Source organism: Mesorhizobium sp. M0139 (assembly GCF_040322455.1).
In the GTDB taxonomy this organism is placed as follows: Bacteria; Pseudomonadota; Alphaproteobacteria; order Rhizobiales; family Rhizobiaceae; genus Mesorhizobium.
Genome location: NZ_JAMYTN010000023.1, coordinates 1 through 54,630 on the forward strand (window position 1 = coordinate 1; position 54,630 = coordinate 54,630).

The window sequence follows — 54,630 nt, forward strand, 5'->3', positions numbered from 1 at the left end:
CAACCAATCCGCTTGGCGCTGCGGCGGACGCATAGGGGGAGAGAAGTGTCACCTATGTATCCGGTTCAAAGTGTTACCCATCTATCGGCTGGACACGCCAAGGTCTCGAACGCTTTGGAGAACGTTCACTCAGCGACCGCATCATGCTAACCACCCTCCATGGCGCAGAAAAAAGGATACGAGGTCGATTCGTGGCTGGCGAAGCCTGACGCGCGCATATCGATCGTCCTGCTTTACGGACCCGACCGCGGCTTGGTCGCCGAGCGGGCCAAAACCTTTGCCGCGAAAACCGGCCTGCCGCTCGACGATCCGTTTTCCGTCGTACGGCTCGACGGCGCGGAGGTCGATCGCGACCAGGGCCGGTTGCTGGACGAAGCCCGCACCGTGCCGATGTTCTCCGACCGGCGGCTTCTGTGGGTGCGCAACGCCAGCGGCCAGAAGCCGCTGGCTGAGGACGTCAAGGCGCTGACCGCGGAGCCCGCGCGCGACGCCATCATTCTCATCGAGGCCGGCGACCTGAAAAAGGGCGTCGGACTGCGCGCGATCGTCGAGGCCGCCGACACCGCCATGGCGCTGCCTTGCTACGCCGATGAAGCCCGCGACATCGACAGCGTCATCGACGACGAGTTGCGCAAGGCCGGCATGTCGATGGCGCTCGACGCACGCCAGGCGCTGCGCCGCAATCTCGGCGGCGACCGGTTGGCCTCACGCGGCGAGATCGAAAAACTGGTGCTTTATGCCCACGGCCAGAAGGACATCAGCCTCGACGACGTAAGGGCGATGTCCGGCGACGTCTCCGGCGCCTCCTTCGACGACGCGGTCGATGCTGTGCTGGAGGGCAGGATCGGTGACTTCGACACCGCCTTCACCCGCCACTGCCTGTCCGGCGGCCATCCTTTCCTGGTACTGTCCTCGGCGATGCGGCAGCTGCAGCAGCTTCAGGTCATGCGCGGCCAGATGGACACCGCCGGCCGCAACGCCGCCTCGGCAGTGGCCGGCGCCCGTCCGCCGGTGTTTTTCTCGCGGCGCAAGCTGGTGGAGAAGGCGCTGGAGCGCTGGAACGTCGAGGCGCTCAGCCGCGCGCTGAACCGGCTGCAATCTGCCGTGCTGCAGACCAGGCGCAGGCCGGATTTGTCGGAAGCGCTGGCGCGGCAGGCGCTGCTCGCCATTGCGGTGGAGAGCGGGAGGCTGGCGCAGCGGTGATCTCCTCCCTTGAGGGGGAGATGTCGCCAAAGGCGACAGAGGGGGTCGCGGCGCGTGGAGCGCTGGCGCCTTTCGCAACGACAAACGAGGTCGGCGCTTGATGGGAGACGACCCTTCTGGCCTGCCGGCCATCTCCCCCTCAAGGGGGGAGATCAGCAGTTCGATCCCTTCGGCAATCGCCAATAAAAAGAAGGGCCGGCAACCGCCAAGCCCTTTCTTCATCCTAAGCCAGAACTTCATTCGCCGGCTAAATATGGCGCAGCCCCAACCCTCTACCGCTCATCCTTCAACCGCCGGCATAGCTCGTCGAGCTGCTCCAGACTGCGGTAGTCCACGCGGATCGCGCCGCCTTTGCCCTTGTGCTCGATGGTCACGATCATGCCGATCGTGTTGGTCATCAGCCTTTCCAGCGCCAGCGTGTCGGCATCCTTGCCCGATGCGCCGTGTGCTGGTTTTGCCTTGGGCGGCGTGCCGCCCGCCGGCATCTGCGCCAGCGCCTCGGCCTGGCGCACCGAAAGCCCTTCTTCGACGATCTGCTTGGCTAGCCCGGCGGGATCCTGCGCCGTCACCAGCGTCCGGGCATGGCCGGCCGACAGCACGCCGTCGACCAGCATGTCGCGGATTACGTCGGGCAGCTTCAACAGCCTGAGCGTGTTGGCGACGTGGCTGCGGCTCTTGCCGATGACATTGCCGAGGTCGGCCTGTGTGTAGCCGTGGTCGTCGATCAACTGCTGGTAGCCGAGCGCCTCCTCGACCGGGTTGAGATCGGTGCGCTGGACGTTTTCTATGATCGCCAGTTCCAGCGCTGTGCGGTCGTTGACGTCGCGCACGATGATCGGGATCTCGGTCAGCCCGGCGCGCTGCGCCGCCCGCCAGCGGCGCTCGCCGGCGATGATCTCGTAGCGCCCGGCCTGCGTCGGCGAAGGCCGCGCCACTACCGGCTGCACGACGCCATGTTCGCGGATCGATTGCGCGAGATCCGTCAGATCGGCGTCGCCGAAATGCCGGCGCGGGTTTTTCGGGTTCGGGCTCAGGAACTCTATCGGCACCTTGCCGTCGGCATTCAAGCCCGGCTTTTCGGTCGCTGCCGGGCGATCGATCTCGCCGATCAGCGCTGCCAGTCCGCGCCCCAGTCTCTTTCTCGAAAGGTCGTCGCTCATCTCAATTCCAGATTCTTGATCGTTTCGGTGCCGGATCGCTTTGTTTATCGAGCCTGCCTAATCATGCAGCGCGCAATTTTCGCTCGCGGCGGATCACTTCGGATGCCAATTGCAGATAGGCTTGGCTGCCGGAGCATTTCAGGTCATAGAGGATCGCCGGCTTGCCATAGGAGGGCGCCTCGGACACTCGCACATTCCTAGGAATGATGGTCTCGTAGACCTTGTCGCCCATATGTGCCCGCACGTCCTGAACCACCTGGTTGGCGAGGTTGTTGCGGCCGTCATACATGGTCAGCACGATGCCCTGGATGATCAGGTCCGGATTGATCGAACGGCGCACCTGCTCCACCGTTTCCAGGAGTTGGCTTAGCCCTTCCAGCGCGAAGAACTCGCACTGCAGCGGCACAAGAACAGAATCGGCTGCCGCCATTGAATTCAAAGTCAAAAGGTTGAGCGAGGGCGGGCAGTCGATCAGCACATAGCCGAACGGCGCACCGCGCTCGGTGGCGGCGCGCAGCGCGTTGCGCAGCTTGAGCACGCGATCCGGCGCCGAGGCGATTTCCATCTCGATGCCGAGCAGATCGAGCGTCGACGGCACGATCGACAGGCCGGGCACCGCCGTTGGAATGGCCGCCTCTTCCAGGCCCAGTTCGCCGGTCAGCACATCGTAGGAGGAGACGGTGCGGTCCTTGCGGTCGATACCGAGACCCGTCGAGGCATTGCCTTGCGGATCGAGATCGACGATCAGCACCTTTTCGCCGATGGCGGCCAGCGCCGTGGCCAGATTGATGGCGGTCGTGGTCTTGCCGACGCCGCCCTTCTGGTTGGCGACGGTGATGGTGCGAGGTCCGGTTTTCATGGGTCTGTGCCAGGTATTCATGTGGGCCAGGTATTCATTGCGTCGCCAAGGTTGCGAAGGAGAGCTTACGCCGTCCGCAGATCGGTCACTTCGAGGATGACGCCATGGGCGTCGGTCATGCTCGGATGTTCTACCAGATCGAAAGCCCAGCGGTGAGTGCTTTCTTCCACCTCGGAGCGGTAATCCCGGCCTTTGTGGAACAGCGCCCGCGATCCCTTGGTCAGCCACGGCGCCGACAGATCGAGCAGCGCCGGCAGCGCGGCCAGCGCCCGCGCCGTGATGATTTCCGGTTCGGAAACAAGCGCATAGCTGTCGTCAATGCGCCGGGCGACGACCCGTGCCGGCAAACCGAACTGGCCAATGACCGCCTGTAAAAACGATGCTTTCTTGCGGTTGCTCTCGACCAGATCGATCGACGCGCCATCGCGTTCGACCAGCAGGAAGGCCATTACCAGGCCCGGAAAACCGCCGCCCGAACCGAGATCGGCCCAGCGTTTGGCCTGCGGTGCGATTCGCGCCAGCTGCGCGCTATCCAGAATATGGCGGCCCCAGACATCGTCCAGCGTCGACGGCGCGGCCAGATTGATGCTGCGGTTCCATTTCAGGAACAACTGTTCGAACGTCACCAACCGATCGAATGTTTCACGTGAAACCGGTCCCGCGGCCTCTTGCAGGCTCGCCCATGAGGCAGCGCTCACGCAACGGCCCTTTGGGCGGCCGATTCGGCGTTGCGGACGTGCGCGACGATGATGGCCAGCGCCGCCGGCGTCATGCCTTCCATACGCTGCGCGTCAGCGATCGACCGGGGCTGACGCGTTAGCATCTTCTGCTTCAGCTCATTGGACAGGCCAGGAACATCGGCGAAATCCACTGACGCCGGGATCAACCGGCTTTCCTCGTGGCGGATCTGTGCGACATCTGCCTGCTGGCGATCAAGGTAAACCGAATATTTCGCTTCCGTTTCGAGCCGCTCGGCGGTTTTGGGGTCGATTGCGCCAAAAGCCGGCGCAACACGGGCCAGCCAGGCGATATCGACGCCGGGATGAGCGAGCAATTCGTAGGCGGAGCGGCGCACGCCGTCCCTGTTGATCTCCAGCCCATGCCGCGCTGCTTCGTTGGGCGTCATCGTCGTCGCAACTGCGAGTTCTCGCGCCCTATCAAGATCCTGTGTGACTTGATTGAACCGCTGCGTCCGCTCCGGCGACACGATACCAAGCCGTTTTGCCAGAGGCGTAAGCCTTTCATCGGCATTGTCGGCGCGCAGCGATAGGCGAAACTCCGCCCGCGAAGTGAACATGCGGTAGGGCTCGGCAATGCCGCGGCTGGTGAGGTCGTCGACCATCACTCCGATGTAGGCTTCGGTGCGGCTGAGCACGATTTGGTCGTCGGCCGCCGCCTTGCGCGCGGCGTTGAGCCCGGCGAGCAGGCCCTGCGCTCCGGCTTCTTCATAACCGGTGGTGCCGTTGATCTGACCGGCGAGGAAAAGCCCCGCAATACGTTTGGTCTCAAGCGTCGGCTCCAACTCGCGCGGATCGACATGGTCGTATTCGATGGCGTAGCCGGGCTGCAGCATGGTCGCCCGCTCTAGCCCGGGTATAGTTTTGAGTATGTCGAGTTGCACATCCTCGGGCAGGGAGGTCGAAATGCCATTGGGGTAGACCGTGTCGTCGTCCAGCCCTTCCGGCTCGAGGAATATCTGATGACCTTCTCGATCGCCGAACTTGACGATCTTGTCTTCGATCGACGGGCAATAGCGTGGTCCGACCCCCTCTATCGAGCCGGAATACATGGCGGAGCGGCCAAGATTGGCGCGGATCAGCTCGTGCGTCGCCGGTGTCGTACGCGTGATGCCGCAATGGATTTGCGGATTCTTGATTGTGTCGGTGAGCAGCGAGAACGGCACTGGATGTTCGTCGGCCGCCTGGCTTTCCAGCGACGCCCAGTCGATGGTGCGGCCATCGAGCCGCGGCGGCGTGCCGGTCTTCAGCCGTCCAAGCGCGAAACCGGCGCGGCTCATCGTCGCCGACAGGCCAAGGCTCGCTTGCTCGTTCATCCGCCCGGCGACAATCTTCCTGTCGCCAATGTGGATGAGGCCGCGAAGAAAAGTGCCGGTGGTCAGGACGACTGCACCGCACGCCAACCGGCGCCCGTCGGCCAGGAGCACAGCGGCGATCCGTCCTTCTTCGATCTCGAAATCCAAGACTTCGCCTTCGACGACGTCGAGACCGTTCTGTTGCCGAATCGCTTCCTGCATGGCCAGCCGATACAGCTTGCGGTCGGCCTGCGTGCGCGGCCCGCGCACGGCAGGGCCTTTGCGGCGATTGAGCAGGCGGAATTGGATGCCGGCAGCATCGGCGATGCGGCCCATCAGCCCGTCCATGGCGTCGATCTCACGCACCAGATGGCCCTTCCCGAGGCCGCCGATCGCCGGATTGCAGGACATGACACCGATCGTGTCGAAGCGCAGCGTGACCAGCGCGGTCCTGGCGCCGGCGCGCGCGGCAGCGCTCGCAGCCTCGCACCCGGCATGGCCACCGCCCGCCACAACCACATCATAGTGATCGATCATTGTCCCTTCCAGATTCAGAGATTTCCCGACACATGTCCCCACGAGAGGACGCTGTCAAGGATTGCAGGTTGATTCGTTCGCGTGGAACGGAGTGCAGAAAGCCGCAGAGGCGTTTCACGTGAGTCATGGAAGCAGCGAAGCCTCGGTTGGCGCTGCCCCCTTATCTACCTGCCGGCATCTTCTCCCCATGAACGGGGACAATGAGGGGCGGTGCAGGCTTTCGGCCACTTGCCCTTTTGCCAAACGTCTCGTTTCACGTGAAACGCGCTTGGGGGCCCCCAATGTTTCACGTGAGTCACTCACACCGCGCGCCCCCCCCTGTTCCACGTGAGTCACTTTCCAATGCAAAACTGCGAAAAGATTACGTCCAGCAGGTCCTCGACATCCACTGCGCCGACAATCCGGCCAAGCCGGTCGGCGGCAAGGCGCAGTTCTTCCGCCCGCAGCTCCTGGCCGCGCTCTTGCCCGGACAAAGCCGAGATCAGAAAGCGCCTGGTCTCATTGAGCAGCTCCACATGCCGCAACCGAGACGGTAGGATGTCACCGGCATCGCCGATAGCAGCCGCGGCGCGCCTGCCGATCTCGGCCAGGAGTTCAGCCAACCCAGTGCCGTCCACCGTCGAGATCAACGCATCATAGGCCTCCAATCGCGGCGAACCTTTCAAGAGATCGACCTTGGTGCCGATTCTCAAAACCGGGGCGTCGACAGGCATGTTGCCGATCGCAGTCGGGTCCGCCAGATCTTCCAGCAACAGCACCAGTTCAGCCATATCGGCCTTTGCCCGCGCTTTTTCGATGCCAATCGCTTCGATCTTGCCGGGCGCCTCGCGCAGGCCCGCGGTGTCGGTTACCCTGACCCGCACTCCGTGGACATCCAGCACCACTTCGAGCAAGTCCCGCGTCGTGCCGGGCTCGTCGGTAACAATCGCCGCCTCACGCCTGGCCAGCGCGTTGAACAGGCTGGATTTGCCGGCGTTCGGTGCACCGAGGATGACAACCTCAAACCCGTCACGGATGATCTCGGCGGCATGGAAGCCATCGACATGCCGGCCGATCTCCCCCACCATTGCGCGCACATCGGACCAAACCGTGTCCGAAACGGAACCGGGCACGTCGTCTTCGTCGGCGAAGTCGATTTCCGCCTCGATCATGGCCCGTGCATGGATCAGGCGATGGCGCCAGCCAAGATAGAGTTCGCTTTGCACTCCTTCGGCATTCTGCACGGCAAAGCGCCGCTGCGCTTCGGTTTCGGCGTTGACCAGATCGGCCAACGCCTCCGTCTCGACCAGATCCAGCTTGCCGTTGAGAAGAGCCCGGCGCGTAAATTCCCCAGGCTCCGCATGACGCAGGCCGTCAAAGCCGGCGACGATCTCCAGCATCTTGCCGGCGACGGCGCGGCCGCCATGGACGTGGAACTCGGCGACATCCTCGCCGGTAAAACTGTTCGGCCCGGGAAAAAACAGCACCAGGCCGTTGTCGACAAGCGACCCGTCCACCGTTCGGAGCTTGCGCAGGGTCGCAACCCGGTCCTTGACTCTGCCACCGGCCACCGTTTCGACAACGAATCGAGTCCTCGGTCCGGAAATGCGGATGACAGCGATGCCGGCGGGGAGGCGCCCGCTGGAAAGCGCAACGATCGAATCGCCCGAAATCATTTGCCCGTTCTCACCGGTCGCCTAGCTGTCAACAATCCCACAGTATCGCGGCCGTCATGAACCGGCAGTTCGTCAATATCAAGGTCGATCGCGAGGAGCGGCCGGATTGCCAAATCTGTATGGCCGCCTTGTCATCCATGGGCGATCAGGCGGGTGGCCGCTGACCATGGTCCTGATCCTGACGCCAAGCAGTTCTGGGCGGGCCAGCAAGCCCTACGCAGGCCGGCATCGTCAACGCCTGTGCCTGGTCCGGAACCGTGAAGCTGGAACCCGCCGCTTCTAGGCCTCGTTCCGGTTGCGAATCGGAAATCCCGACCCACGTCACGGCCGATCGTCTCCGCGATCGGAACGCATGCGAATCGACCGAACATTGGCCAGTGGCATCCGGCCGCCGACCGGCAGACCGGAGCTATGCACCGGCTATCCTGCCGGTGGCGCCGGATCCGTAGGAACCGAGCCGCTGTTGCGACGCCGGTAGCTCAACCCGTGTTTCCGTCCAAGGCCGAAGGAAGCGGCGTCACATCAATGGATGGCGGCCGCGGCCCGAACAGCAAATCCTTGGCCGCGACCACCGCTCCGACCGTGATCAGGATGCAAGCAACAGCCACCGACCAGTGAAACACACCAAAGCCTGCCAGCAGAAGCACGATGACCGAGAAGAGGGGCGCCGCGTAGGAGAGGGCGCCAAGGATCATGATGTCGCCGTGCTTGCAGCCATAGTCCCAGGCGTAAAAGCCGGCGCCTAGCGGTATTACGCCCAAGATGACGATGGCGCTCCACTGCGTCGCCGTCTGTGGCCAGACGGTGGTCTCAAGCGTCAGGTGCAGCAGCAAGGCGACCGCAGCCGTGATGAAGCAGTAACCGGCGACGACATCGGTCGGCACCTTGCCGAAGCGGCGCGACAAAACCGAATAGCCGGCCCAGATGAAAGCGCAGAACAGCGCGACGACATGCCCCTTCATCACACCATTGGCCAGTCCGATCGTGCCGCCCTTGGTGATCACCACAATGGCGCCGGCAAGGCCGAGCATGACGCCGGCAATGTGATGGGCCCTCAGCTTTTCTCCAGGCAGGAAGGCGGCAAAGACGACGATCAGCAACGGCCAGAGATAGGCGATCAGGCTGACCTCGACCGGCGGCGCCGACTGGATGGCGAAGAAATAGGCGCAGTGGTAGATGCACAGCCCCGCTGTGCCGAGCGCCCAGACCTGCCACGGCTGGCGCAGCGACTTGGTCGCCGCCGGACGGACAAGCCAGCTCGACGCGCCGGCCAACCCGCCAAGCAGAAACGTCATCGCCGCCAGCTGAAAGGGCGGAATCGGTCCAGCCGCAGTCGAAAGCAGCGCCAGGAACGACCATGTCAGAATGGCCGAGAAGCCGATCAGGGTCGGGATTGTTTTCTTCATGCGGCCTCCGATCTTCGAGACGCGATTACTCGCATGACGACAGCGATGGAAATTGCCGCCCAAGGCCACGCCCTGTCGGAAATGCGACCTGTTTGCCCCCGCAATGAAAAACCCCGTCCCAGTTCCCGGAACGGGGCTTCAATGCGAAACGATGGCCGACGAGAAGCTTACGTGTTCATCGAATCGAAGAAATCGGCGTTGGTCTTGGTCTGCTTCAGCTTGTCGATCAGGAACTCGATCGCATCCGTGGTTCCCATCGGCGCCAGGATGCGGCGCAGGACGAAGATCTTCTGCAGATCCTGCTTGGAGACCAGCAGGTCCTCCTTGCGGGTGCCGGACTTCAAAATGTCCATGGCCGGGTAGATGCGCTTGTCGGCGACCTTGCGGTCAAGCTGGATTTCGCAGTTGCCGGTGCCCTTGAACTCTTCGAAGATGACTTCGTCCATGCGGCTGCCGGTGTCGATCAGCGCGGTGGCGATGATGGTCAGCGAGCCGCCTTCCTCGATGTTGCGGGCCGCGCCGAAGAAGCGCTTTGGCCGCTGCAGCGCGTTGGCGTCGACACCGCCGGTCAGCACCTTGCCGGAGGACGGCACGACGGTGTTGTAGGCACGGCCGAGGCGGGTGATCGAATCGAGCAGAATAACGACGTCGCGGCCATGCTCGACCAGGCGCTTGGCCTTTTCGATGACCATTTCGGCGACCTGGACGTGGCGCACCGCCGGTTCGTCAAAGGTCGAGGACACGACCTCGCCCTTCACCGAACGCTGCATGTCGGTCACTTCTTCTGGCCGTTCGTCGATCAGAAGTACGATCAGATAGCATTCCGGATGATTGGCCGTGATCGAGTGGGCAATATTCTGCATCAGCACCGTTTTGCCGGTACGCGGCTGCGCGTTGATGAGCGCGCGCTGTCCCTTGCCGATCGGCGCCACCAGGTCGATCACGCGCGACGAGATGTCCTTGCCGGTCGGATTGTCGATCTCCATCTTCAGCCGCTTGGTCGGATAGAGCGGCGTCAGATTGTCGAAATGGATCTTGTGACGGATCTTTTCGGGATCGTCGAAATTGATCGTGTTGACCTTGAGAAGGGCGAAATAGCGCTCGCCCTCTTTTGGGCTGCGGATCGGCCCTTCGACGGTATCGCCGGTCTTCAAGGAGAAGCGGCGGATCTGCGAGGGCGAGATGTAGATATCGTCGGGACCTGGCAGATAATTGGCGTTGGCTGAGCGCAGGAAGCCGAAACCGTCCTGCAGCAACTCGACCACACCGTCGCCGATGATCTCGACGTCCTGGGCGGCCAGTTTCTTCAGGATGGCAAACATCAGTTCCTGCTTGCGCATGACGCTGGCGTTTTCCACTTCGAGCGATTCGGCATAGGCAATCAGCTCTGGCGGCTTCTTGTTCTTGAACTCTGCGAGCTTCATTTCTTGCATAGACGGACTCTGAATCTGCTTTGGGGAAAATATATCGGCTGGATGCGATAAATGCCGGGCGCGGCCGAAAGCAATCAAGGGCGGCGCATGACGGGAAGGAAGACCCGTCTTTTATCGTCGGTCGGGGGAAAGAGCAAGCTGCGTTTTGTCGACCGAAATGGGCCTAGAACGGCTTGACGACAACCAGGATGACGATGGCGATCATCAGCAATGTGGGGATCTCGTTGACGATTCGCCAGTGCCGCGCCGTTTTTTCATTGCGGTCCTCGGCGAATTTCCTGACAGCACCGGCCAGATAGCCATGCACGCCCGACAGCAACAGCACCAAGCCCATCTTGGCGTGCAGCCAGCCGCCGTGAAAGCCAAACACTTTCCAGGCAAGCCAAAGCCCGAACACCCAGGTGACGATCATCGCCGGATTGATGATGCCGCGCAGCAGACGCCGCTCCATCACCTTGAAGGTCTCCGATTGGACGGACCCCTTCTCTGCGTCGGCGTGGTAGACCAGCAATCGCGGCAGATAGAGCATGCCGGCCATCCAGGAGATGACGGCCAGGATATGGATTGCCTTCGCCCAGGGATAGAAACCCTCAGGCGCAAAGAAAAACAAAAGTGCGGTGAGAACAACCAGCACTCCGATGCCGATGGTCATGCGCATCATCGCCCCACGAGTGCTGTTGCCGCCCGTATTATCCGATTGAGCCATCAGCGTGTCGCGCTCCGCACCTGCTTCACCATCGCCTCGACATGTGCCACCGGCGTCTCCGGCGTAATGCCATGGCCGAGATTGAAGATCAGCGGTCCATCGCCCAGCGCCTTGAGGATCGCATCGACACCCTCCGACAGGGCTTTGCCGCCAGCCACGAGCCGCAAGGGATCGAGATTGCCCTGGACCGCCCCTGAATGCTGCAGTTCGTTCGCAGCCGCCAGGGGCACGGTCCAGTCGATCCCCAGCCCCGTCACACCGGTCTTCTCACGATAGGTCTCGTAGCGGGCGCCGGCGCCCTTGGGAAAGCCGATGATCGGTACATCGGGATGAACCGCACGAACCTGGCCGACAATCTCCGCCACCGGCTGCACGCAGAACTGCTCGAAAGACGCATCATCAAGCACGCCGGACCAGGAATCGAAAATCTGCACCACGTCGGCACCGGCTTCGATCTGGCGGATCAAATAGGCCGCGGAGTGATCGGCGAGCACTTTCAGGAGATGCTTGAAGGCCGTCGGTTCGCGATAGGCAAACAGCCGCGCCGGCGCTTGGTCGGGTGTGCCGTGGCCAGCGATCATGTAGGTCGCCACCGTCCACGGCGCGCCGCAGAAGCCGATCAGCGTGGTCTCGTCAGGCAATCTTGCCCGCAGCCGGCGAACCGTCTCGTAGACCGGTTCGAGATTCACGTGAAACGTTTCACTGTTGAGAGCCGAAATCTCAGCTGCAGTGATTGGCGTCAGCAGCGGCCCGCGGCCCTCCTCGAAGCGGACATCGCGTCCCAGCGCATGCGGCACGACCAGAATGTCAGAGAACAGGATCGAGGCATCGAAGCCGAAGCGCTCGATCGGCTGCAGCGTCACTTCGACAGCCAGATCAGGATTGTAGCAAAGATCGAGAAAGGACCCGGCGCGCTTTCTGGTCTCGCGGTACTCCGGCAAATAGCGCCCGGCCTGGCGCATCATCCAGAGCGGCGGCGGAAACACTGCCTCGCCTCTCAGCACGTCCAGCACGATGCGGTTCTCGGGCATTGAGCGCTCTCTTCCCTGCCTTCTCTATAACTAAATAGTCTATTTCTAGAATCTTCTGATTCTAAGAGTCTGTTGGTATCGGTGGTTGTCACCTGTCCCGCTTTGCCTTGGAAAAGGCCAGCCAGCATTTTGTCGCGTGTTTCTTCCGCGGGATTGTCAAAGAGTGTGGATGACCAGGATTCCATCACTGGAGTCAATGGTTTCGCGTAGCCGCTGAAAAACCGCCTCTGTGGATGAAGCGCTGGCAAAAACGCCCGTCCCCAGATTTGTCCCCAGCCGCACGGTGAAGCTGACAGCGCATCGAATTGTGGACAACTGGCCTTCTGATACAGTCGCCTCCAGCCGGTCGCCTTTGCGGCCCCGGTTTATCCACACAAGCCCACAGCCTGAGGCGCCCCCTGTGAACAAACCCCAGAGCTTCTTTCACCTGCACCTGATTTCCGACGCCACCGGCGAGACGCTGCTGGCGGCCGGCCGAGCCGCCTCGGCGCAATACAAGGATGCGCGCGCCATCGAGCATATCTATCCGCTCATCCGCACCGAAAAGCAGGTGGCGAAAGTCTTCGAGGACATAGAAGAGGAACCGGGCATCATCCTCTACACCGTCGTCGACCAGAAGCTGGCGCGCGGTATTGACGAGCGCTGCGCCGCCATGGGGCTGCCCTGCGTTTCGGTGCTGGAGCCGGTCCTCACCGTGTTCCAGTCCTATCTCGGCACGCCGGCCGGCCGCCGCGTCGGCGCCCAGCATGTGCTCGATGCCGATTATTTCCACCGTATCGACGCACTCAATTTTACGATGGAGCATGATGACGGGCAGCTGCCGCTCAACATGGACGACGCCGATGTCGTGCTGATCGGCATTTCCAGGACATCGAAGACGCCGACCAGCATCTATCTCGCCAACCGCGGCATCAAGACCGCCAACATCCCGATCGTGCTCGGCGTGCCGGTGCCCGAAAGCCTGGCCGCTGCTACCAAGCCGCTGATCGTCGGGCTGATCGCCACCGCCGAACGCATCTCGCATGTCCGGCAGAACCGCGTGCTCGGCAACAGCAGCACCTACGAAGCGACCGATTATGTCGACCGTGCCTCGATCGCCGAAGAGCTCGCCTATGCCCGCCAGATCTGCACCCGCCACAATTGGCCGATGATAGACGTCAGCCGCCGTTCGATCGAAGAGACCGCGGCAGCCATTGTTGCCCTGCGGGGGAAGAATAGATGATGGGATGGCAACGCGACCTCCTGCCCCAATCAACCACTATCGACCAGGCCCAGAACCCATGACCGAAAAAATCATCCTCGCCTCCGGCAGCCCGTTCCGCAAAGCAATGCTCATCAATGCCGGGCTCGGCATCGAAGCGGTGCCTGCCGATGTCGACGAGCGTGCGCTCGAGGCGCCGTTGCAGGACAGCGGTGTGTCGCCGGAAGATGTCGCCCTGATACTCGCCGAAGCCAAGGCGACCGAGGTCAGCGAACGCAGACCGGGCGCCCTGGTGCTCGGCTGCGACCAGACTTTGTCACTGGGAGATGAAGTGTTCCACAAGCCGGCCGACATGGAAGGCGCCCGCCGCCATCTGCTGGCGCTGTCGGGCAAGACGCATCAGCTGAACAGCGCCGCCGTGCTCTGCCGCAACGGCAAGGTGCTGTGGCGTCACGTCGGCATCGCCAGCCTTACCATGCGCAAGCTCGATCCGGCCTTCGTCGGCCGGCACCTGGCCCGCGTCGGCGCCAAGGCGTTGTCGAGCGTCGGCGCCTACCAGATCGAGGGCGAAGGCATCCAGCTGTTCGAAAAGATCGAAGGCGATTATTTCACCATTGTCGGCCTGCCGCTGTTACCGGTGCTGGCGGAATTGCGTGCGCTCGGAGCCATCGATGGTTGAGAAAAAAGCTTTCGTCACCGGCCATCCGATCGCGCATTCGCGCTCGCCGAAGATCCACGGCTATTGGCTGAACACATACGGCATCGACGGCAGCTATCATGCGATCGATGTCGCGCCGGCCGATTTTCCCGAGTTCCTCTCTTCCCTCCAGGCCAATGGCTATCAGGGCGGCAACGTCACCATTCCACACAAGGAAGTCGCCTTCGCCCGGGTCGAGCGCCGCGACGAGGCGGCGGAGATGATCGGCGCGGTCAACATGCTGTGGCTGGACGACGGCGTGCTGTGGGGCGGCAATTCGGACTGGATCGGCTTTGCCGGCAATCTCGACGAGCATGCCCGGGGCTGGGAGAGAAACGCTCCGGCCGTGGTGCTCGGCGCCGGTGGCGCGTCGCGCGCGGTCATCCACGCGCTTAAATCGCGCGGCATCAAAGATATCCGCATCGTCAACCGCACATTGGCGCGGGCGCAGGAACTCGCCGACCGCTTCGGGGCCGGCGTCTCGGCGCATGGCGCGGTCGGCGACTTGCTTGGCGATGCCGGCTTGCTGATCAACACGACGGCACTTGGCATGCATGGCGATGCGACGCTGGCCGCCGATCCGGCCGGCCTGCCAGCTCACGCCATTGTCGCAGACATCGTCTATGTGCCGCTGGAAACACCGCTGCTTGCCGCTGCCCGCGCGAGAAACTTGAAGACGGTCGACGGGCTCGGCATGCTGTTGCACCAGGCTGTGCCCGGTTTCGAACGCTGGTTCGGCAAGAAGCCGCAGGTCACGCCTGAGTTGCGACAGATGATCGTCGCCGACATCGTCGCCAAATGATGGGTCGCAAATGATGGGCGCAAAATGATGATCGTGCTTGGCCTCACCGGGTCGATCGGCATGGGCAAGTCGACGACGGCGAAAATGTTCGTCGACGCCGGCGTGCCGGTGCATGACTCCGACGAGACCGTGCATCGCCTCTATGCCGGCAAGGCAGCACCTCTCGTCGAGGCGGCCTTTCCCGGCACCGTGATTGCCGGTTCGGTCGACCGCACCGAGTTGGCGCGCCGCGTGCTCGGCAACGCTGCTGCGCTGAAGACATTGGAGGCGATCGTCCATCCGCTGGTGCGGGCCGATGCCGATGCCTTTCTGGCAAGGCACCGCGCCGCCGCCGCGCCGCTCGTCGTGCTCGACATTCCGCTGCTGTTCGAAACCGGCGGCCGCAACCGTGTCGACAAGGTCGTCGTCGTCACCGCGCCGGCCAATATCCAGCGCGCCCGCGTGCTGGCGCGTCCTGATATGAGCGAGGAAAAGCTGGCGGCCATCCTGGCCAAGCAGGTGCCCGATGCCGAAAAACGCCGGCAGGCCGATTTCGTCATCGACACCGGTGAAGGCATGGACGCCGCCCGCAGCGCGGTCGGCGCGATCATTGCCGAGCTCTCAGGGCGCTGAGCTCGCCTGCTAACTCCTGGGGGATAAGTCGCGCCCATAAGGCTCCTGACGGCAGGCTGTCGGCATTGCCCATTGCCATTTTGTTGCGCTCCATGATTCTACTCCTCCAGGAGTGAGTTGATTCTATGCGTGAGATCATTTTCGATACCGAAACCACCGGACTCGACATGCGCGACGACCGCATCATCGAGCTTGGCGGCGTCGAGCTGGTCAACCGCTTCCCGACCGGCCGCACCTTCCACAAATTCATCAATCCGCAGGGGCGCGCCGTCCATGTCGAGGCGCAAGCCGTGCACGGCATCAGCGCCGCCGACCTCGTCGGCAAGCCGACCTTTGCCGAAATCGCCGAGGAATGGCTCGCCTTCACCGACGGCGCCAAGCTCGTCGCCCACAACGCCAATTTCGACATCGGCTTCCTCAACACGGAATTCGGGCGGCTCGGCCAGCCGGCCATAGACACCGGGCGCGTCGTCGACACGCTGGCGCTGGCGCGGCGCAAGCATCCGATGGGCCCCAATTCGCTCGACGCGCTCTGCCGCCGCTACGGCATCGACAACGGCCACCGCACCAAGCACGGCGCGCTGCTCGATTCCGAGCTCCTGGCCGAGGTCTACATCGAACTCATCGGCGGCAAGCAGGCCGCACTTGTCCTCGACGCGGTCGTGGTGCAGCTCAACAGCAATGGCGACGTTGCCGACATCGACATCTCGATCGCCGCCAGGCCAATCGCCCTGCCGCCGCGCCTGACTGAGGGCGAGCGAGCGGCGCATGCGGGGCTGGTGGCGACGCTGGGTGAAAAGGCGCTGTGGCTGAAGGTGGCGGCGGGGTGAACGGATCGCGGAGGTAGCGTTCCGTCACACCCCTCTCTGGCCTGCCGGCCATCTCCCCCTCAAGGGGGGAGATCAGCAGCTTCGCCGCTCCAGCCCATTCCTGCAACGTCTAAAGTTGGCGAAGGTCGCGATGAGGGGGAGATGCCTGGCAAGGCAGAGGGGGTGCTGTCCCGCCAGCATCTCAGTATACAAAAAGCCCGGCACGAAGCCGGGCTTTCAACTCATGCGCGTGACGCTTGCCTTCAGCTCACCTTGACCTTCGATGCCGCCTGGTCCTCTGCCAGCTTCTGCTGGAACATCTGGGCGAAATCGATCGGGTCGAGCATCAGGGGCGGGAAGCCGCCATTGCGGGTGGCTTCGGCGATGATCTGGCGGGCGAACGGGAACAAAAGCCGCGGGCATTCAATGAACAGGATCGGCAGCATGTGCTCCTGCGGGAAGCCGGCGATGGCAAATACGCCGCCATAGACCAGTTCGACATTGAACAGCACTTCCTGGTCGAAGGACGCCTTGGCGTTCAAGGTCAGATTGACGTCGAACTGCTTGTCGGAGAGCGGGTTGGCATTGACATTGACGTTGATCGCGATGCCGGGGGCCTTGTCGCGGCCGCGCAGCGAGTTCGGCGCGCCGGGGCTTTCGAAGGACAGGTCCTTCACATACTGGGCAAGCACGTTGAGCGACGGCTGCGCCGTTTCGCCGTTGCCGTTGGCGGCGCCGACCGGCGCGTCATCTTTGCTGGCCATGAGCCTTGTTCCTTTTGCCTGGACAGCAGCGCTGACCGAATTGAAATCGGGCGTTGGCTAGCATGGTCGGCAAGACAAGACAAGGTTTGCCGCCTTCAGGCCGAAAGGGGTCAATAGTCAGTCGTTGGCAAGGTGACGTTCAGTCGTCCTTCAGGCGGCGCCACGGCGAGTTATGGTCGGGACCGCGCTTGAAATCGTCCTCACGCGAATAGTCGCGGTCGTCGAGGTCGATGACCTTGTCGCGCGACCTGCCGCGAAAACCGCCGGCGGTGAAATCGGTCGCGACGACGATGCGGCCCTTGAGCCTGCGCCAGGCAAGGTCGCGCACCGGCGGCAGGAACAGCAGCAGGCCGATAATATCGGTAATGAAGCCAGGGATGATCAACAGGATCGCGGCGACCACGATCATGGCGCCATGCGCGAACTGGCGGCTGGGGTTGCCGCCGCCGGCCATCTCGGCGCGGACCCGCGCCATGACGCCAAAACCCTGGTGCCGGAGCAGAAGCACGCCGGCAATGCTTGAAGCCAGCACCAGGCCGACCGTAGCCAGCGCCCCGACCTCGCGGCCGACAATGACGAAACCGGCGATTTCCAGCAGCGGCAGCGCAAGCAGGAACAGAGGAAGGAAGGAAATGCGCAAGTCTTGACCGATCGTTTCCATGTTTGCCGGGCGGCGCATAATCGCCGCTGGCACTGAGGCCGTTAGATAGGTATGCCTGCCTTTGATTTGAATGATTGCGCCATGCGTTCTATATGCTTTGCATGTTTAACGCCATGCGACCGCCGCCCGATTGGCTGGCGGTCCCGGCCAGGTCAGGGATTGATTGGCGAAAGTTATGGGATTCTTCGACTTCGGCACCATTTTCTTTCTGATTGCGGCGGTGGTGATCTTTTTCCAGTTGCGCAACGTGCTTGGCCGCCGCACGGGCAGCGAGCGCCCGCCCTTCGATCCGTACACGGCCAGCCGCACCGAGAAGGACGCGACCCAGAAGCCCGAAAATGTGGTTTCGCTGCCACGCAAGCGCATGCCGGGCGAGACGGCTGCCGAGACCTATGCGGCCATCGATGCCTTCGCCAAGCCCGACACCGACCTCAACAAGGGCCTGCGCGCGATCAAGGACAATGATCCCTCCTTCGACCCCAAAGTCTTCGTCGACGGCGCCAAGATGGCTTATGAGATGATCGTCATGGCCTATGCCGATGGCGACCGAAAAACGCTGAAGAACCTGTTGTCGCGCGAGGTTTTTGACGGCTTCGTTGCCGCGATTGGCGACCGCGAGGCGAAAGCCGAAAAGATCCAGTCCTCCTTCATCGGCATCGATAAGGCCGACATCGTCTCGGCCGAGATGAAGGGCGGCGAGGCCCACATCACGCTGCGCATCGTGAGCGAACTGATTTCGGCGACCCGCGACAAGGCGGGTGCCGTCATCGATGGCGATCCCGAGACGGTGGCCGAGGTCAAGGATGTCTGGACCTTCGCCCGCGACACACGCTCGCGCGATCCGAACTGGAAGCTGGTCGCCACCGAGGAAGAAGACTGAGCCTATGCATGTCGCCCGGTGCGGGCAGCTTTTTTGGGATAGCGACATGCAGGCAAACATCGGCAGTGGCGAGGCTGAGGTGTCGCTCTCGCCGCTTTTCGTGGAAAAGTCCTTCGATGATCTTCCCGGTTGGAATTCCGATGACCATCTGCCCGCTTTCGAAGCCTTCCGCCGTTCGGCCTTTCATGTCCTGAACAAGCCCTACCGCACCGGTTCGTTGGGCGTCCGGTTCGACGCGTTTGCCGGCGCTTATGACGAGGCGCGCACCGTTTCGCCGGCGAATCGGTCGGCGGCCAAGGGTTTTTTCGAGCGCCATTTCGCCCCAGTCCAGATTCGATCCGAAAACCCCGGCCTGGTCACCGGCTTCTACGAGCCGGAGGTCGAGGCCTCACCAGTGCGCACGGATGAATTCACGGTGCCGCTACTGGAGCGGCCGGCCGACCTCGTCGACATCGATGACGCCAACCGTCCTCGAGGGATGGACGACTATCTCGCCTTCGCCCGCGATACGCCGCAGGGCCTGGTGGAGTATTTCGACCGCAGTGAGATCGAGAGAGGCGCGCTGGCCGGCCAAGGCCTGGAAATCGCCTGGCTTGCCGACAAGGTCGACGTCTTCTTCATCCATGTGCAAGGTGCGGCCAGGCTGAAGATGACCGACGGCCGGCTTTGCCGCGTCACCTACGCCGCCAAATCCGGCCAACGTTTCAGCGGTCCGGGGAAGATTCTCGCCGAACTCGGCGAAATCCCACTGGAAAAAGTGACGATGCAGTCTATCCGCGCCTGGTTCAGGGCGCATCCGGATCGCGTCGACGAGATCCTCTGGCAGAACCGCTCCTACATCTTCTTTCGCGAAGCCGATGTCGACGATGCCGCACTCGGTCCTATCGCCGCCGCCAAGGTGCCGTTGACGCCGGGCCGTTCGCTCGCGGTCGACCGGCTGCTGCACACATTCGGTACCCCCTTCTACATCGACGCTCCGTCGCTGACCGCCTTCGACGGAAAACCGTTCCGGCGGCTGATGATTGCGCAGGACACCGGCTCGGCCATCACCGGACCGGCGCGGGGCGATCTGTTCGGCGGCTCCGGCGATGCGGCCGGCGAGATCGCCGGCGTCGTTCGCAATGCGGCCGATTTCTATGCCTTGGTTCCACGCGCTCTCGTTTCGGAATCGAATCGATGAGCAAGCGCCCCGATAAACTCAACGAAGACGACCGGGTGCTGTGGAACCTGGTGGCGCGCACCGCCCGACCGCTGAAGGGCCGGACCGCGGTCGAGATTCCCGACATCGTCGTCGACCCTAAGCCGGCACAGACGCCGGTCGCTGTCGGTCCGGTCCTCGCCGCCAAGCCGAAGGCGCAGCATGTATCGCACGCGCTGGACGAGCCGACATTGGACAAGCTGAAGAAGGGCCGGCTGCCGATCGAAGGCCGCGTCGATCTGCATGGCATGACCCAGGACGAGGCCTATTCGCTGCTGTTTTCGTTCCTGCACCGGGCCCATGCCGGCGGCATCCGCTATGTCCTCGTCATTACGGGAAAAGGGTCGTCGTCGGGCGGCGACGGCGTCTTGCGACGCGCCGTGCCTGCCTGGCTGTCGACGCCTGCCTTCCGGCCGCTGGTCTCCAGCCACGATCACGCCGCCCGCAACCACGGCGGTTCGGGCGCGCTCTACGTTCGACTCAGGCGAACCCGCTGATGACGCCCTTCGGCGAAAAACTGCGGGCGCTTCGAGCCGAGCGCGGCTTGCGCCAGAAGGACATGGCGCAGGCGATCGGAGTCAGCGCCGCCTATTTGTCGGCGCTGGAACATGGCCGCCGCGGCGCGCCGACCTGGACGCTGATCCAGAAGATCATCGGTTATTTCAACGTCATCTGGGACGATGCCGAAGAGCTGGCGCGTCTGGCCGAGGCCTCACATCCGCGGGTGAGACTCGATACGTCCGGCCTCAGTCCTGCCGCCACCGAGTTGGCCAATCTCCTGGCCGAAAACATCGAGAAGCTGGACGAAGCCGAGCTTGCCCGCATCACCGCGTCGATCCGGGCCGCACTGGAGCGGCGAGAGTAATCCGGTAAGCGATGCCAAGGCGCAAGGTTTGCTTGCGCTGTTCCTGAAAGCGATGCCCGCCGGCCGATAGCCAGCGGGCATATGTCACGATTACTTCGCGCCGGCCTGGCCGCCACGGCCGCCAGTGCTGTCATGATCGCCGCCGCGGCCACCGCCCAGGCAGTCCGAGTTGAGCTCGCAACAGCGATTGCCCCAGTTGTTGGTCTTGGCGCAACCGGTCTGATCGGCCATGGCGGATCCGGCCAAGGAAGACACCGCAACAACGGCGAGGAAGGCATTACGAAGGAAAGCAGTCATTTGAAGTCTCCATGTTTGGGTGGTTGGGTTCAGGTTACGGCTGTGTGTCGCCGCTGGAGACGGTTTGGTTCACGCAGGTAGCGAAATTATTTGAGGAGGCGTTTCGAGAGATAAGATTTCGAGGGCAGCGCTGCCCTCATCCGCCTGCCGGCACCTTCTCCCCGTGGTGACGGGGGAAGGGAGATAGCCGCTGCGCCGGCACCTATTCCGCAGCGTTGATGAGGGGCGGCGCTGACTCATCCTGAAGATGGCGCGCGGGCCGATATCCCGCTCGTTCGAAAGCGTCGTGTCCTTACTGAACCGCGCCGACCAGTACCTGCTGGCCGCCGCGGATCGAGACCCAGCGGCCGGTGTTGTCGATGGCCTGCCGCTTGAGGAAGCGATAGCCGGTGGCGTCCCAGATCTTCACCTTGTCGGTCAGATTGTCGAGGACGTAGTCGCCCTTGTCGGTGCGCACGGTCAGCACGGCATGGCCTTCGCCGTCCGGCTTGCGCACGACGGTGATCAAGAGATCGGCCAGCGACACGCCAGAGCGCGAGAGCTGGCGGCGCTTTTCCAGCACATAGTCTTCGCAATCGCCGACGCCCTTGTCGGGATAGGCCCAGACCTCGTCCTTGCCATAGATGTCGTAGTCGCTCATCGGCTTGACGGCGGCATTGACCCTTGACGTCACGTTGATCAGCTTGCGCATGAAGGCGTCGGTCATCGCGGCGGGTTTGAGGTTGCTCGGCCGGATCGAGCATTCGCCGGGCTGGGTTTTACAGAAATCATAGTGGCCGATCGGCTGCGAGGTCATGCCGCCCGTCGCCATGGCGCCGCCTGCAAGTGCCGGCACTGCCCAGCACGCAGAGATCGCCAGCCCTGCTGCCGCCCACAAGCGCAGCGTCCGTGCTATCGGTGAGGAAGTCATTGTCCCCGTTCGCCCTTGTTGTCCCCGTTCGCCCTTGTTGTTAACGAAAGGTTAAAGGGGATTTACACTCCGTGTCAATTATCGGGGGAGCCAGATTCTTCGGCATGGTTACCCGCGCCCGCCCAACAGCGTCTATTGTGCAACAGAACGCCTGTGGCACGCAAAATCGCCCCGCTTTTGCGGGCAATGCACGCTGCAGCCGGATCGAGCCTCAGCTTTTGGCGGAGCGGACCAGCCTTGGTTTCACCGCAACCCGGTTCTGGCGGCCGTAGCTGGTGATGAAATCGACGATGCGCGGCACGATTTCCGAGCGGAATCGCGACCCGTTGAAGACGCCGTAGTGGCCGACGGCCGGCTGCATGTAATGCGCATGCCGGTCAGCCGGGATGTTGGGGCAGAGATCGTGGGCGGCCTGGGTCTGGCCGAGACCGGAAATGTCGTCGTTCTCGCCTTCGACCGTGAACAGCGCGACATTGCGGATCGCCTTGGTGTCGACCACCTCGCCGCGATGCGTCATCTCGCCCTTGGGCAGCGCATGGCGCACGAACACCGTGTCGACGGTCTGCAGATAGAATTCCGCCGTCAGGTCCATCACCGCCAGATATTCGTCGTAGAAATCGCGGTGCTTCTCGGCATTGTCGCCGTCATGCTTGACCAGATGCATGAAGAAGTCCTTGTGGGCGGTGATGTGGCGGTCGAGGTTCATGCTCATGAAGCCCGACAGCTGCAGGAAGCCCGGATAGACTTCGCGGCCGAAGCCCGGCACCGGCCAGGGCGCGTGCATGATGACGTTGTCGCGGAACCAGTCGATGCCCTTTTCCTTGGCCAGCAGATTGACCGCGGTCGGATTGCGGCGGGTGTCGATCGGCCCGCCCATCAACGTCATGGTCGAGGGCACGAAGGGATCGCCGCGCTTTTCCATCAGCGCCACCGCCGCCAGCACCGGCACCGAAGGCTGGCACACCGCCATCACATGGGTGTCCGGCCCCAGCGCATGCAGCATGTCGATGATGTAGTCGATATAATCGTCGAGGTCGAAATGGCCGTCGGTCACCGGCACCATGCGGGCATCGACCCAGTCGGTGATGTGCACGTCGGCATAGGGCAGCATCGCCTCGACCGTGCCGCGCAGCAGCGTCGCATAATGGCCCGACATCGGCGCCACAATGAGAAGCTTGGGGTCGGCCTTGCGCCCGGCGGGCACCGACCGCTCGAAGCGGGTGAGATTGCAGAACGGCCGCGACCACACGGTCTTTTCGCTGACCTCGACGCTCTTCCAGTCGACCACGGTCTTGCTCAGGCCGAAATGCGGCTTGCTGTAGCGGCGCGTTGTGCGCTCGAACAGTTCGGCGGTGGCAGCGACCGAGCGGCCCCACGGCGTATGCGAAAACGGATTGAGCGGGTTGGTGTAGAACAGCCGCACTGCATCGGCATAAAGCCGCGCGGGCTGCAGGGCGGCATGGTTCATTTCATAGAGCTGGTAGAACATCAGGTACTCCGCAGCTGCCGTGACCGAAGGGACGACGGACAGCGCCGAGCCTTGAATGTCTCGCGCGGAGGTTAACAAGATATTGCTGCGATGCAATACGTCACGTGGCGTGACATATGCCAATCTTTCGTCCAAGGCCTTGAGAAACCGCGTTGGGCGGGTGCAGCCGGCTCAATGTGCACTGCAAAATGCAACGCTGTTGGACAACGAGGCAGGATGCGTCCGGCCCGATCGGGCCGGACTTGGACAGATCTAGACGCGCGCCATGCACACCGAGGTATGGCCGGAGCCGATGAAGCCGAGCTGGCCGGCGGCGCCCTTGGACAGGTCGAGCACGCGCCCTTTGATGAACGGTCCACGGTCGTTGATGCGCACGACGACGCTGCGGCCATTATTCTGGTTGGTCACTTTCAACTTGGTGCCGAAAGGCAGGCTGCGGTGCGCGGCGGTCAGCGCCGACGGGTTCATGCGTTCGCCATTGGCGGTCCTGGAATGCAGTGCGTACCAGGAGGCGCGGCCGCACTGGCCGGCGGCGGAGGAGGCGGATGCACCGACCATCAGGCCAGCCGCGATCGTTACCGCGACAAGCGCGGTCTGGTTTGTTTTCTTCATGTTGGGGGGATTGGCTCCGTTTTCGACAGACCCCAGCCGTTAAGTGTGGAATAAGGCAGGAAATGCGGCAAGCATCGGGCAGTTCCGTGGCACCGGCACACGTTTGGAGTCGCTGGGAAACAGTTTGTCAGGCATCTTTCGTGTGGCGCGGCCGTATCGCCGGCGATATTGCGAGCTGTTTCACAGATTCCGTGAGCAAGGCAGGACGTTATAGTACAAGTACAAGAGAGCGCGATTGGGCGCCGTCCTTTCGCTCTGTCATCACGGTCATGGCGCAGTTGACGATCGACTTTGAAAAGGGATTCCAACGATGAGACTGTTCAAATATCTGCTGGCTCTGATCGTACTGGCCATCGGCGCGCTGTGGTCGCTGCAAGGCATTGGCGTGGTCGGCGGCAGCTTCATGACCGGCCAGTCGCAATGGCTCTATATCGGCATCGTGACCATGCTGGTCGGTTTCGCCGGGCTGGTATGGGCGAGCCGTTCGCCGGGGTGAGTTGCGACGAAAGTCGACCGCCACAGATCGACCCCCACTCCGTCGAGCTTCGCTCGACACCCCTCCCCCGATCGACGGGGGAGAGGAAAGGCGCGAGCCTTGCAGGGGCGCGAACTTATGCGCCTGGCTCCCTTCCTCTCCCTCCGGAGGAGGGAGAGGTGGCGCCGCGAAGCGGTGACGGAGTGGGGGAAGGCGCTGGTCAAACCCGCAGTCGCAAACAGGCACAACCCGGCGAGCAAGAAAACAGCCACCCCTTATTGCCGGTCCATTCTGTTACCTATCTATCCGGTTCGGATAGAATGCCCTGCCCGCGACAGCACTACCCGAACAGCTGATCCAGAATCCTTCCCTCCAGCCTGGCAAGCTCGACCGAACCGCGCCGGCGCGGCCGCGCCACCGACACGTCGAGATCGAGCGCGATGCGGCCCTCGTCGATCACCACCACCCGGTCGGCGAGCGCAACCGCCTCGGCGACGTCATGCGTGACCAGCACGGCGGTGAATTTTTGCTCCAGCCAGATACGTTCCAGAAGCTGCTGCATTTCGATGCGGGTCAGCGCATCGAGTGCGCCGAGCGGCTCGTCGAGCGCCAGAATCTTTGGCTGTCCGATCAGGGCACGCGCCAGCGCCACGCGCTGCTTCTGGCCGCCCGAGAGCACCGAGGGCCATTCGTCGGCGCGGTCGGCGAGGCCGACTTCACCCAGGATGGCGAGCGCGCGCCGCCTGGCTTCCGCACCGGTGGCAAGCCCGGTCAGTCCGACCTCGACGTTTTTCACCACGCTGGCCCAGGGCAGCAGCCGCGGCTCCTGGAACATGAAGCGGCTCTCTTCCCCCGCGCCGGCCTTCGCCTCCGGCCCGAATGACAGGGATCCAGCGGTTGGCCGATCGAGCCCGGCCAGCAGCCGCAACAGCGTACTCTTGCCGCAGCCGCTCTTGCCGATGACGGCCACAAACTGTCCGACGGGCACATCGAGATCGATGCCGTCGAGCACGACCTTGTCGCCGAAGCGCTTTTCCACGCCCTTGAAGGCAAAGGCGCGCTGCCTGTCGACGGCCTCCTCCGGCCGTGACGGTTCCGGCGCGGCGACGAAGGAACGGATGGCGGTCAGGCTGGCGGTTGGCATCGAACCCTCAGGCGTTCTGGAAGGCGGGATGCCAGCCGAGCGACAGCCGCTCGAGCAGGCGGGCGAAGCTGTCGGCAAGCTTGCCGAGCAGCGCATAGATCAGGATCGACAGCACGACGACATCGATCAGCAGGAATTCGCGTGCCTGCATGGCCATGTAGCCGAGGCCGGAACTGGCCGAGATGGTTTCGGCAACGATCAGCGTCAGCCACATGATGCCTAAGGCATAGCGCAGGCCGACGAAGATCGCCGGCAGCGCGCCGGGCAGGATCACCTGAAAAAACAACGCGCGGCGGTCCATGCCGTAGACCCGGCCCATCTCGACCAGATGCGGGTCGACGCTCTGGATGCCGAGCAGCGTGTTGACGTAGATCGGGAAGAACACGCCGAGCGCCACCAGGAACAGTTTTGCTTCCTCGTCGATGCCGAACCACAGGATGACCAGCGGGATCAGCGCCAGATGCGGGATGTTGCGGATCATCTGTAGCGTCGTGTCGGTCAGGCCGCGGCTGAGCGCCGACAGCCCGTTGGCAAGGCCGAGTGCAAAGCCGATCGAGCCGCCGATGGCAAAGCCGGCCAGCGCGCGCAGCGTGCTGACGCCGATGTTCTGTATCAGCTCGCCCGACAGCGTCAGCCGCCAGAAGGCCTCGGCCACCGCGCTCGGCGCCGGCAGCACATTGGCCGGCATCACGCCGGCGCGGCTGGCGGCTTCCCAGCCAATTATGACCAACGCCGGCAGCAGCCAGCCGATGCCGTTCTGTTTGACCCGTTGAGCCAGGCTCATGACGACGCCTGAAGGCGGTTGGCGCCGTGGAACCCGACGGCGAATTCATTGGCGATGTGCTCATGCGCCCGTGCCCGCCTGGTGCCCAGGCCGAGACGCGGGAACAGAAGCTCGGCGACGCGGTAGGCTTCCTCGAGATGCGGGTAGCCGGAGCCGATGATGGTGTCGATGCCGATCGCCTGATACTCGCGGATGCGCTCGACGATCTGCTCGGGCGAGCCGACCAAAGCTGTGCCGGCGCCGCCGCGCACCAGGCCGACGCCGGCCCACAGATTGGGCGAAACCACCAGCCTGTCGCGGCGGCCGCCATGCAGTTCGGCCATGCGCCGCTGTCCCACAGAGTCCATCTCCCTGGTGAAGCGGGCCTGGGCATTTTCGATCTGGGCATCGGTGACGTGGCTGATCAGCCGGTCGGCGGCGCGCCAGGCCTCTTCCTCGGTCTCGCGCACGATGAAATGCAGCCTGATGCCGAAACGCAGTTTGCGGCCGCGCCGTTCGGCTTTCTTGCGCGCAGCACTGAGCTTCTCGGCCACCTGTGCCGGCGGTTCGCCCCAGGTCAGGTACATGTCTACCAGAGCGGCGGCGAGCTCCTGGCCCGCATCCGACGAGCCGCCGAAATAGAGCGGCGGCCGCTCCTGGCTCGGCAACAGGTCGAGGCGGCCATTGTCGACGCGGTAATATTTGCCGTTGAAATTGACGCTTTGGCCCGACACCAGCGCGCGCCAGATGGTTAGGAACTCCTGCGCCTGGGCATAGCGCTCGTCATGCGGCAGGAACACGCCATCGCCGGCAAGCTCGGTCGGGTTGCCGCCGACCACGACGTTGAGCAGCAGGCGGCCATTGCTCAGCCGGTCGAGCGCCGCGGTCTGGCGCGCCGCGAAGGTCGGCAGCGTCACGCCGGGCCGCAGCGCCACCAGGAATTTGAGCTTTTCGGTCAGCGCCGCTAGTCCGGAAGCGGTGATCCAGGAATCCTCGCAATTCTGCCCGGTCGGCAAAAGCACGCCGGGAAAGCCGAGCCGGTCGACGGCCTGTGCGATCTCCTTGAAGTAAGCGAACTCCGGCGGCCGCTGCAGCTGTTCGGAGCCGAGATAGGAGCCGTCGCCATGCGTCGGGATGAACCAGAAGAAATCGAGCGGGCCGGCTTGCGGGCTTGATGAAGCGGTCATGGCGAAATCCCTGAAGCTTGAAACGGCAAAGGCGCCGGGCGTTTTCCGCCCGGCGCCACACGTGAAAGTTCAATTGCCCGGTGCGGTCCACACGGCGTCGGAGATGCGCACCGCGTTCGGGATCAGCTTGAGCTTGTAGAAGCGATCGGCTGTCGCCTGCTGGCCGGCGATGATCTCGTCGGTGATCGGGAAGATGCCGAATTTGGTGCGGTTGGCCGCGATCGTCTGTGCATCGAGCGGCACGCCGGTCACCTCATGCAGCGCCGCGGCAACCTTGTCGCGGTTCGCGTCCGCCCATTTCGCCGCCACGCCGAGCGCCGATATCGTCGTGGCGATCGTCTCCGGATGCGCCTTGGCGAAATCCTTGTTGGCGAGGAAATAGGTGTTCACCTTCAGCACCTCGCTGGAGCGCGCCAGCACGCGCGGCTGGTAGCGTGTCTCGGCGATGGCGTAGAACGGATCCCAGACCGCCCAGGCATCGATCTGGTCGCTGGCGAAGGCCGCCGCGGCATCGGCCGGGCTGAGATAGACCGGGGTGATCTGGTCGAAGGGGAGGTTTGCTTTTTCGAGTGCCGCGACCAGCAGATTGTGCGCGCTGGTGCCTTTGCCGACGCCGATGCGCTTTCCCTTGAGGTCGGCGAGCGACTGGATCGGCGATGCCGGCTTGACGAAGATCGCTTCGCCGTCGCCATTGGCCGGCAGTGCCGCCGCATAGACGATGTTGGCGCCGGCCGACTGGCCGAAGATTGGCGGTGCGTCGCCGGTCCAGCCGACATCGATGGCGCCGACATTGAGCGCCTCGACCAGCGGCGGGCCGGCGGTGAATTCGACCCATTTCACCGCGACACCCTTGTCGCTCAGCGCCTTCTCGATCACCTGCTGCTGCCGGGCGATGACCGGCAGGCCGGTCTTCTGATAGCCGATGTTGAGCTGCTTCAACTCCTGCCCCGAGGCACTGAGCGAGGCAGCAATGCCCGCCGCCAACAGGCCGATGCCGAAGATGCGTCTGGTCAGGCTGAACATGATCCCTCTTCCTTCGCTGCGAACCGGCGCCGGGAAGGGCTCCCTGCCGTGGATGAGAGACAAGGCTAGGTAGCTCTATAAATTTAGTAGAGAAACGATTTTGCGAGTTGGCTGCTTGACGTGGAAATATTTTCTTCAGAACCCAGCGCTCGTCATCCTAGGGCGAAGCAAGGAGCGAAGCGACGCGGCGCAGACCCTAGGATCCATGCCGTGACGTTTGCCGTAGAGTGGAACGGATCAGAATGTCGCTTGTGCGCGAACCGAGGCTCGATACCCTGAAACCATGACCGGCTACGTCTACATGACTGCAAGCCAAAAACGCGGCACGATCTACATCGGCGTCACCAACGATCTCGCCCGCCGCATGCCTGAACACAAATCCGGCCAGGGCGCAGGCTTCACCAGCCGCTACGGTGTTCAACGGCTGGTCTGGTATGAGGAATTCTTCGACATCACCGATGCCATTCAACGCGAGAAGTCGCTGAAGCGATGGCCGAGACAGTGGAAGATCGAACTGATAGAGAAGGCCAATCCGGAGTGGTTTGAGCTGTTTCGCGGAACCGGGTGGTAGGCGCCCGGTTTGTTGCTCCCCTGGAGCGTAGCATCAGCGTCTCGGCATGGATCCTAGGGTCTGCGCCGCGTCGCTTCGCTCCTTGCTTCGCCCTAGGATGACGAAATCGCAAAGGCTGGCGCTAATCACCATCACCTCACTGCGACCAATACTGCCAGGCCCAGTAAAATCCCTCGTCGCGTGGCGGCAGGCGGTCGCGTTCGGCGTCGAGTTGCACCGGGGCCGGCGATTTCGGTTGCGGCTGTGACGACGAGTTCTCCCGCCAGGCGAGCAGCCAGTTGCCGAGGTGGGCGAACAGCACCGCGGTGGACTGGGTCATGACATCACTCCTTCTGTTCCGGATCGGCGGTCGCCGTGCTGCGAAGGGAAGCAGCCGGTCAAACCGGCAGAAATTTGTTGTCATTCCTTTCCCGCCCACGGAACCAGCTGACGCTCGATCCGGCGGATGATGAATTCCAGCACGAAGGCTATTGTCGCGATCACCACTATTCCCATCACCACGACATCGGTGACCAGGAACTGGGCGGCCGACTGGATCATGAAGCCGAGGCCGCGCGTTGCCGCCACCAGCTCGGCTGCAACCAGCGTCGACCAGCCGGCGCCGAGCGCGATGCGCAGGCCGGTGAGGATCGACGGCAGCGCGCTGGGCAGGATGACATGGCGCACCACTTGGCGCTGCGTCGCACCAAGCGAACGGGCCGCATCGATGCGCTCCTTTGAGACACCGCGCACGCCCGAGGCCGTCGACAGCGCCACCGGCGCCAGCATGGCAATGGCAATCACCAGGATCTTTGACGGCTCGCCGATGCCGAACCAGATGATGACCAGCGGCAGATAGGCGAGCGGCGGGATGGGCCGCAAAAATTCGAGCAACGGATCGAAGATGCCGCGCCCGACCGTCGAAATGCCGATAGCCAGCCCAACCGGAACGCCGATGACGATGGCCGCGAGCAGCGCCGCGAACACGCGGCCGAGGCTGGCGACGATATGCTGGAGCAAAGTCGCGTCGACGAAGCCGTCCTTGATCACCACGATGAACTTGGTCCACACGGCGGCGGGCGACGGCAGGAACACCGGCGACACCAGTTGCAGGCGCGCAGACAGCGCCCATGCCGCCAGCACGACCAGGATGGTGACGGCGCTGATCGCCCGCGAGGAAACCCCGCGCCGCTTCCGCACCGGCCGCGACCACGGCACCGAAATGGCATCGGCCTCGCCGGTCCCGGTGGCCGGCCGCTCGCTGTAGGAGGTGACGCTCATGCCGCCTCTCCTTCGAAGATCGCATCGGTCAGCTCGCCGCGCGCCGCGGCAAAGACTGGATCGGCCTTGATGGCGCGGATCGGCTCGCCTGCGGCATAGCGCCGGCTGAAACCGGTCTCGAATGTCCGCACCACGCGGCCCGGTCCGGGCGCCAAAACGACGATGCTTGTGGCCAGCACCAGCGCCTCCTCGATGCCGTGCGTGACCATCAGCACGCCGACCCGGCTTGCGGTCCACAGGTCGAGCAGCGTCGTCTGCATGCGCTCGCGCGTCAGCGCATCGAGTGCGCCGAGCGGTTCGTCGAGCAGCAGGAATTCCGGCTCGGCCGCGAGCGCTCGGGCGAGGCCGACGCGCTGGCGCATGCCGCCGGACAATTCCCAGATGCGTTTGTCGCCGACGCCGTCAAGCTTGACCAGCGCCAGCAACTGGTCGGCGCGGCGCGCCCGCTCGGCTTGCGGCACGCCGCGCAGCCTGAGCGCAAAGGCGACGTTTTCACGAGCCGTCAGCCAGGGAAACAGCGCATCGTTCTGGAACACGACCGCCCGGTCGGAGCCTGGGCCGGTGATCGGCCGGCCGCCGATCGTGGCGACCCCGCGCGCAGGCTCGACCAGGCCGGCGGCGACATTGAGCAGCGAGGTCTTGCCGCAGCCGGAGCGGCCGACCAGCACGACGAAATCACCCTTGGCGACATCGATGGAAACTCGGTCGACCGCCGGCGCTGCCTGGCCGTCATAGTGAACCGAGACCTTGTCGAGTACGAGATGCGGGTCGAGTACGAGATGCGGCATGAAAAGGGGCTCCGGAAGAAAATCAGCCTGCCCCGGCCCTCGTTAAGCGGATCCGGGACAGGCAGCACGCGGCGTCAGGGAAGAGGAAACCGCGCGTGTTCAGAGCAATTCCAGGAAAAGTGTGAAGCGGTTTTCCGTCCGGAATTGCGTAAAACTGAAGATCAGTTCGAGGCCAGAGCCTCGGTCACGTATTTCGACGACACGTATTTCGAATAGTCGGGCAGCACGGCGTCGATCTTGCCCTGCTCCTTGAGGAAGGCCGAAGCTGCCTCGATCGCCTTGACCGTGCCGCTGCCGAGGAATTTGTCGGAAGCCTGCTCTTCCAATGTCGGGAAGACGTAACCCTTGAGGAGCTGCGGCACCTCTTCCAGTTTGGCGCCGGTGATCTTGGCGATCTTGGCCGCTTCCGGCGACGAAACCGACCATGCCTCGGGCTTGGCCAGGAACTGGGCATAGGATTCGCCGGTCACCTTGACGAAATCGCGCACGGCGTCCGGGTTCTTTTCGGCGAAGTCGGTGCGCACGATCCAGGCGTCGAAGGTCGGCGCGCCCCAGGCGGCAACCTGCGAGGAATCCAGCACCACCTTGCCTGTCGTCTTGATCTGGCCGAGCGCCGGATCCCAGACATAGGCCGCGTCTATGTCGCCGCGAGCGAACGCGGCGGCTATTTCCGGTGGCCTGAGATTAAGGATTTCGACCGACTTCGGGTCGACGTTTTCGTGCTTCAGCGCGGCAAGCAGGCTGTAATGCGTGGTCGACACGAACGGCACCGCCACCTTCTTGCCGGCGAGGTCGGCGATCTTCTCGATGCCGGATCCATTGCGGGCGACCAGCGCCTCGGACTGGCCGATCAGGCCGACGACAAAGATGGTCTGGATCGGCAGTTCGCGGCTGGCGGCCGCGGCCAGCGGACTCGAGCCGACATAGCCGATATCGACCGAACCGGATGCGACGGCGGCGATGACATCGGCGCCGGAATCGAATTTGCGCCAGTCGATCGTGGCCTTGGTCGCCTTTTCATAGGCGCCGTCGGCCTGCGCTACTTTGGAAGGTTCGACCACCGTCTGGTAGCCGATGGTGATGTTGAGGTCCTGCGCCTGAGCCGGGCCGAGGAAGGCCGCACCCGCCAAAGCTGCCGACGACAGGAGGACAATGCGTCGCGAAATGCTGGACATGAAAGGCTCCATGAAAAATGAGAAAAACCGGATGCCTGTTCATAGTCAGCTAATTCTATCATTCTTGTAGAGTTAAATCGTTCCATGGAAAAAGCACTTGTTAGAAAAAAACCAACGGCTGATGCGGGCGCGGTGACCGGCCCGTGTCGGACCGTGCACAAACGCAAACGGCGCCCCCAAGGTGCTGAAGAGTTGGTGGTCCTGCCAACCCTCCTACGGAAGAGGCCTGATTTGGTGCTCGGCGCGCCGCTTGCGGCCTGCCGCAGGATCGATGTCGAGCCGTTGAGCCTCACCGACTTCCGCAGCGACGGCCACCGCTGGATGCTGCGCTCAAGCGGCGTGCCGGTGGCCGCCAAGGCCGCCCGGTCTCAGAGCGACAACGCGGCGTCCTGATATCGGGCGCAGGGCGGCGCCCGAGCTGTCGGGAGTCATGTTTCGCCGATCCGCGGGCTGCGACCCAAAATTCCCGGCAAAGCCCCAAATGGCGCAAATCCATGCTGTAAAAGACGGTTGATTTGAAAACACGTTCCGCGTGTTCGAGGGTAAGTATAGTAATCTTATCGACATTGGGAGCAGGAGCCGCCGCTCATCGCCGCAATCGCTCGCGGCTGGCTGTGACCTTAACGGCACAAAGCTTGCCAAAGTGGCCCCTGCGGCGTGAAAACGAAGCAAAATCAAGGTTTCTCGGCTTGTATATCATGTCAGTAGAATTTATGTGTCGAAGCAGCTTGCACGCGGCGGGGAGGCACGTCAGGCGTTTCGCAACCGATGGTTTGGGGCCATCGCCTGACAGAGAAACATTCGGTCTATGCTCACCAAAAAAGGCAAGTACGGCCTCAAGGCGCTGGTCCATCTGGCGCATCTGCCGGTGGGACAGCTCGCCTTCGTCGGCGACATCGCCAGCGGCAACAACATTCCGAAGAAATTCCTCGACGCCATTCTGGGCGAATTGCGCAATGCCGGTTTCGTCCAGAGCCGCAAGGGCAAGGATGGCGGCTATCGCTTGGCGCGCCCGGCCGACGAGATCAAGGTCGGCCATGTCGTGCGCGTGCTCGACGGACCGCTGGCGCCCATCCCCTGCGCCAGCCGCACCCAGTATCAGCGCTGTGAAGACTGCAATGAGGCGACATGCCAAGTCCGACATCTGATGCTCGAGGTCCGGCAGGCGATCGCCGAGGTGCTCGACCAGCGCACGCTGGCCGAGATGCGCGACATCGTCCTCGACGACCTTCCGGTCGCGAGGGACATCGACGAGCTTGCGCCGGCGCAAAAGGTCCCCGCCTGATCCTGAGCGTGCTCGCATGAGCGTCGCGCGCGCCAATTCGATCATCCCCAGCTCGATCATCATCGTCGGCGGCGGTGCCAGCGGCGTCGTGTTGGCCGCTCATCTGCTGAAGTCGCCCAACCCGGACCTTCGCGTCACGCTGATCGAAAAGCGTCCGCATTTCGGCCAGGGCATCGCCTATTCGACGCTTTTGTCGGCGCACGTGCTGAATGTCAGCGCCGCGGGGATGAGCGCCTATGCCGACGATCCCCTGAATTTCTGGCGCTGGTTGCAGGGGCGCGGCCTGATAAGCCAGGAACAGACGCCGCAGACACCCTTCTATGCACCGCGCAGCGTCTATGCCCGCTACCTCAAGGAAGTGCTCGACGAGCTCGAAGCGCGCGAAAAGGAAACCGGCCGTCTCAGGCTGATTCGCGAGGAAAGCCTGTCGATCTCGCCGACATCGTCCGGCGTCGAAGTGGTGCTGGCCAACGGCACCAGCGTCGTCGCGCATCTGGCGGTGCTTGCCACCGGCCATGACGAGCAGCCCGGCGCCGGCCAGGGCCACGCCATCCGCATGGGCACCGAGGCCGACACCGCGCTCGATCCTGAAGCCCGCGTGCTGGTGCTGGGCACCGGGCTCAGCATGGTCGATGCCTTCCTGTCGCTCGAGCAGCGCGGCCATCGCGGCGAGATCGTCGCCGTATCGCGGCGCGGGCTGCTGCCGTCGCCGCACCGCAAGGGCAACCCGATCAAGCTCGACGTCGCCGACATTCCGCTCGGCACGCAGCTCTCCTATTTCGTCGGCTGGTTCCGCGACCTGATCCGCGAAAACCAGAAGGCCGGCATCGACTGGCGCGACGTCGTCGATGGGCTGCGACCCTTCAATCAGAAGATCTGGCAGAACTGGCCGTCCTCTGCCAAGCGCCGCTTCGTCGAGCACACCAAGGCCTGGTGGGACATCCATCGCCATCGGCTGGCGCCCGAGGTGCATGCCCGCGTCACCGAGGCGGTGCGCACCGGCCGCATCCGCCCGGTCGCCGGCCGTGTCGTCGGCATCGAGGCCGGCGATGGATTCACCGTCGGCATCCAGTCCCGCCACACAAAGGCGCTGGAAACGCTGCAGGTCGCGCGCATCTATGATTGCACCGGCATCGCCCGCGACATCTCGACGACGTCAAACAGCGTCGTGCGCTCGCTGGTCGACCGCGGCCTGGCGCGGCCCGACCCGCTGCGGCTTGGCCTCGATGTAACGGCCAAGTGCGAAATCATCGCCGGCGACGGCACCGCATCGGCCAAGATCCTCGCCGTCGGGCCGCTGACCCGCGGCACCTTCTTCGAGATCGACGCCATCCCCGACATCCGCGTGCAATGCGCTAGGCTGACCAAGCAGCTGCTGGGGTAAAGCTGTTGACGTCGGCGGGATAGCACTCCCCTCAGAGGGGAGTGGGAAGGATCGCTACGGAGGGTGTTGGGCTTGAGTCCAAAGCCCGCCTCAAACTGGAATTCCATTCCCCCTCTCGCCGGTTGATTGGCACGATCTACCTTCTTTCCGACTGCAAACGGCCGGAAAAGAAGCTACGCTGCCGCTCTGCCCCCGAGGCGGTCGCTTGTTCAAGGGAGCACATCGATATGAGCGAGCACGGAAAAGCTGCGCCAGGCAGTTCGGACGGCGCGTTATCCCGCCTGCGTCCGCCCTACGCCTCGGTGCTCGACCTCATCGGCCAGACGCCGGTGGTCGAACTGACCAAATTCGACACCGGCAAGTGCCGGCTGTTCATCAAGCTCGAAAGCCAGAATCCCGGCGGTTCGATCAAGGACCGCATTGCGCTGTCGATGATTGCCGCGGCCGAGAAGGAAGGCAAGCTCAAGCGCGGCGGCACCATCGTCGAGGCGACCGCCGGGAATACCGGCCTCGGCCTCGCCCAGGTCGGCATCCCCAAGGGCTACCGCATCATCCTCGTCGTGCCCGACAAGATGTCGCGCGAAAAGATCCAGCATCTGCGCGCGCTCGGCGCCGAAGTGCGCATGACGCGCTCCGATGTCGGCAAGGGCCATGCCGAATATTACCAGGACATGGCCGAGAAGATCGCATCGGAAACGCCCGGCGCCTTCTACGCCAACCAGTTCGCCAACCCGGCCAACCCCGAGGCGCATGAGACCACCACCGGACCGGAAATCCTTGCCCAGCTCGATGGCGACCTCGACGCCGTGGTCGTCGGCGTCGGCTCCGGCGGCACGCTGACCGGGCTTGGCCGCTACTTCGCCAGAACATCGCCGAAGACCGAAATGGTGCTGGCCGATCCGGTGGGGTCGGTGCTGGCGCCGCTGATCAAGACCGGCAAGATGGAAGAAGCCGGCAGCTGGACCGTCGAAGGCATCGGCGAGGATTTTGTGCCGCCCAATGCCGATCTGTCGCTGGTCAGGAAAGCCTATTCCATCCCAGACAAGCAGAGCATGCTGGCCGTGCGGGACCTGCTTTCGAAGGAAGGCATTCTCGCCGGCTCGTCTTCCGGCACGCTGCTGTCGGCCGCGCTTCGCTATTGCCGCGAGCAGACGACAGCGAAACGCGTCGTCACCTTCGTCTGCGACAGCGGCAACAAATATCTGTCCAAGGTGTTCGACGATTTCTGGCTGGCCGAACAGGGGCTGGCCGAACAGGAACAGCATGGCGATCTGCGCGACCTTGTCATGCGCTCGCACCGCACCGGCGACACCGTCTATGTCGGCCCCGACGAAAGCCTGCTCAACGCCTATGGCCGCATGCGCCGCTCCGATGTCTCGCAGCTGCCGGTGCTGGACAATGGCAAGCTGGTCGGCATTATCGATGAGGGCGATATATTGGCCAAGGTCGACGGCCCCTATGACGGCCGCTGGGACCGCTTCAACGCCCCGGTGCGCACCGCCATGACCTCCAATCTGCACACGCTGCAGGCCAGCCAGACGCTGGATGCGCTGCTGCCGGTGTTCGACCGCAACGAGGTCGCCATCATCTTCGATGGCGACGAGTTCGTCGGCCTGATAACCCGTATCGACCTGATCAACCATTTGAGGCGCGCACGATGACTGCTGAAACATCCCCATCGGGCAAGAACCGCCTGGCTTTTTCCACGCGCACCATCCATGGCGGCCAGAGCCATGACCCGCTGACCGGCGCGGTGATGGTGCCAATCTACGCGACCTCGACCTATGGCCAGCAGTCGCCCGGCGTGCACAAGGGGTTTGAGTACGCCCGCAGCCAAAACCCGACCCGCTTTGCCTTCGAGCGCGCGGTGGCCGATCTCGAGAGCGGCTCGGCCGCCTTTGCCTTTGCTTCCGGCCTGGCGGCGATCTCGACCGTGCTTGAGCTGCTCGACAGCGGCGCCCATATCGTTGCAACCGACGACATCTATGGCGGCTCGTTCCGGCTGATGGAGCGGGTGCGCAAGCGCTCGGCCAATCTGCAGGTGAGTTCTGTGGACTTCACCGATCTGGCGGCGGTGGAAGCAGCGATTCGCCCGGAGACAAAACTGCTCTGGGTCGAAACTCCGACCAATCCGCTGCTGCGTATCGTCGACCTCGAAGGCGTTGCGGCACTCGCCAGGCGCAAAGGGGTTTTGACGGTCGCCGACAACACGTTCTGCAGCCCCTACATCCAGCGGCCGCTTGAACTCGGCATCGACATCGTCGTCCACTCGACGACGAAATATCTCAACGGCCATTCCGACATGGTCGGCGGCGTCGCCATCGTCGGCGACAACAAGGATTTGGCGGCCCAGCTGAAATTCCTGCAGAACGCCATCGGCGCCATCTCCGGTCCCTTCGACAGTTTTCTCGCGCTGCGCGGCATCAAGACACTGGCGCTCAGGATGGAGCGGCATTCCACGAACGGCCTGAAGATTGCGCAGTGGCTGGAGGCGCGAAAAGATGTGCGCCGCGTCGTCTATCCCGGCCTGGCCAGCCATCCGCAGCACGCCATCGCCGTCCAACAGATGCATGCCTTCGGCGGCATGATCTCGGTCGACCTCGACCGCGAACTCGCCGGCACCAAACGCTTCCTCGAACGGACGCAACTGTTCACGCTGGCTGAAAGCCTCGGCGGCGTCGAAAGCCTGATCGAACACCCGGCGCTGATGACGCACGGCTCGATCCCGGCGGAAAAGCGCGCGGAAATCGGCATTTCGGATTCGCTGGTGCGGTTGTCGGCGGGGATAGAGGATGGCGATGATCTGATCGCCGATCTGGAGCAGGCGTTGCGGGGGTAGGCGTACCGGATGCGTACCGATGACAATGAGGGGCGGCGCTGACCATCAAGATTAAATCCCAATCCGCCGCGCGTTAACACATTCAGCAGCCTTTGCTTAACCCTTCGCCGCTATGTCCCGCCTGGGGTGGCATGGCGAGAGTGAGTGTGATGGACAACAGCCCGGAAAAGCGCAGCGAATGGCGAGCCATCTTTTATGTGCAGGCCCGCGTGGCCATCCTGTTCGTCCCGGTCGTCGCCAGTCTTCTGATCATTGCCGCACTTGCCGGCAACGACCACAGTCCCGACGCCCTCGACCGCACGGTTACTGGCTCCATAAAATAAACAGGGCTTCTTGTGCAGAAGGACCTAGCCTCCCACAAGGGCGGGGCAATCGCGTAGGACAGCGCCTGCCCCCACTCCGTCCGCTTCGCGGCCACCTCTCCCCCCATGTCCATGGGGGATGAGGAAACCCAAGCCTTTCAGGCTGCGAGCTCGGTGGTTGACATTTCCTCTCCCCCACGAATGTGGGGGTAGAGGTGGCTCGGCGAAGCCGAGACGGAGTGGGGGCGCGCCCTATCCGATTGCCCTGACCTTCGGGCGGACGCCATACACGATCGCCTTTGGTGCGATAAGGGCACAGCTGCCAGCCTGGCTCGCCTCAGAAAAACTTCGGGATCGGGCCGTTCTGCGGCGTCACGTTGCCTTCGAGGTCGATGAACGCCTCGTCGACAAAGCACCAGGCCCAGCCTTCCGGCGGGTCGTAGCCTTCGATGATAGGGTGCTTGGTGGCGTGGAAATGCTTGGTGGCGTGGCGGTTGGGCGAGTCGTCGCAGCAGCCGACATGGCCGCAGGTGCGGCAGAGCCTGAGATGCACCCACATGGAGCCGCTCTTCAGGCACTCCTCGCAACCGAGCGCGCTCGGCGTCACCGTCTTGATGTCGCGCGTGTGTTTGCATTCATCCATTATGCTCTCCTGGCCAGTTCGGGCGCTGCTGCGTCGGGTCGCGCGAGATAGGCGTGCAAGGCAGCCACCACCTGGGCGCCTTCGCCGACGGCGGCGGCGACCCGCTTGACCGAGCCGGAGCGCACGTCGCCGATGGCGAACACGCCGCTGCGGCTGGTCTCCATCTGGCCCGCCCCTATGTCGGCGCCGGTGCGCACGAAGCCCCTGGCGTCGAGCGCGATATTGCACCCAGCCAGCCAATCGGTGTTGGGGTCGGCGCCGATGAACAGGAAGAGATGCTGGATCGGCCGCGTCTCGACGCCGCCGGGGTTGCGCCAACGCAACTGGGTGAGATTGCCGCCTTCGCCTTCCAGCGCCTCGATCTCGGTCTCGCCAAGCACCTCGATGTTGGGTTGCGCCTCGATACGCTCGACCAGATAGCGCGACATGGTTTCCCTGAGGCCGCCGCGGCGCGCCAGCATCGTCACCTTGCGCACCTGGCTGGCGAGATAGACCGCCGCCTGCCCCGCCGAATTGCCGGCGCCGACCAGCGCCACTTCTTGCCCTGTGCATAGCCGCGCCTCGATCGGCGAGGCCCAGTAATGCACCGACGTGCCCTCGAACTCGGCCAGCTTGGCGATGTCGAGGCGGCGGTAGCGCGCGCCGCTGGCGATCACCACCGTGCGTGCGCGCAGGCTTTCACCGTCGCCGACGGCGAGCGTGTAGCCCTCGCCTGCTGCACCGAGCAGCTTGGCCTCGTCGGGGATGAGTATTTCGACGCCGAATTTCTGCGCCTGGTTGTAGGCGCGCGCCATCAGCGCCATGCCGGAAATGCCGGTGGGGAAACCCAGATAGTTCTCGATGCGCGCGGAGGCGCCGGCCTGGCCGCCGAAGGCGCGGCAATCGAGCACGATGGTCGACAGCCCTTCGGATGCCGCATAGACCGCGGCCGCCAGCCCCGCCGGTCCGGCGCCGACAATGGCGACGTCATAGACCATGTTGGGATCGATCGGCCGCAGCAGGCCGATGCAGCGGGCAAGTTCGGTTTCGCCGGGATTGTGCATCAGCTTGCCGTTGGGGCAGAGCACGATCGGCAGATGGTGCGGGTCAACATGAAAATGCTCAATCAGCGTCTTGGCGCACGGGTCGCTGTCGGAATCGAGCGCGCGGTGCGGCTGGCCGCTGCGGCGCAGAAATCCCTGCAGCCGCAGCGTGTCGCCATTGCCGGCCGGGCCGATGACGACCGGCCCGCTCGAGCCGCTTTCCAGAAGCCCGACGCGGCGCAGGATCAGCGCCCGCATGATCCGCTCGCCAAGGCTTGCCTCCTGCACCATCAGGTCGCGCAGCCGCTGCGAGGGGATGACGAAGGCCTCGACCGGCTCGGCCGCCTCCGCATTGACCAGCGACGGCCGGCTGGAAAGCTGCGCCAGCTCGCCGATGAAATTGCCGGGACCATGAGTGACGATGGTCTCGCGCCGGCCGGGCCTGACATCCTGGGTGATATCGACCGTGCCCGACAGGACGACGATCAGCCCCGGCGCCACGGTGCCGGCGGTGACGATATGCTCGCCGGCGGCATAGGAACTCGCCTCGCCGAACCGGCGCATGCGCTCGATATCGGCGTCGCCCAGGATGGGAAACATCTGGTCGCGGCGGGTGACGGTGATCGGCTGGGTGGGTGGGGCCATAGGTGCGAGCGTAGCGCCACGGCCGCCGGGTTTGAAGTGGTTTGTTGGGGGACTGGCCGGAAGGGGAGGTGGCTCCCGCGCCAGCTGGTTCGGATGCTTCGCATGGCCCCGCGCTGCAAGGCAAACAGCGCGCCGACCAGTGCGACCTTTATAAGGGCGAGCCCGAGCAGTACCGCCAGCAGTCCTCGCTCACCGGTGTGTTGCAAGAGCAGCGCGCCGACGGTCGGCGCCGGGCTATCGCGTTACGCTAAGCGCCTGGGGTGCGGTGGTATCCTTGGGCTCCGCGAAGGCAGATCCTGGCGAAATCCCATTCGTCACATTTTTGTAGAGCGCTATCGGATGCGGGCGCCCTACCAGATATCCTTGGATTTCGGGGCATCCTTCCTTCATCAGGAAGGCACGCTCGTCCTCTGTTTCGACACCCTCCGCGATGACAGGCAAGGCCAGCGCATTCCCCAGGCTGAGTATCGTGCGCACGATGGCCGCCGATTGGACATTCGAGCCGACACCCGAAACAAAACTGCGATCGATCTTGATCTTGTCGAATGGAAACGCCTGCAACGAGGACAGTGAGGCATACCCCGTGCCAAAATCATCCATCGAGACCCTGACGCCCAACGCCTTCAACCTCCGCAAAACCGACAAGGCAGTTGCCCGGTCGCGGATGAGAACCCCTTCCGTGATTTCCAGTTCCAGCCGCCCCGGAGCAAGGCCGGTCTCGTAGAGGATAGAATGAACGAGGCCTACCAGGTCCCCGAAACGGAATTGCACGGGAGAGAGGTTGACGGCGATCTGCAGCGGTGAGGGCCAGGAGGCCGCGTCTCTGCACGCCTGCCTGAGCGTCCATTCACCTATCTCAACGATCGTGCCATCCTGTTCGGCAAGCGAGACAAACGCGTTTGGGGAGATGAGCCCATGCTTTGGATGGTGCCATCGGGCGAGTGCCTCGAAACCGAAGATTTCGCCGTCTATCCTGGCTTGCGGCTGGTAATGAAGCACAAGTTCGCCATGGCCGACCGCAGAGCGCAAATCTCGCTGCAAGGCGTAGCGCTCTCTTAGTCGCTTATCCATCTCAGGGTCGAAGAATTGCACCATTCGGCGACCGTCCGCCTTGGCCCGGTAGAGCGCTGCGTCGGCATTTGCCATCAGCGCCGCGGCATTCTCTCCGTCTTTCGGATAGATCGCCGCGCCGATGCTCACCCCGATCGAAATGTGCTGGCCCCGGATTTCGAATTTGCCTGCCGCCGATTCGAACAGACGGTCCGCAACGTCCTTGGCACTCGCGGACCGGTCATCCATGGCCAGGACAACCGTGAATTCGTCGCCGCCCATGCGCGCGATAAAGGCCTCAGGCGCCGCGGTTTGGAGACGCCGGGAGATGGTGCAAAGCAGATCGTCGCCGGCGGCGTGCCCGAAAACGTCGTTCGCCTCTTTAAAATGGTCAAGGTCGATGCTGAAGACGGCAAAGCTGGCGTGCGTTGCTTTTGCGCGCTCGAGCGTCGTGGCCAGGTGTGCTGCAAGCGCGGCTCGGTTCGCCAGGCCGGTAAGCGGATCGTGGTGCGCGAGATGCGCGATTTCCTCGTGCCGCGCCATCAGTTCGGTGCGCGCTACGTTCATGTTCTCGCGCGCGTCGTCCAGGCCGTGGGCGGCTTCCCTCACCTTGTCCTGGAGCAGATTGAAGCTTTCGGCCATCTCTCCAAGTTCGTCACGAGAGTTTACGGTAACCGGCATGATGTTCACGGAGGCGTGCGCCGCGGCGAGGTCTCCCCGCCCCAGGGCGACCATGGCAAGAGAGAAATCCTTCAGCGTTCCGGATGTCAGACGCTTTGCCGCGTTGCTCACCTCGGTCGCCGAATGGGTGATCATCCCCGGCAAGATCAGGCCAACGCTGATGGTCAGCAGCGCGACAACGACAAAAATGTCCTCCAGCGCGGCGACCAATGAAGTGTCGCCTTGGGGAACGCTGCCGATCGCCAGGAAATAGCCGGCACCGTCAAGCACGAGCACAAAAAGCATGGCTCCGGTAAGCTTCAGGTGAAGCGTATGTGGCAGCAAGGGTAGACCGAGTGCGTATCGATCCTCCATCGTGCGCCAGGCGTATAGCGCAGCACCCGAATATGCCAAAGCCAGACCGAACAGGACGGTAGGAAGGCCAAATTGCTGAAATCCCAGTATGGCGGTCAACAGCCATATTGCAGCCGCGCCGACGCCAAGGATGATCGTTCCCCTGGGAGCCCGGAAGGGTCGCTCGGCTTCGGGACTGTCACGGCGCAAGAGCCAGACTGCGATGTTTGGCATGCAGATGCTGATCAGGTACGTAAAATTGGCCGCGGCGATCATCCAGAGCGGATATCCGCACAGCATGAAGCCGATTGCCGCAGCAGCTGTGAGCAGCGTTGCCGCCCAGGGACAATCTGTTGAGGTGCGCCTGGCCAGGAAGCTCGGCAGCAGGCCGTCTTCGCTCAGCTGCGCAAGGGTCCGCGCGGCGCCTGCCAATGGCTGCAACGTTCCATGGAACATGTTCAGCATGATGAGCCAGATGGCGGCCGCCTTGCCGAAACTCCCCAACAAGGGCGCAAAGGTGGGCCCGAGAGCTATGGCGAGGTCGGTGCCTAGCGGCTCCGGCCCGAGCACACCCAGCCAGACAACCGGCAGGACCAGGAAATAGACGCCGGCCATTGCGGCGCTGGCCCACATCGCCAGAGGAATGTTGCGGTTGGGATCGATGGTTTCGCCAACATGGCAGGCTGCAGCCTCAAATGCCGGTGCGGCAAACCCGATCAGGTACAGTCCCGCCATCACCGACGTGATATCGCCGAACAGGCCGGTAAACGGGCTGGTCAGGGCAAAATCCGTCGCCTGCCGCCAGTCGACCGAGCCACTGATGACCGGGACGAGGGATGAGAGAAACGCAAGCGTCGCGGAGGCAGTGGCGATCGGGATCGCCAGTTGGACCACCCACTTGATTCCACACAGGTTGACCGCCGTAAAGAATGCGATGAGCCCGCAGGCGACCGCCTCCACGGGGAGGCCCGGCAGGTACCATTGCTGTATTGCAGACGCTGAAAGAACCGCTGTCAGTCCGCAGGTCGGCACCCAACCCCACCAATAGCAGGTGCCCGTCAGAGCCGAGAGAACGGGACTGTAAGGTCGGAAGGCTTCGGCGCACGCTGCAGAGATACCGCCGACGCGGTTTGGCCACATGAGAACCAATTCGGTCCACGCAGGCGCGGCGGCCCAGCTTAGAAGCAGACCAACAACGAGCAAAGGAACCGCAGCGCTTCCTTGACCGGGAATATTCCCCTGGCCGACAAAAAGGGCGGCAATCAGAAACAAACTTTGATTGCTGCCACCCATGGCGAGCGCTGTCGTGCCCATCCATCCCAAGGTTCTCGGGTGCGGTCGTGAAGGCGTGAGGCCCGGCATTCAGAGACATCCATTCGAGTGCGGAGCGCTGTCTGACTGGCGAATGTAACCTGCGGAGATATGTCTGTCGAACGTCGCGCTCCCGAAGTCAAAGTTGGACCTTAGGTGAGACGTATTAAGACTTCGTACCAAACCAGATCCGCCCGATGATCGCTGTCAACTTGCGGTAGCTGCGGTTCAATCATGCTGATGCCGGCCCGAATGGATCGATCTCCTCCGATCTGGGATATCATTTCCAATCTTATCTAATCGCCCACTATGGAAGAGCGATCGAATAGTCGCGAATACAGCCTTATATCGATTATTATCGACAAATCTCGTGATCGCGGGGCGCCATCATTCGAAACGGCGGCTGAAGTCGACTGTAGATCGCTAAGCACATTGACCGCTTTTTGACTTCGTACCTCGCCATCGTGGGGGCAAGCACCGAGACTTCACGCCGTGCCTCAAGCTGGAGCTAACTTGTGCGAGCACGCCGCATAGCCCCGCGTTGCAGGGCAAACAGCGCGCCGACCAGTGCGATGTTTATCAGGGCGAGCCCGAGCAGTGCCGTCAGCAGTCCGCGTTCACCGGTATGCTGCAAGAGCAGCGCGCCTACGGACGGCGCCGCAGCTTGGGCGATCAAGCTCGGCATGGCGAGCCGGCCCATCAGCTTCGCATAGCCGGTGGCGCCAAACAGGGCGAGCGGCAGCGTGCCGCGCGCGATTGATTCCAGGCCGATGCCGGCGCCGTAGAAAATCAGAGCGCCCGGCAGGACAGGCAGGTCGGTCCAGAGCGTCGCCACGCCTATGACCACAAAAGTCACCGACGCCAGCTTGGTCCAGATCGGATGGTGATAGCGGGCGATCGCCATCTCGACCGCGCGGGCGCCGACCTGGGACGGGCCGACCAGCGCGCCGAGGCCGACCGCCGCGCCCAGCGCCAGGCCGGCCGATTGCAGGATAGTCAGCAGATGAACCGATAGGGTGGAGGAAATGACGGCGGACAGGGTGATACTTGCTGCAAGCGTGGCCATAAGCGGCAGGGTTCGCGGCGCTAGACCCGTTTCGGGCTCAATGGCGGCTGCGGGCGTCGTTTCGGCGGGAACGCCGCGTGGCAAGATGAGCAGATAGACCGGCAGCGCCATACAAAGCTGGATCGCAGCATAGACCAGGCACACGCCGCGCCAGCCAAACGTGTCGAGCAGAAAGGCCGAAATCGGCCAGCACATGGTGCTGGCGAAGCCGCCAAACAGGGTGAGGCTGGTAATGGTCGAGCGAGCGTTGCGGCCATAGAGACAGCCAAGCGTGCCGAAGGCCGCGTCGTACAGGCCGGCCCCCATGCCAAAACCCATGATCAGCCAGCCGATGACAAAAACAGCCAGACTAGCAGACACGGAGAGGACGAGTTGGCCGAAGCCGAGGCAGAGGGCGCTGAAGGCCAGCGTCACGCGCCCTCCATGGCGTTCGATCGCGGCGCCGACATGCGGCGAGATCAGGCCCGCGACGAGCAGGCCGAGCGACAGGCTGCCGATCACCCAAGGAAACGACCAGCCGGTCTCAGCCGACACTGCCGGCGCAATGACGGCCGGCAGGTAGTAGGAGGAGCCCCACGCCATGATCTGTGTAAGGCCAAGCGCCGTGACGATCGTGCCGCGGCTGCGCACGCCGGCGGTCGATGATGGCAGCAAGCTCACGCGGCAACGCCGCAACCGCACCCACCCTTGCCGACAGCTTTTGCGGCGGCATCGGCGACGCAGCACGCATCCGCCTCCTTTGCTGCCGGGCCGCCGCAACAGCCTTTGGAGGCAGCGCCAAGTGCAGAAGACGGCACCGTACAGACCCCGGTTTCCGGCAACACCAGTTGCACTACGTCGGCGGAAGCCATATCGCCGGCAAGCGCGGCGGCGACGGAGCGGACCTGTTCATAACCCGTCAGCAGCAGGAAGGTCGGCGCCCTGCCGTAGCTCTTGATTCCGACCGTATAGAAATCGGGCTCGGGATGGCTGAGCTGGCGATGGCCATGCGGCGGCACATCGCCGCAGGAATGCTCGTTGGGATCGATGAGCGGCCCCAGTGCCTTGACGCTTTCAAGCCACGGATCGAGGTCGAGGCGGAGCTCCCTGGTCAGCGAGAGGTCGGGGCGCTGCCCGGTTGCGGCGATGATGCGGTCGATAGGGCCTACCTGGCGCAAACCGCCTGCCGTCTCGCCTTCGACGATCAAGCGATCTTCCTGGGCACGGATGGCGACGGTTGAAAATCCTGTCACAAGCGAGACGCGGCCGCTTTCCGCCAGGTCGCGAACATCGGCGCCAAGCTCGCCGCGCGCCGGCAAGGCATCGGCGTCGCCGCCGCCATAGATGCGCACGAGGTCGGTGCCGCGCGTTACCCAGATGAACGCCGTGCCGGGCTCGGCATCGGCCAGTGTGGCGAGGTCGAGCAAGGCATTAGCGGCCGAGTGCCCCGAGCCGGCAACCAGCGTCGTGCGGCCGGCATAAAGAGCGCGGTCACGGCCGAGAATATCAGGAACTCCATAGGCGATACGGCCGGCATTCTCGGCCTCGCCCTCGGCCGCGATTCCGCCCGCGCCGAGCGGATTTGGCGTCTGCCAGGTGCCGGATGCATCGATCACGGCGCAGGCGCGATCGCGCCTTGTGCCATTGGCCGTTTCGACCACCAGCATGAAGGGCCGCGTCCCGCGTGCCTTGCTCAACACCTTGTCGGCGCCCCAACGCGAGATGCCAACGACGCGGGCGCCGGTTTCGATCACCGGCGTCAGTTCCGGCAGCTTGGCAAGCGGCTCCAGGTAATGCTCGACAAGCTCGGTGGCGGTGGGGAATGCCTCTGGCTCCGGCATGCGCCAGCCATGGACCTCGAGCAATTTTCGCGCCGCCTGGTCGACGCAGTAGCGCCAGGGCGTGAACACTTTGACATGACCCCAATCCCGCAGGGCGGACGCAACTTCGCTACCCGATTCATAGAGCTTTACTGGCAGGCCCTGCTTCAGCAGATGGACGGCTGCCGCCAGGCCAACAGGACCGGCGCCGATGATGGCAACGGGGAGATCGCTTCGAGAAACCATAGTTTCCATCCTTCCGGGATTATCGAAATAGAACCAAAAATTATGCCGCGGCCTCGCCTTCGGCAGGATTGCAGGCGACGTCGGCGCAGCATTCGTCGGCGAGGAAGCCGATGAGGTCGTTCATGATGGGATAGTTAGCGCGACAGATCAGCGTCGTTGCCTGCCGCTCCTGAGTCACGAGGCCGGTCAGGATCAGCCGGTGCAGATGGTGCGACAGCGTCGATGCGGCGATGCCGAGACTTTCCTGCAGATAGCCGACCGGCCTGCCGGCTGCACCGGCCCTGACCAGTGTGCGATAGAGGTTCAGCCGCGTCGGATTGCCGAGCGCCTCGAGCTGTTTTGCTGCTTGTTCGAGTCTCATCGAAATACAATACGCCAGTGACCGACGCAATCAAGCGTTGTTTCGATTGCCGTCGAAATAACGCGTTGCTCGGACGACGCGTTTGCCCTCGGCATTCGTGACGACCTCACCGTCCTCCTTTGTGAAGGCGCCGATCTGCGGATTTGGAAGGATGTCGAGGACGGCTTCCGACGGCCGGGCGAGCATGGCGCCGAGCGGCGTCACCACGATCGGCCGGTTGATCAGGATCGGATGCGCCAGCATGAAATCGAGGATCTCGTCGTCGCTCCACTTGGGATCGCCGAGGTTGAGTTCGGCAAAGGGGGTACCCTTCTCGCGCAGCAAATCGCGCGGTGTCATCCCCATCGCCGCAATCAGCTCGATCAGCTTTTCGCGCGAAGGAGGCGTCTTGAGGTACTCGATCACCTCCGGCTCTTCGCCGGACTGGCGGATGATCGCCAGGGTGTTGCGCGAGGTGCCGCAATCGGGATTGTGATAGATGGTGATGGTCATTGCGCAGCTTTCATCTGTGACTCGGGTTTGGGTTCTGAAAGCAGCCAGCCGGCCAGAGCCACGGCGAGCAGCGCGCCCAGTAGTTCGGCGACGATGAAGGCCGGGACATCGAGCGGCCGGACCCCGGCGAACGTGTTGGAAAACGCGCGCGCAATGGCGACCGCCGGATTGGCGAACGAGGTCGATGCCGTGAACCAATACGCGGCGGTGATGTAGAGCCCGACCAGCCAGGGAATGGCATCACTGCGAAAGCGCAAGCCGGCAAGGATGGTGAACCCCAAGCCGAAGGCGGCCGCCAACTCTGCGATCCATTGGCCGCTTCCGGTTCGCACGGTTTCGGACACCTGCAGGATCGGCAGTTCGAACATCGCGTGAGCTAGGAACGTTCCGGCAACGCCACCCAGAATTTGGGCGACAGTGTAAGCCAACCCTGTTCTGGCTTCAATCTCACGTCGAAGCGCGAACACCAGCGTGACGGCCGGATTGAAATGCGCCCCGGAGATCGGCCCAAGAATGGTGATCAGCACCACCAGAATAGCGCCGGTCGGGATCGTGCTGCCGAGGAGCGAAAGCGCCACGTCGTCGGTCAAGCGATCGGCCATGATGCCCGAACCGACAACGGCGGCAACCAGCATGGTGGTGCCGAGCGCTTCGGCGGCGAGGCGTCGGGACAAATCAGTGGCCATGCTGCTCAGCCTGCATTGGGGTGATTGCGACCGATCTCATTTCAGGCGCTTCTGCAAGGCAAGCTTATCGACCGTATTCATCGGCAGGCTGACGAAGATTGCCTCGACGGTTGCGTGAACGGGCTCCCCCAATGAGACGTCATCGGCTGACCGGGCCATACGGGACAGGACTCATTGGCTGCGTTGTCGCAAACGGTCTTCAGAAGCTGCAGCGTATAGGGATGGACCGAACCCTTCGAATGGGGGCCGGCAAAAAAGGCCTTGAACCTGTCGGCGCCGACACGGTTCAGCATCGCGTCCGCGAGGATCGACCGCGCCGAATTGCCGGTGCACAGGAACAACCCATTGTAAATCTGATCGCTCATGGCTTCCTCCCCCTGGCATTCACTCAGCTTAACAATTGCAAGTCACCGCCTGGATTACCGACGGGCAAAGCTCCGGCGCACCGTTACAGCAATCCTCCATCAGGTAAGCAAGCAAGTCACGGAAACCGGTCATGTTGGCGACATAGCGAATGGTGCGCCCCTCGCGCTCAGCGCGGACCAGCCCAGCATGGCCGAGTATCTTCAGATGCGCCGACATGGTGTTCTGGACGATGCTTAAGCGCGCCGCGACCTCGCCAGCGGGCACGCCTTCGACACCGGCCCGAACCAGCAGCCGGAAAACCTCCAGCCTTGTATCCTGGCCAAGCGCCGCGGGCGCGACAAGGGCGGTCTCTTTGTTCACGTATCCACAAATCCAGATTTATCGCCACATAGCCAAGGCGTATGACATCTGGATGACATCCAGGAGGGGGATCGATTTAGCGGGCTTCCAGATCTTGACCGCAGATATGAACAGGATCGCCGCGAGCGCCGGCAGCAGGAATGTGTTCAGCACCAGGGCGAGAAGCTGGCCCAAGGCACCTGATAGCAGGTTTGAACCGGTTCGGCGATTGTACTTCGCAAACGCTTTGGACTTGGGACCAGCGTTGCGAGAGCCTGCACACGTGAGTACTCCGCCTCACAAGCCTTCCGGCTGGTCCTCGAGGACGAACGACGCTGCAATCAGGTCATCGCCGCTGATGCGGCCACTGCCGCCAACCATGATGGATGCGACTTTCTGAAAGGTCTTCATGTCGGCCTCTGTTATGCGCGCATCGCGCATTCTCGCCCTGAGAGAACCCAGGCGGGTATCAAGGGCTGGCGATGTCTCGACGTCATCGATCATCTTCGATCATCCTGGAGCGCAATGTGAAATCCGCTGCCCGCCGCCATGGCCGGCGGCGGGCGGCAGCTATTCGATCAGTCGTAGACCTTCACAATTTTCCGGGTGCTGGGATCGACCAGGACGGTGCGGTTGTCGACCACGACGTAGCGGTATTTGACGTTGGGAACTTCGTGCAGCTCGACCGTATCAGGCAAGGCACTGCCGACGTTCAGCTCCACGCCCGGGATCTTCACCGAAGCCAGCGGCTGCTTTTTTACGTATTCGCGGACGACCGTATCCTGCTCCGGTGTGATGACGACATCCTGAGCTGCGGCGGCGCCGACCTCAGCCAAAAGCAACAAGCCTGCAGCGGCACTTGCAAAGTGGATTTTCATGGTTTTCTCCTCGCGTAATCCGGCGACGGCACCACGCCTGTTCGCCGAGGGACCGAACTTGAGATCAGCCAGATTGTTCCTGTGACTTCAGTCTGCGGCGAACCAGACCAAAGTCGGATATCAGCTAAGACCCAAGTCCCGAAGCGGAACGTTCAAGTGGGGCAGGCGTTTCCCAAATGCAACTAAATAAAACAGGAGAGGAACACATGGCCGACGGCCCAACTGTTGTTAATTCTGGTGGTGGGGGCGGCACTGCAATTGCTGTTGTTCTTGCACTTATTGCAGTCGTAGTATTGCTTATTTTTACCGGCGTCATCAATATCCGCGGCGACGGCGGCAAGGATATCAACGTCAAGGTTGAAGCGCCAAAGGTGGAAGCTCCGGCTGCACCCGCAAAGCCTGCGGCACCTGCCCCAGCCCCTGCGAGTGGCGGCTGATCTGCTCGTATCCACGCTTCCGAACTGACCTATGAAAAGGAAATTCCCATGACCAGATATTTCGTCAGCGCCGCCGGCGCCCTCGTCCTTATGGCGGGCATCGGCACCTCGTTTGCCGAGGACGTTATTGTTCTCAAGCCCGAACAACAGACGGTCGTTCGCGAATATATCCATAAGCAGAAGCTGGCCTCAGTCAGTTTGCTCGGCGTCGAACTCAATGTCGGCACGGCACTTCCAGACACTGTCGAGCTCCACGCAATCGACGTTCCGGATGTGCGCTACAAGTATACGGTTGTCGGAGATCATGCGGTTCTCGTCGATCCCGACACGCGCAAGGTCGTGCAGATCATCGAGTAACGCGCGAGCCCGCCGCTCCGGTCTGGAGCGGCGGGCTGTGGCTGAGCTGTGAAGGCTCTACGGGCAGCCGTTTTCTGAACGGGAGGATGTCTGATGTTTAGCGACAAGGAAACTTGGGTCCTGGAAGCTGCCTTACTCGCGGCAATTCCAATTTGCGTAGCCGTCACCGCACTCGTGGCATTTTTGACCGCGGCCTGGATATGAACCGCTTCCTCTTTGTGATGGGCGACTTTCTATCCCGGCCACCGGGCTTCTATGTCCTTCTTGTAGCCATGCTGCTCTGTACTGCGTTGGTGCCATTCGGCCTGACCAATGTGGTCACCTACGCATTGTCGGTAGCGGCCATCGTGATCACCGGCGTTGTGCTGATCCAGGGTTACCGCGACACGGCCGCCATCCACGCCAAGCTTGATGAGATTATCGTTTCGCTGAATGAGACCAGAAACGATGTCGTCGGCTTGGAGCATGCCGAGCCGGAGGAGATTCGGGAGAAGCTCCAGACACTCGAAGAAGAAGCAATGAAAGCGGTTCGCCCGCCGCATTGACCCTCCGCTGGACTATCTGTCATCCATCAGCAAAAAAGCCCGGGAACCGGGCTTTTTTGCTTCGCGTCTAAATCATTTCGGACTTATCCGAAACGGGAATTTGGTGCCCAGAAGAGGACTCGAACCTCCACTCCTTGCGGAACACGGACCTGAACCGTGCGCGTCTACCAATTCCGCCATCTGGGCTGGTGCGGGCTCATGTAAGCGGGCAAACGATATGTGTCAACGCGCTTTTTCGAGGGCCGCTGCCTGCCGGCTTAGTTTCCCGGGGGTCAGCGCCGCCCCTCACCTGCCTGCCGGCATCCTCTCCCCGCACAGTGACGGGGAGAGGGGCGCTCTCATCGATGATTTTCGCCGGTCACCTGCGTCACAAGAAGAGCGCCGAGGCTGCGGCCAGCCCTTTCTCCCCGTCACTACACCGGGAGAACTGCCCGGCAGGGCAATGAGGGGCAGCGCCGACTTGGCGAATGCGCTGGCCGAAAACCTCACCCCTCCAGCACGTCCTTCGACGCCACAGTGGAATCGGCGTTGAGCTCGTAGATCACCGGCACGCCGGTGCCGAGCTCGAGCTTGACGATCTCCTCGCCGCTCTTGCCGTCCAGCGCCATGATCAGTGCGCGCAGCGAATTGCCATGCGCGGCGACCAGCACGGTGCCGCCCTTCAGCACATGCGACTGCATGTCGTGAAGATAATAGGGCCAGACGCGAGCGCCGGTGTCCTTCAGGCTTTCGCCGCCGGGCGGCGGCACGTCGTAGGAGCGGCGCCAGATGTGCACCTGCTCTTCGCCCCACTTCTGACGCGCGTCGTCCTTGTTGAGACCGGAGAGGTCGCCGTAGTCGCGCTCGTTCAGCGCCTGGTCGCGGATCGTCTTCAAATCGCTCTGGCCGACCGCGTCGAGAATGTGCTGGCAGGTCTTCTGCGCCCGGATCAGCGCCGAGGTGAAGGCAATGTCGAATTTCAAGCCGCGTGCCTTGAGCTTCTGGCCGGCTTCCTTGGCCTCCTTGTGGCCTTGCTCGGTAAGGTCGACATCGCGCCAGCCGGTGAACAGGTTCTTCAGGTTCCATTCGCTCTGGCCGTGGCGCACGAGCACGAGAGTTCCCGACATGTTTGCTCCTTCAAAATTATGGATAGTTTAGCTCAAGCCGAGCACGTCCCGCATGGAATAAAGTCCGGGCTTTTTACCGCGCGCCCAGAGCGCGGCCTTGACCGCGCCGCGGGCAAAGATGGCGCGGTCCTCGGCATGGTGCGACAGCGTGATGCGCTCGCCGGTCCCGGCCAGGATGACGCTGTGGTCGCCGACCACCGAGCCACCGCGCAAGCTGGCAAAGCCGATCGCTCCTGGCTTGCGCACGCCGGTATGGCCGTCGCGTGACCGCACATCGTTGCCGGCAAGAGAAATGCCGCGTCCCGCCGCCGCCGCTTCGCCGAGCAGCAAGGCGGTGCCCGAGGGCGCGTCGACCTTGTGCTTGTGATGCATTTCGAGGATCTCGATGTCGAAATCCTCTGGACCGAGCGCGCGCGCGGCCTGCTCGACCAGCACCGCCAGAAGATTGACGCCGAGGCTCATATTGCCGGATTTGACGATCGTCGCGTGGCGCGCCGCGGCCTCGATCCTGGCGTCGTCTTCCGCCGAGCAGCCGGTGGTGCCGATGACATGGGCAATGCGTGCCTGCGCGGCATAGCCTGCGAATTCGACGGTGGCTGCCGGCATGGTGAAATCGAGCACGCCGTCGGCCTTGGCGAACACCGGCAGCGGATCGTCGCCGATCGTCACATTGATGATGCCGATGCCGGCAAGCTCGCCCGCATCCCTGCCGAGATAGGGCGATCCGGTTCGTTCGACCGCGCCGACGACGCGGGCGCCGGGGATCGAATGGATGGCGCGGATCAGCGTCTGGCCCATGCGGCCGGCCGCCCCCACCACCACCAGGCCCATTTCGCTGGATTCGCTCATGCTGTTCTCCCCACCGCCTTCTTGGCGCGGCTGCGCCGGACCGGAGTTTGGACGGGCTTCGAGTCGTCGACAAGCCCCAGTCCGTTCTTGCCTTGAATGCGGTGGAAGCGGGCATAGACGCTGTCCGGATCGGCCATCAGCCTGGCATGGTTGCCTTCCTCGACCAAGCGGCCCTCTTCAAGTACGATGATGTGGTCGGCGTTGACGACCGTCGACAGGCGGTGCGCGATGACGATGGTGGTGCGCCCTTCCATCACATGGGTCAGCGCCTCCTGGACGCGCGCCTCGGCCTCGTTGTCGAGCGCCGAGGTCGCTTCGTCGAGCAAAAGGATCGGCGCGTTGCGCACGATCGCCCGCGCAATCGAGACGCGCTGGCGCTGGCCGCCGGAAAGTGTCGAGCCGCCCTCGCCGACGGGCGTGTCGTAGCCCTGCGGCTGCTGACGGATGAACTCGTCGGCCGCCGCCAGCACCGCCGCCCGCTCGATCTCGGCGTCGGTCGCCGAAAGTCGGCCAAAACGGATGTTGTCGCGTATGCTGCCTTCGAACAGATAGGGCGCCTGCGAGACATAGGCGATCGAGCCGCGCAGCGAGTGCTTGGTGACTTTGGAAATGTCCTGGCCATCGATCTCGATCGAACCCTTGTCGACATCGTAGAAGCGCTGCAGCAGCGCCACGAGCGTCGTCTTGCCGGCACCCGAGGCCCCGACCACCGCCGTAACCTTGCCGGCCGCGGCGGTGAAACTCAGGTTCCTGATCACCGGCATGTCGGCGCTGTAGCCGAACGTCACATTGTCGAAGCGAACCTCGCCGGTGGTGATCCTGGCTTCGACCGCGTCGGGCGCATCGCCCTGTTTAGGCTCCAGGTCGAGCAGCTCGTAAATCATCCGGGCGTTGACCAGGGCACGTTCCATACCGACCTGCGTACGAGCCAGGCGCCGTGCCGGATCGTAGGCCATGATCAGCGCGGTGATGAAGGAAAACACAGCGCCTGGTGGTTGTCCGAGCACCAGCGCCCGGTAGCCGGAATAGGCAAGGACGGAGGTAATGGCGAAACCGCCCAAAATCTCGGAAATCGGCGACAGCCGCTCCGCGACCCGGGCGATCTTGTTGTTACGCTGCTCGGCCGTATCGGCCATGATGCCGATCCGGCGCGCCAGCTCGGCTTCCAGGGTGAAGGCCTTGACGATGGCGATGCCTTGCGTGGCCTCCTGTACGGACCCGTTCAGCCGCGAGTTGATCAGCACCGATTCCCGGTTGATGCGCCGCAATCGGCGGGTGATGTAGACGACGGCCCAGATCAGCGGCGGCCCGATCAGCAGCGAGCTGAGCGACAACACCGGATCCTGGTAGATCATGACGCCGACGAGGGCGATCAGCGAGACCGCGTCGCGGCTGATGGAGGT

At 63.2% G+C, this 54,630-nt stretch carries 58 protein-coding genes, 1 tRNA gene and 2 pseudogenes (1 of these 61 only partly in view); 22 read left to right on the forward strand and 39 right to left on the reverse strand.

The window, feature by feature from the left end; all coding sequences use genetic code 11:
- The first annotated feature begins 159 nt into the window (after positions 1–159).
- Positions 160–1,203, forward strand: a complete 1,044-nt coding sequence (holA, locus tag NKJ58_RS28200; protein WP_352520188.1) for a DNA polymerase III subunit delta — start codon at positions 160–162, stop codon at positions 1,201–1,203.
- 272 nt (positions 1,204–1,475) lie between these two features.
- Here the strand turns inward: holA and NKJ58_RS28205 are convergent, their stop codons facing one another.
- The 5 genes from NKJ58_RS28205 to mnmE all read right to left on the reverse strand — a co-directional run bounded on the left by NKJ58_RS28205 (position 1,476) and on the right by mnmE (position 7,446).
- Complete coding sequence (locus tag NKJ58_RS28205; protein ID WP_023824091.1) at positions 1,476–2,363, reverse strand: ParB/RepB/Spo0J family partition protein; 888 nt, start codon at positions 2,361–2,363, stop codon at positions 1,476–1,478.
- Between the two features lie 61 nt (positions 2,364–2,424).
- A complete protein-coding gene (locus NKJ58_RS28210) occupies positions 2,425–3,222 on the reverse strand; it encodes a ParA family protein (RefSeq protein WP_023692913.1) in 798 nt (265 codons plus the stop codon).
- Between the two features lie 65 nt (positions 3,223–3,287).
- On the reverse strand, positions 3,288–3,920 hold the full coding sequence (gene rsmG, locus NKJ58_RS28215) for a 16S rRNA (guanine(527)-N(7))-methyltransferase RsmG (RefSeq protein ID WP_023751004.1): 633 nt from the start codon (positions 3,918–3,920) through the stop codon (positions 3,288–3,290).
- Positions 3,917–5,791: a tRNA uridine-5-carboxymethylaminomethyl(34) synthesis enzyme MnmG gene (gene mnmG, locus NKJ58_RS28220; protein ID WP_352520187.1), complete on the reverse strand. Its 1,875-nt coding sequence runs from the start codon at positions 5,789–5,791 to the stop codon at positions 3,917–3,919. Before mnmG ends, rsmG begins: the two co-directional genes overlap by 4 nt.
- A 332-nt stretch (positions 5,792–6,123) precedes the next feature.
- Complete coding sequence (gene mnmE, locus NKJ58_RS28225) at positions 6,124–7,446, reverse strand: tRNA uridine-5-carboxymethylaminomethyl(34) synthesis GTPase MnmE (protein WP_352520186.1); 1,323 nt, start codon at positions 7,444–7,446, stop codon at positions 6,124–6,126.
- A gap of 44 nt (positions 7,447–7,490) precedes the next feature.
- On the opposite strand from mnmE, the pseudogene NKJ58_RS28230 reads away from it, so the two are divergent.
- A pseudogene (locus NKJ58_RS28230) lies at positions 7,491–7,650 on the forward strand (DUF255 domain-containing protein); the annotation flags it as partial.
- Between the two features lie 275 nt (positions 7,651–7,925).
- Here the strand turns inward: NKJ58_RS28230 and yddG are convergent.
- From yddG to hemE, 4 genes are all read right to left on the reverse strand, one after another.
- A complete protein-coding gene (gene yddG / locus NKJ58_RS28235) occupies positions 7,926–8,852 on the reverse strand; it encodes an aromatic amino acid exporter YddG (RefSeq protein WP_352854430.1) in 927 nt (308 codons plus the stop codon).
- A 167-nt stretch (positions 8,853–9,019) separates the two neighbouring features.
- Positions 9,020–10,285 (reverse strand): transcription termination factor Rho, encoded by a 1,266-nt coding sequence (rho, locus tag NKJ58_RS28240; RefSeq protein ID WP_023672113.1) that lies wholly within the window; start codon positions 10,283–10,285, stop codon positions 9,020–9,022.
- 163 nt (positions 10,286–10,448) lie between these two features.
- Positions 10,449–10,991 (reverse strand): protoporphyrinogen oxidase HemJ, encoded by a 543-nt coding sequence (hemJ, locus tag NKJ58_RS28245; RefSeq protein WP_352710464.1) that lies wholly within the window; start codon positions 10,989–10,991, stop codon positions 10,449–10,451.
- Positions 10,991–12,022 (reverse strand): uroporphyrinogen decarboxylase, encoded by a 1,032-nt coding sequence (gene hemE, locus NKJ58_RS28250; protein WP_352854432.1) that lies wholly within the window; start codon positions 12,020–12,022, stop codon positions 10,991–10,993. Before hemE ends, hemJ begins: the two co-directional genes overlap by 1 nt.
- Positions 12,023–12,305: 283 nt before the next feature.
- Between hemE and NKJ58_RS28255 the strand changes: the two genes are divergently transcribed.
- The 5 genes from NKJ58_RS28255 (at position 12,306) to dnaQ (ending at position 16,164) form a co-directional block, all read left to right on the forward strand.
- The gene (locus NKJ58_RS28255) at positions 12,306–13,244 is read left to right on the forward strand and encodes a pyruvate, water dikinase regulatory protein (RefSeq protein WP_488505159.1); all 939 of its coding nucleotides are present in this window, start codon (positions 12,306–12,308) and stop codon (positions 13,242–13,244) included.
- Between the two features lie 58 nt (positions 13,245–13,302).
- The gene (locus tag NKJ58_RS28260; protein ID WP_023685039.1) at positions 13,303–13,902 is read left to right on the forward strand and encodes a Maf-like protein; all 600 of its coding nucleotides are present in this window, start codon (positions 13,303–13,305) and stop codon (positions 13,900–13,902) included.
- Positions 13,895–14,722, forward strand: a complete 828-nt coding sequence (locus NKJ58_RS28265) for a shikimate dehydrogenase (protein ID WP_023685038.1) — start codon at positions 13,895–13,897, stop codon at positions 14,720–14,722. Before NKJ58_RS28260 ends, NKJ58_RS28265 begins: the two co-directional genes overlap by 8 nt.
- Positions 14,723–14,749: 27 nt before the next feature.
- Positions 14,750–15,334, forward strand: coding sequence for a dephospho-CoA kinase (gene coaE / locus NKJ58_RS28270; protein ID WP_023687592.1), 585 nt, complete (start codon positions 14,750–14,752; stop codon positions 15,332–15,334).
- Between the two features lie 125 nt (positions 15,335–15,459).
- Positions 15,460–16,164 (forward strand): DNA polymerase III subunit epsilon, encoded by a 705-nt coding sequence (gene dnaQ / locus NKJ58_RS28275; protein WP_023672106.1) that lies wholly within the window; start codon positions 15,460–15,462, stop codon positions 16,162–16,164.
- A gap of 242 nt (positions 16,165–16,406) precedes the next feature.
- On the opposite strand, the gene secB is transcribed toward dnaQ, so the two are convergent.
- On the reverse strand, positions 16,407–16,907 hold the full coding sequence (secB, locus tag NKJ58_RS28280) for a protein-export chaperone SecB (protein ID WP_023672105.1): 501 nt from the start codon (positions 16,905–16,907) through the stop codon (positions 16,407–16,409).
- Between the two features lie 139 nt (positions 16,908–17,046).
- Complete coding sequence (locus NKJ58_RS28285) at positions 17,047–17,547, reverse strand: FxsA family protein (protein ID WP_352854433.1); 501 nt, start codon at positions 17,545–17,547, stop codon at positions 17,047–17,049.
- A gap of 196 nt (positions 17,548–17,743) precedes the next feature.
- Here NKJ58_RS28285 and NKJ58_RS28290 point away from each other — a divergent pair, with 196 nt between their 5' ends.
- The 4 genes from NKJ58_RS28290 to NKJ58_RS28305 all read left to right on the forward strand — a co-directional run bounded on the left by NKJ58_RS28290 (position 17,744) and on the right by NKJ58_RS28305 (position 20,511).
- On the forward strand, positions 17,744–18,448 hold the full coding sequence (locus tag NKJ58_RS28290) for a Tim44/TimA family putative adaptor protein (protein ID WP_352854436.1): 705 nt from the start codon (positions 17,744–17,746) through the stop codon (positions 18,446–18,448).
- Positions 18,449–18,527: 79 nt separating this feature from the next.
- On the forward strand, positions 18,528–19,628 hold the full coding sequence (gene mltA, locus NKJ58_RS28295) for a murein transglycosylase A (protein ID WP_352854455.1): 1,101 nt from the start codon (positions 18,528–18,530) through the stop codon (positions 19,626–19,628).
- Complete coding sequence (locus tag NKJ58_RS28300) at positions 19,625–20,143, forward strand: Smr/MutS family protein (protein ID WP_023672101.1); 519 nt, start codon at positions 19,625–19,627, stop codon at positions 20,141–20,143. The genes mltA and NKJ58_RS28300 overlap by 4 nt, the downstream gene beginning before the upstream one ends.
- The gene (locus tag NKJ58_RS28305; protein ID WP_023687588.1) at positions 20,143–20,511 is read left to right on the forward strand and encodes a helix-turn-helix domain-containing protein; all 369 of its coding nucleotides are present in this window, start codon (positions 20,143–20,145) and stop codon (positions 20,509–20,511) included. Before NKJ58_RS28300 ends, NKJ58_RS28305 begins: the two co-directional genes overlap by 1 nt.
- A gap of 90 nt (positions 20,512–20,601) precedes the next feature.
- On the opposite strand, the gene NKJ58_RS28310 is transcribed toward NKJ58_RS28305, so the two are convergent.
- From NKJ58_RS28310 to NKJ58_RS28325, 4 genes are all read right to left on the reverse strand, one after another.
- Positions 20,602–20,808, reverse strand: a complete 207-nt coding sequence (locus tag NKJ58_RS28310; protein WP_023710325.1) for a hypothetical protein — start codon at positions 20,806–20,808, stop codon at positions 20,602–20,604.
- Positions 20,809–21,100: 292 nt separating this feature from the next.
- Positions 21,101–21,718: a transglutaminase-like cysteine peptidase gene (locus tag NKJ58_RS28315; RefSeq protein ID WP_352854438.1), complete on the reverse strand. Its 618-nt coding sequence runs from the start codon at positions 21,716–21,718 to the stop codon at positions 21,101–21,103.
- Between the two features lie 211 nt (positions 21,719–21,929).
- Positions 21,930–23,207 (reverse strand): polyhydroxyalkanoate depolymerase, encoded by a 1,278-nt coding sequence (locus NKJ58_RS28320; protein ID WP_023672097.1) that lies wholly within the window; start codon positions 23,205–23,207, stop codon positions 21,930–21,932.
- Between the two features lie 252 nt (positions 23,208–23,459).
- A complete protein-coding gene (locus NKJ58_RS28325) occupies positions 23,460–23,819 on the reverse strand; it encodes a septal ring lytic transglycosylase RlpA family protein (RefSeq protein ID WP_352854440.1) in 360 nt (119 codons plus the stop codon).
- A 310-nt stretch (positions 23,820–24,129) separates the two neighbouring features.
- Here NKJ58_RS28325 and NKJ58_RS28330 point away from each other — a divergent pair, with 310 nt between their 5' ends.
- Positions 24,130–24,315, forward strand: coding sequence for a hypothetical protein (locus NKJ58_RS28330; protein WP_023750996.1), 186 nt, complete (start codon positions 24,130–24,132; stop codon positions 24,313–24,315).
- A 319-nt stretch (positions 24,316–24,634) separates the two neighbouring features.
- Here the strand turns inward: NKJ58_RS28330 and NKJ58_RS28335 are convergent, their stop codons facing one another.
- The 4 genes from NKJ58_RS28335 to NKJ58_RS28350 form a co-directional block, all read right to left on the reverse strand.
- Positions 24,635–25,438: an ATP-binding cassette domain-containing protein gene (locus NKJ58_RS28335; RefSeq protein ID WP_023827556.1), complete on the reverse strand. Its 804-nt coding sequence runs from the start codon at positions 25,436–25,438 to the stop codon at positions 24,635–24,637.
- A gap of 7 nt (positions 25,439–25,445) precedes the next feature.
- Positions 25,446–26,222: an ABC transporter permease subunit gene (locus NKJ58_RS28340; protein ID WP_023706945.1), complete on the reverse strand. Its 777-nt coding sequence runs from the start codon at positions 26,220–26,222 to the stop codon at positions 25,446–25,448.
- Positions 26,219–27,388 carry an FMNH2-dependent alkanesulfonate monooxygenase gene (gene ssuD, locus NKJ58_RS28345; RefSeq protein ID WP_352764662.1) on the reverse strand — a complete coding sequence of 390 codons (1,170 nt, stop codon included), beginning with the start codon at positions 27,386–27,388 and terminating at the stop codon, positions 26,219–26,221. Before ssuD ends, NKJ58_RS28340 begins: the two co-directional genes overlap by 4 nt.
- A gap of 69 nt (positions 27,389–27,457) precedes the next feature.
- Entirely contained in the window at positions 27,458–28,411 is a 954-nt protein-coding gene (locus NKJ58_RS28350) for a sulfonate ABC transporter substrate-binding protein (RefSeq protein ID WP_352764663.1), read from the reverse strand.
- A 283-nt stretch (positions 28,412–28,694) separates the two neighbouring features.
- Here NKJ58_RS28350 and NKJ58_RS28355 point away from each other — a divergent pair, with 283 nt between their 5' ends.
- Positions 28,695–28,982: a GIY-YIG nuclease family protein gene (locus NKJ58_RS28355; protein WP_023710330.1), complete on the forward strand. Its 288-nt coding sequence runs from the start codon at positions 28,695–28,697 to the stop codon at positions 28,980–28,982.
- A 136-nt stretch (positions 28,983–29,118) separates the two neighbouring features.
- Here the strand turns inward: NKJ58_RS28355 and NKJ58_RS28360 are convergent, their stop codons facing one another.
- From NKJ58_RS28360 to tauA, 4 genes are all read right to left on the reverse strand, one after another.
- Positions 29,119–29,301, reverse strand: coding sequence for a hypothetical protein (locus NKJ58_RS28360; protein WP_023672089.1), 183 nt, complete (start codon positions 29,299–29,301; stop codon positions 29,119–29,121).
- Positions 29,302–29,381: 80 nt separating this feature from the next.
- The gene (locus tag NKJ58_RS28365; RefSeq protein WP_023672088.1) at positions 29,382–30,242 is read right to left on the reverse strand and encodes an ABC transporter permease subunit; all 861 of its coding nucleotides are present in this window, start codon (positions 30,240–30,242) and stop codon (positions 29,382–29,384) included.
- Positions 30,239–31,030, reverse strand: a complete 792-nt coding sequence (locus tag NKJ58_RS28370; RefSeq protein ID WP_023752819.1) for a taurine ABC transporter ATP-binding protein — start codon at positions 31,028–31,030, stop codon at positions 30,239–30,241. The genes NKJ58_RS28365 and NKJ58_RS28370 overlap by 4 nt, the downstream gene beginning before the upstream one ends.
- A 161-nt stretch (positions 31,031–31,191) precedes the next feature.
- Entirely contained in the window at positions 31,192–32,205 is a 1,014-nt protein-coding gene (gene tauA, locus NKJ58_RS28375; RefSeq protein ID WP_023752818.1) for a taurine ABC transporter substrate-binding protein, read from the reverse strand.
- Positions 32,206–32,289: 84 nt separating this feature from the next.
- Between tauA and NKJ58_RS28380 the strand changes: the two genes are divergently transcribed.
- The 6 genes from NKJ58_RS28380 (at position 32,290) to NKJ58_RS28405 (ending at position 38,036) form a co-directional block, all read left to right on the forward strand.
- Positions 32,290–32,598 carry a hypothetical protein gene (locus NKJ58_RS28380; RefSeq protein WP_156931603.1) on the forward strand — a complete coding sequence of 103 codons (309 nt, stop codon included), beginning with the start codon at positions 32,290–32,292 and terminating at the stop codon, positions 32,596–32,598.
- 415 nt (positions 32,599–33,013) lie between these two features.
- A complete protein-coding gene (locus NKJ58_RS28385; RefSeq protein WP_023672084.1) occupies positions 33,014–33,490 on the forward strand; it encodes an RrF2 family transcriptional regulator in 477 nt (158 codons plus the stop codon).
- Between the two features lie 16 nt (positions 33,491–33,506).
- Positions 33,507–34,874 (forward strand): FAD/NAD(P)-binding protein, encoded by a 1,368-nt coding sequence (locus NKJ58_RS28390; protein ID WP_023752817.1) that lies wholly within the window; start codon positions 33,507–33,509, stop codon positions 34,872–34,874.
- A gap of 227 nt (positions 34,875–35,101) precedes the next feature.
- Positions 35,102–36,535 (forward strand): pyridoxal-phosphate dependent enzyme, encoded by a 1,434-nt coding sequence (locus tag NKJ58_RS28395; RefSeq protein ID WP_023692936.1) that lies wholly within the window; start codon positions 35,102–35,104, stop codon positions 36,533–36,535.
- Positions 36,532–37,713 carry a trans-sulfuration enzyme family protein gene (locus NKJ58_RS28400; RefSeq protein ID WP_023752816.1) on the forward strand — a complete coding sequence of 394 codons (1,182 nt, stop codon included), beginning with the start codon at positions 36,532–36,534 and terminating at the stop codon, positions 37,711–37,713. The genes NKJ58_RS28395 and NKJ58_RS28400 overlap by 4 nt, the downstream gene beginning before the upstream one ends.
- A gap of 149 nt (positions 37,714–37,862) precedes the next feature.
- A complete protein-coding gene (locus tag NKJ58_RS28405) occupies positions 37,863–38,036 on the forward strand; it encodes a hypothetical protein (RefSeq protein WP_023752815.1) in 174 nt (57 codons plus the stop codon).
- A 316-nt stretch (positions 38,037–38,352) separates the two neighbouring features.
- On the opposite strand, the gene NKJ58_RS28410 is transcribed toward NKJ58_RS28405, so the two are convergent.
- The 12 genes and pseudogenes from NKJ58_RS28410 to NKJ58_RS28465 all read right to left on the reverse strand — a co-directional run bounded on the left by NKJ58_RS28410 (position 38,353) and on the right by NKJ58_RS28465 (position 49,933).
- Positions 38,353–38,658 (reverse strand): UBP-type zinc finger domain-containing protein, encoded by a 306-nt coding sequence (locus NKJ58_RS28410; protein ID WP_352854446.1) that lies wholly within the window; start codon positions 38,656–38,658, stop codon positions 38,353–38,355.
- Complete coding sequence (locus NKJ58_RS28415; protein WP_352519103.1) at positions 38,658–40,325, reverse strand: FAD-dependent oxidoreductase; 1,668 nt, start codon at positions 40,323–40,325, stop codon at positions 38,658–38,660. The genes NKJ58_RS28410 and NKJ58_RS28415 overlap by 1 nt, the downstream gene beginning before the upstream one ends.
- Before the next feature lie 234 nt (positions 40,326–40,559).
- Positions 40,560–43,751, reverse strand: coding sequence for an amino acid permease (locus NKJ58_RS28420; protein WP_352519102.1), 3,192 nt, complete (start codon positions 43,749–43,751; stop codon positions 40,560–40,562).
- 457 nt (positions 43,752–44,208) lie between these two features.
- Positions 44,209–45,426, reverse strand: coding sequence for an MFS transporter (locus tag NKJ58_RS28425; RefSeq protein WP_352854448.1), 1,218 nt, complete (start codon positions 45,424–45,426; stop codon positions 44,209–44,211).
- Positions 45,423–46,811 (reverse strand): NAD(P)-binding protein, encoded by a 1,389-nt coding sequence (locus tag NKJ58_RS28430; protein ID WP_352519101.1) that lies wholly within the window; start codon positions 46,809–46,811, stop codon positions 45,423–45,425. The genes NKJ58_RS28425 and NKJ58_RS28430 overlap by 4 nt, the downstream gene beginning before the upstream one ends.
- A 40-nt stretch (positions 46,812–46,851) precedes the next feature.
- The gene (locus NKJ58_RS28435) at positions 46,852–47,172 is read right to left on the reverse strand and encodes an ArsR/SmtB family transcription factor (RefSeq protein WP_352498538.1); all 321 of its coding nucleotides are present in this window, start codon (positions 47,170–47,172) and stop codon (positions 46,852–46,854) included.
- Positions 47,173–47,202: 30 nt separating this feature from the next.
- A complete protein-coding gene (arsC, locus tag NKJ58_RS28440) occupies positions 47,203–47,664 on the reverse strand; it encodes an arsenate reductase (glutaredoxin) (protein WP_352498537.1) in 462 nt (153 codons plus the stop codon).
- Positions 47,661–48,350, reverse strand: a complete 690-nt coding sequence (locus NKJ58_RS28445; RefSeq protein ID WP_352498536.1) for an aquaporin — start codon at positions 48,348–48,350, stop codon at positions 47,661–47,663. Before NKJ58_RS28445 ends, arsC begins: the two co-directional genes overlap by 4 nt.
- 5 nt (positions 48,351–48,355) lie before the next feature.
- Positions 48,356–48,715, reverse strand: a pseudogene (locus NKJ58_RS28450) (arsenate reductase/protein-tyrosine-phosphatase family protein).
- Positions 48,716–48,743: 28 nt separating this feature from the next.
- Positions 48,744–49,076, reverse strand: coding sequence for an ArsR/SmtB family transcription factor (locus tag NKJ58_RS28455; protein ID WP_352498534.1), 333 nt, complete (start codon positions 49,074–49,076; stop codon positions 48,744–48,746).
- Between the two features lie 276 nt (positions 49,077–49,352).
- Complete coding sequence (locus NKJ58_RS28460; protein WP_023681214.1) at positions 49,353–49,559, reverse strand: hypothetical protein; 207 nt, start codon at positions 49,557–49,559, stop codon at positions 49,353–49,355.
- A gap of 74 nt (positions 49,560–49,633) precedes the next feature.
- Positions 49,634–49,933, reverse strand: a complete 300-nt coding sequence (locus NKJ58_RS28465; protein ID WP_352498533.1) for a DUF1236 domain-containing protein — start codon at positions 49,931–49,933, stop codon at positions 49,634–49,636.
- Between the two features lie 176 nt (positions 49,934–50,109).
- Between NKJ58_RS28465 and NKJ58_RS28470 the strand changes: the two genes are divergently transcribed.
- The 3 genes from NKJ58_RS28470 (at position 50,110) to NKJ58_RS28480 (ending at position 51,272) form a co-directional block, all read left to right on the forward strand.
- Entirely contained in the window at positions 50,110–50,370 is a 261-nt protein-coding gene (locus NKJ58_RS28470; protein ID WP_245262541.1) for a hypothetical protein, read from the forward strand.
- 48 nt (positions 50,371–50,418) lie between these two features.
- Positions 50,419–50,727 (forward strand): DUF1236 domain-containing protein, encoded by a 309-nt coding sequence (locus NKJ58_RS28475; RefSeq protein WP_023672071.1) that lies wholly within the window; start codon positions 50,419–50,421, stop codon positions 50,725–50,727.
- 200 nt (positions 50,728–50,927) lie between these two features.
- On the forward strand, positions 50,928–51,272 hold the full coding sequence (locus NKJ58_RS28480; protein ID WP_023672069.1) for a low affinity iron permease family protein: 345 nt from the start codon (positions 50,928–50,930) through the stop codon (positions 51,270–51,272).
- 101 nt (positions 51,273–51,373) lie between these two features.
- Here NKJ58_RS28480 and NKJ58_RS28485 read toward each other — a convergent pair.
- From NKJ58_RS28485 to NKJ58_RS28500, 4 genes are all read right to left on the reverse strand, one after another.
- Positions 51,374–51,458: transfer RNA gene (locus tag NKJ58_RS28485), tRNA-Leu, on the reverse strand.
- Between the two features lie 299 nt (positions 51,459–51,757).
- Positions 51,758–52,378, reverse strand: a complete 621-nt coding sequence (locus NKJ58_RS28490; protein WP_023749686.1) for a 2,3-bisphosphoglycerate-dependent phosphoglycerate mutase — start codon at positions 52,376–52,378, stop codon at positions 51,758–51,760.
- Between the two features lie 27 nt (positions 52,379–52,405).
- Positions 52,406–53,227, reverse strand: a complete 822-nt coding sequence (gene dapB, locus NKJ58_RS28495; protein WP_352498532.1) for a 4-hydroxy-tetrahydrodipicolinate reductase — start codon at positions 53,225–53,227, stop codon at positions 52,406–52,408.
- On the reverse strand, positions 53,224–54,630 hold the 3' portion of the coding sequence (locus NKJ58_RS28500) for an ABC transporter ATP-binding protein (RefSeq protein WP_352811069.1). The gene runs 453 nt beyond the window's last position; 1,407 of the gene's 1,860 nt are visible here — the last part of the coding sequence; the start codon falls outside the window, past its right edge; its stop codon occupies positions 53,224–53,226. Before NKJ58_RS28500 ends, dapB begins: the two co-directional genes overlap by 4 nt.

Excerpts from the sequence above, each read along its gene's own strand:
- NKJ58_RS28205 (WP_023824091.1), bottom strand. The coding sequence starts at position 2,363 with ATGAGCGACGACCTTTCGAGAAAGAGACTGGGGCGCGGACTGGCAGCG.
- coaE (WP_023687592.1), top strand. The coding sequence starts at position 14,750 with ATGATCGTGCTTGGCCTCACCGGGTCGATCGGCATGGGCAAGTCGACG.
- yddG (WP_352854430.1), bottom strand. The coding sequence starts at position 8,852 with ATGAAGAAAACAATCCCGACCCTGATCGGCTTCTCGGCCATTCTGACA.
- NKJ58_RS28260 (WP_023685039.1), top strand. The coding sequence starts at position 13,303 with ATGACCGAAAAAATCATCCTCGCCTCCGGCAGCCCGTTCCGCAAAGCA.
- NKJ58_RS28390 (WP_023752817.1), top strand. The coding sequence starts at position 33,507 with ATGAGCGTCGCGCGCGCCAATTCGATCATCCCCAGCTCGATCATCATC.
- NKJ58_RS28300 (WP_023672101.1), top strand. The coding sequence starts at position 19,625 with ATGAGCAAGCGCCCCGATAAACTCAACGAAGACGACCGGGTGCTGTGG.
- secB (WP_023672105.1), bottom strand. The coding sequence starts at position 16,907 with ATGGCCAGCAAAGATGACGCGCCGGTCGGCGCCGCCAACGGCAACGGC.
- NKJ58_RS28210 (WP_023692913.1), bottom strand. The coding sequence starts at position 3,222 with ATGAAAACCGGACCTCGCACCATCACCGTCGCCAACCAGAAGGGCGGC.
- NKJ58_RS28475 (WP_023672071.1), top strand. The coding sequence starts at position 50,419 with ATGACCAGATATTTCGTCAGCGCCGCCGGCGCCCTCGTCCTTATGGCG.
- NKJ58_RS28330 (WP_023750996.1), top strand. The coding sequence starts at position 24,130 with ATGAGACTGTTCAAATATCTGCTGGCTCTGATCGTACTGGCCATCGGC.
- NKJ58_RS28325 (WP_352854440.1), bottom strand. The coding sequence starts at position 23,819 with ATGAAGAAAACAAACCAGACCGCGCTTGTCGCGGTAACGATCGCGGCT.
- NKJ58_RS28335 (WP_023827556.1), bottom strand. The coding sequence starts at position 25,438 with ATGCCAACCGCCAGCCTGACCGCCATCCGTTCCTTCGTCGCCGCGCCG.
- NKJ58_RS28490 (WP_023749686.1), bottom strand. The coding sequence starts at position 52,378 with ATGTCGGGAACTCTCGTGCTCGTGCGCCACGGCCAGAGCGAATGGAAC.
- mnmG (WP_352520187.1), bottom strand. The coding sequence starts at position 5,791 with ATGATCGATCACTATGATGTGGTTGTGGCGGGCGGTGGCCATGCCGGG.
- NKJ58_RS28415 (WP_352519103.1), bottom strand. The coding sequence starts at position 40,325 with ATGGCCCCACCCACCCAGCCGATCACCGTCACCCGCCGCGACCAGATG.
- NKJ58_RS28355 (WP_023710330.1), top strand. The coding sequence starts at position 28,695 with ATGACCGGCTACGTCTACATGACTGCAAGCCAAAAACGCGGCACGATC.
- NKJ58_RS28420 (WP_352519102.1), bottom strand. The coding sequence starts at position 43,751 with ATGCCGGGCCTCACGCCTTCACGACCGCACCCGAGAACCTTGGGATGG.
- NKJ58_RS28290 (WP_352854436.1), top strand. The coding sequence starts at position 17,744 with ATGGGATTCTTCGACTTCGGCACCATTTTCTTTCTGATTGCGGCGGTG.
- holA (WP_352520188.1), top strand. The coding sequence starts at position 160 with ATGGCGCAGAAAAAAGGATACGAGGTCGATTCGTGGCTGGCGAAGCCT.
- NKJ58_RS28305 (WP_023687588.1), top strand. The coding sequence starts at position 20,143 with ATGACGCCCTTCGGCGAAAAACTGCGGGCGCTTCGAGCCGAGCGCGGC.
- NKJ58_RS28460 (WP_023681214.1), bottom strand. The coding sequence starts at position 49,559 with ATGATCGATGACGTCGAGACATCGCCAGCCCTTGATACCCGCCTGGGT.
- NKJ58_RS28320 (WP_023672097.1), bottom strand. The coding sequence starts at position 23,207 with ATGTTCTACCAGCTCTATGAAATGAACCATGCCGCCCTGCAGCCCGCG.
- tauA (WP_023752818.1), bottom strand. The coding sequence starts at position 32,205 with ATGTCCAGCATTTCGCGACGCATTGTCCTCCTGTCGTCGGCAGCTTTG.
- NKJ58_RS28410 (WP_352854446.1), bottom strand. The coding sequence starts at position 38,658 with ATGGATGAATGCAAACACACGCGCGACATCAAGACGGTGACGCCGAGC.
- NKJ58_RS28315 (WP_352854438.1), bottom strand. The coding sequence starts at position 21,718 with ATGACTTCCTCACCGATAGCACGGACGCTGCGCTTGTGGGCGGCAGCA.
- NKJ58_RS28380 (WP_156931603.1), top strand. The coding sequence starts at position 32,290 with ATGGAAAAAGCACTTGTTAGAAAAAAACCAACGGCTGATGCGGGCGCG.
- NKJ58_RS28430 (WP_352519101.1), bottom strand. The coding sequence starts at position 46,811 with ATGGTTTCTCGAAGCGATCTCCCCGTTGCCATCATCGGCGCCGGTCCT.
- NKJ58_RS28385 (WP_023672084.1), top strand. The coding sequence starts at position 33,014 with ATGCTCACCAAAAAAGGCAAGTACGGCCTCAAGGCGCTGGTCCATCTG.
- NKJ58_RS28340 (WP_023706945.1), bottom strand. The coding sequence starts at position 26,222 with ATGAGCCTGGCTCAACGGGTCAAACAGAACGGCATCGGCTGGCTGCTG.
- NKJ58_RS28265 (WP_023685038.1), top strand. The coding sequence starts at position 13,895 with ATGGTTGAGAAAAAAGCTTTCGTCACCGGCCATCCGATCGCGCATTCG.
- NKJ58_RS28365 (WP_023672088.1), bottom strand. The coding sequence starts at position 30,242 with ATGAGCGTCACCTCCTACAGCGAGCGGCCGGCCACCGGGACCGGCGAG.
- NKJ58_RS28400 (WP_023752816.1), top strand. The coding sequence starts at position 36,532 with ATGACTGCTGAAACATCCCCATCGGGCAAGAACCGCCTGGCTTTTTCC.
- NKJ58_RS28480 (WP_023672069.1), top strand. The coding sequence starts at position 50,928 with ATGAACCGCTTCCTCTTTGTGATGGGCGACTTTCTATCCCGGCCACCG.
- NKJ58_RS28405 (WP_023752815.1), top strand. The coding sequence starts at position 37,863 with ATGGACAACAGCCCGGAAAAGCGCAGCGAATGGCGAGCCATCTTTTAT.
- NKJ58_RS28470 (WP_245262541.1), top strand. The coding sequence starts at position 50,110 with ATGCAACTAAATAAAACAGGAGAGGAACACATGGCCGACGGCCCAACT.
- ssuD (WP_352764662.1), bottom strand. The coding sequence starts at position 27,388 with ATGACCGCTTCATCAAGCCCGCAAGCCGGCCCGCTCGATTTCTTCTGG.
- NKJ58_RS28465 (WP_352498533.1), bottom strand. The coding sequence starts at position 49,933 with ATGAAAATCCACTTTGCAAGTGCCGCTGCAGGCTTGTTGCTTTTGGCT.
- NKJ58_RS28370 (WP_023752819.1), bottom strand. The coding sequence starts at position 31,030 with ATGCCGCATCTCGTACTCGACCCGCATCTCGTACTCGACAAGGTCTCG.
- rho (WP_023672113.1), bottom strand. The coding sequence starts at position 10,285 with ATGCAAGAAATGAAGCTCGCAGAGTTCAAGAACAAGAAGCCGCCAGAG.
- hemE (WP_352854432.1), bottom strand. The coding sequence starts at position 12,022 with ATGCCCGAGAACCGCATCGTGCTGGACGTGCTGAGAGGCGAGGCAGTG.
- NKJ58_RS28395 (WP_023692936.1), top strand. The coding sequence starts at position 35,102 with ATGAGCGAGCACGGAAAAGCTGCGCCAGGCAGTTCGGACGGCGCGTTA.
- NKJ58_RS28445 (WP_352498536.1), bottom strand. The coding sequence starts at position 48,350 with ATGGCCACTGATTTGTCCCGACGCCTCGCCGCCGAAGCGCTCGGCACC.
- NKJ58_RS28310 (WP_023710325.1), bottom strand. The coding sequence starts at position 20,808 with ATGACTGCTTTCCTTCGTAATGCCTTCCTCGCCGTTGTTGCGGTGTCT.
- dnaQ (WP_023672106.1), top strand. The coding sequence starts at position 15,460 with ATGCGTGAGATCATTTTCGATACCGAAACCACCGGACTCGACATGCGC.
- hemJ (WP_352710464.1), bottom strand. The coding sequence starts at position 10,991 with ATGGCTCAATCGGATAATACGGGCGGCAACAGCACTCGTGGGGCGATG.
- NKJ58_RS28350 (WP_352764663.1), bottom strand. The coding sequence starts at position 28,411 with ATGTTCAGCCTGACCAGACGCATCTTCGGCATCGGCCTGTTGGCGGCG.
- dapB (WP_352498532.1), bottom strand. The coding sequence starts at position 53,227 with ATGAGCGAATCCAGCGAAATGGGCCTGGTGGTGGTGGGGGCGGCCGGC.
- mnmE (WP_352520186.1), bottom strand. The coding sequence starts at position 7,446 with ATGATTTCGGGCGATTCGATCGTTGCGCTTTCCAGCGGGCGCCTCCCC.
- NKJ58_RS28360 (WP_023672089.1), bottom strand. The coding sequence starts at position 29,301 with ATGACCCAGTCCACCGCGGTGCTGTTCGCCCACCTCGGCAACTGGCTG.
- arsC (WP_352498537.1), bottom strand. The coding sequence starts at position 47,664 with ATGACCATCACCATCTATCACAATCCCGATTGCGGCACCTCGCGCAAC.
- NKJ58_RS28435 (WP_352498538.1), bottom strand. The coding sequence starts at position 47,172 with ATGAGACTCGAACAAGCAGCAAAACAGCTCGAGGCGCTCGGCAATCCG.